The sequence below is a fragment of the Pseudanabaena sp. FACHB-2040 genome, assembly GCF_014696715.1.
In the GTDB taxonomy this organism is placed as follows: domain Bacteria; phylum Cyanobacteriota; class Cyanobacteriia; order Phormidesmidales; family Phormidesmidaceae; genus JACVSF01.
On sequence record NZ_JACJQO010000012.1, the window covers coordinates 55,903 to 112,414 of the forward strand.

The window sequence follows — 56,512 nt, forward strand, 5'->3', positions numbered from 1 at the left end:
CCTCATTCACTTCTCAGATCAGGCTTTACAGTCGGGGGCTGCAGCTTTAGCCGCCCGCACTACTATCATTGTAGATCTGCCGATGGCGCAGGTCGGTATTACGCCCAGCATTCAAGCCACCTTTGCCAATCCGGTGTATTGCAGTATGGATGCCCTGACCCGGCCCCAAAAGGGAAAGAGCCGGGCTGCCTGGGGCATTGAGACGCTGGCCAAACGCTACCCTGAGGGCATCTTTGTCATTGGCTCTTCTCATACCGCTCTGGCCACGCTGGTAGATTTGATCGAAGAAGACCAGGTGCGACCGGCGTTGGTCGTTGGTACCCCAGCCGGTTTTCTCGATGTCGATGTCCTCAAAGCCCGCCTGCAGGACACCCTCATCCCGCATATCCGGATTAACGGTCGTAAAGGGAGTGCCGTAGTTGCTACCGCCATTCTCAACGGCCTGATTGACTTAGCCTGGCAGGCTTACGGCCGCGAAGCACAACAGATGGGCTAGGGCCAGTGAACTAAGATCGGTAGGCTAGGGACAATCGCGGTTTTCGATGGCTCCATCCGGCATGGTAGTGCGGCAAAAGCGCACCTCACTACGGTTAGCCCCTCGCAGGTTAGCACCCTTCAAGTTGGCGTCTGTCAGGTCTGCAGTACCTAACACCACGCTCATCAAAACAGCGTTTTCCAAGTTTGCCTGAGACAGGTCTGCATTATTCAGGTTTGCCTGGGTCATTTCAGCGCCTCGCAAGTCGGCCCCAACTAGCTTAGCTTCACTCAAATTAGCCCCATTGAGGCTAGCTCCAGCTAAGACAGCTCCGCTCAAGTCAGCTCTGTCAAAATAGCTCAGCATCAGATTGGCCTTACTCAAATTAGCTCCCTGCAAGTTGGCTTTTGTCAAAACAGCCACTTTTAGATTTGAGTTTTGCAGATCGGCATTTTGCAGATCGGCTTCGTCGAGGATGCACACCGGACAGGAGTTGGTGTCTAGCAGCTTCTCTACATCCTCAGGAATAGCCGCGTAAGCGGATTGGGCAAGGCCCAGGCATACAAACCAGACGATGCTCAGGGCCAAAAAAAGACGTTTCATGCTTCTCAAATCTACGCAGCTAGATATCGGTTTTATTCTCCCATTCAACGGATGCCCTTGCTAGGGTCAGTCTTGGGGGAAGTGATTAGCGTTAGCGGTGCGGCAAAGGGGTTTTTCCCAACCAAAACGCTGTTGGATGGAGCTGGGGTTGGCAGGGGGGCCAGCTGGCTAGGCTTTCACTGGAGCGGCCTGTGGGAGGAGACAGTAGACCTAGCCCCAGGCATAGATGGGTGAGGGTCTGCTGGAAACCGATATCGTGCCCTGGAGAGCCGACGACAGCATGGGCGTATTCGTGAGCTACCATAGCCAACCAGTCTTGAGGCAGCACCCGACCCACATCGATTAGCAGCGTTATGGGCCGGGTCTGAAGGATACAAACGCCATCTAGGCCCAAGTCGTTGGCTAAAGGCGCTGCCAGAATTTGCACGAAGGGGCGATCGGCTGGATGCAGACAGGCTTCGCACTCCTCTAACAGGCTCTGGAGATGTTGGTTTACCCGCTGGATCTGCAGGCCGATCCAGCCGCACATTTTCATGCGATCGCAAAGCTCCCCCTCCAGGTCAATCCCTACAGAAGCTGGGGTTATCTGGCGCAGTTCTTCTAGGTAACGAGTACCCCGCACAATAGGATCGTCGGTTGAACTCGGCGGCATCTGCCAACGGCTGGCCAAATTAATAACTGAATTGGGCACATGGAAATCGGGGAATTCAAAATGCTTCAAGGTACGGTTAGTCAGGCGCGCTCTGCGTGTAATTTGAGTATTTCAGATCAGGCTCCCTAACTGTTAACAAACAGCTCAATCTTGCTGCAACGTTTTAGTTTGGAGCTGTTAAACAAGGCGGCCTCAGACATTGCTATTGGGTAACTTTGCCTACTTGAGGCCTCCCTTTTAGTTCTATGGTAGGAGCTAGGTTTAAACTTGCTCGTTGAAGCCAGGAGCCTATGGGGGCAAGGCTTTTCCAAAACTTACATTGGTCTGTAGTGAACACTTTCGAACATCAACTCTATATATGCTTAAGGCAGAAGCTATATTAGTAGAAGACACACGCAATCTTTTGCAATAATCATGGTGGCCAGCCCTGTGCAGGTTCCGGGCCTCAGAGTCGGAGCAGCAAGCAGAATGAAAGTCTTGAGGGGAATTTTCTCATCTGTCGATGAGACGAGTTGTCCTACCTCGTACAACTTTCACATGCACACGGTCTGTTCAGATGGCCGACTCACGCCGGAAGCGCTCATGGAGCAGGCGTTTGGGTTGGGGCTGAAGGGATTTGCCATCACTGATCATCACACTGTTGCAGGCTATTTCAGAGCCAGACGATGGCTAGAAGACTGGCAGTGGCGTCATCCGGCGCGAGTCAAAGTAGGCAAAAGCGGAGTTTTAAGCAGCCAGGGAGAGCTTCCTCGTCTCTTTACAGGTATCGAGATTAACTCTCTATTGCTGGGCACTGACGTTCATATTTTGGGATATGGTTTTAGCCCTCAGCACTCGGCGATGCAGCCCTACATTCAGGGACACGCTCCTCAGGGAGAAAATCGATTGGCGGACAAGGTGATTTGCGCCCTTCAAGCGGCTGGAGGGCTGGCGGTTCTGGCCCATCCAGCTCGCTATCGACGGGCAGCAGCTGAGCTAATTGCTGGTGCGGCTGAACTGGGCATTGACGGAATTGAGACCTACTACGCCTACGACAATCCTGAGTGTTGGCGACCCTGCCCTAAGCAGACCCCCAAAATTAAAGCGCTAGCCCAAACCCACCAGCTCTTTACCACCTGCGGAACAGACACCCATGGGCTGACGCTCACCCGACGGCTTTAGTCTCGCTGATTCAGCTTAGTTAGCAACGGAGAGGGTGGGATTCGAACCCACGGTACCTTTCGGTACATCCGATTTCAAGTCGGACGCATTCGACCACTCTGCCACCTCTCCAGGGGGGTTGCGATGGATGATTCGCTTTTCTGTTATAGCACCCATCTGCGATCGCTGAACAGGCTGGCTAAGGGACCATCGCAACTGTTTCTGTGGCCTGGTGCAGCACCTCTTGAGAGCAGACCTCAAAAAACTGGTTGACCCAAACCTGGCAAACCTGATCCACTTGGCCGCCTTTCAATGTGACGACTGAGAAAGTGCGCTGACAGTCGGTTGGCGTCTGCACAATACGGGGCACGCTGGCCGCATTCAGATAAACGGTGCCGTCTGGATTACTCAGCAGCCGTTGACGCAGACGGTCTTTGCGGTGGCGCAGGCCGTGGTGCATGTGGCCAAAGGTGACGAGGGGGATTTGTTTACCCAACGCTTGAGCAGCGGCAATGGCCTCGGCCAGATCGGGGTCGCCATGATCGCCGCCCAAGGGTTTCCAGTCTCGGCCACAGATGTCTTCTGGCTGGTCGCCTAGGCCGGTCGGGCCGCAGTGCCCAATGAAAATGACTGTCTCGTGAGCGGCCGCCTGCACTGATGCCACAATCCGTTCAGCAGATTCGGCAAAGCCATGGACGTTGTAGCGATTGGCGTAAAAAGTTTTGTTTTTCCACTCAGAACCGCCCCAGCTAAAGGGTCGGCCCCCAACAACCGTGAGGCCGAATTGGGGAAAGTCAAGTTTGCCGTAGCCGACGTGACATTCTCCCAGCAGATCGACTTGAGTTTGCACCCAATCTTCTTGAGCCGGATCGTAGGGCCTTTTCTTGCGGCCCCAGTCGGTGGCGGTGTACCAAGCATCGTGGTTGCCAAAGATGGCGGCTTTGGGCTGCTCTAGCGCCGCAATTTGCCGCACTACGCCGACTGCTTCGTTGCCAAAGTCGCCGACAAATAGCACCAGGTCAATGGCTAGGTGGTGAAGTGCGATCGCATCTTCAGGGCTCCACTGGTCATGTACGTCCCCTACCACAGCAATCCGAATCGCGCGGTCTATCTGGGACGGGGAACTGTTCATGAGAGCCTCTCTAGCTGCATCCACTTATCTAAGATACTGCGTACAAATACGTCCTTGGGTTTGATTTCAGTAGGGTCTTCCCCTCGAAAGTGACAAGGGCCGGTCGTGGGCAGCATTTTCTGCCAAGTATTGAATGCGGTAAGCTTTTCAGCGGTTGCATAACAGGCTGCTCCACCATGACAAGCAAAACCTCCCTGCTGATTTTTACTGACCTCGATGGCACCCTGCTAGGCTCTGAAGACTATGCCTACGCGGCTGCCGTGCCGATGCTGGAGCGGCTGGGGACCGAAGGTATTCCCGTGATTCCCGTCACCAGCAAGACCCGTCGGGAAGTCGAAACGCTGCGCCAGCGAGTAGGGCTGCGCGATCCCTTTGTGGTGGAAAACGGCAGTGCTGTCTTTATTCCTCACGACCAGAACCAGTTTCAGCTGCCAGAGGGAGAAGATGCTGACGGCTACCGTATCCTGCAGCTGGGCTGCACCTATGTGGTGGCTAGGGCTGCGCTCAAGGCGATTGCCCAGCAGCTAGGCAGACCGCTTAAGGGCTTTGGCGACTGGACGGTAGAGCAGATTGAGCAGATGACAAAATTGGCCCACGCTGACGCCCAGCAGGCCAAGGCTCGTGAGTTTACAGAACCGTTCATGACGCCAAAAAATGTTGAGCCTGAAACTCTAGTTGCCGTGGTCGAGGATTTTGGCTTTCGGGTAGTGGTCGGCGATCGCTTCTCTCACCTAATTGGCGGCGAGGCAGGTAAAGGAGCTGCTGTTCGTCAGCTGACCGCCCTATACCAGACGGGATTGCCCGCAGGCAGCACCGTAAAGACTGTGGGTCTAGGGAACAGCCCCAACGATCTAGATATGTTAGAAGCAGTAGACATTGCCATCGTACTGCCCGGCCCGAGCGGCCCCCATCCCAAGCTAGCAGACCGGGGTTGGCAGGTTGCTCCAGAACCTGCTCCCGAAGGCTGGACTCTGGCCGTAGAGCAGGTTTTGGCTCAGGCAGGCTGCTAGAAGGGTTCACCAACCTGTAAAGCTGAAGTAAAACCTCACCAGACCCTCGCTGAGCCTGTTTTTGACTCTGATAAGCTGCCAAAGAAGGTTTTATGTTTACAGTCAACGGCTGTTTGTGCGTTCTTCTAGCTTTAGAAGCCTGTCCTGCAACCTCTGTAGACCCTCCAGCATCGCCAACCCTGTTCCCAGGAGGACACTGTGCCATTGACCAGCTTTAGCTTCACCCCTCTAAATAGCCTTGCTCTGCTGCTGTCGGCGGTCGCGTTGCTGGTGCTGGTGCCAACAGGGGTGCTGTTTTTAGAATGCCTGGCTGCTTTTTTCTGGCGGGGAGTCAAGCAGGGGGCTGAGGTTACCCTGCCCGCTGAGGTCAAGCTAGCCGTGCTGATTCCGGCCCATAACGAGGCGACTGGCATTGGCCAAACGCTAGAAACGGTTAAGCCTCAGTTGCGATCGCAAGACCGCCTCATCGTCATTGCCGACAACTGCACAGACGACACTGCCGCTGTTGCCCGCAGCTACGGAGCTACCGTCATTGAGCGGTTTAACATTCAAAACCGGGGCAAGGGCTACGCTCTCGACTTTGGCCTAACTCACCTCAAGGCCGAACCGCCCCAGGTTGTGATTTTTTTAGATGCCGACTGTAATGCTCATCCGGGTAGTATTGCCGCTCTCACCCAGCAGGCTCTGAAAACTGGTTATCCGGTACAGGCAACCTACCTGATGGAAAAGCCCCATGACCCTGGCTTAAAAGATTCCATCTCGGCCTTTGCCTTTAAAGTTAAAAACCTGGTGCGGCCCCTAGGTCTGCGCCAGCTCCAGCAGCCCTGCCTGCTGACCGGCACGGGCATGGCCATGCCTTGGGCGGCAGCCACGGCAGTTAGCATCGCCAGCGGCCACATCGTAGAAGACATGAAGCTGGGGCTTGATCTTGCGATCGCAGGCTACCCACCCCAGTTTTGCCCAGAAGCCTGGGTAACTAGCCGCCTGCCCCAGGGAGAAGCGGCCGCCAAGAGCCAGCGCACCCGCTGGGAGCACGGCCATCTCCAGGTTATGTCAGAGTTTGTACCCAAGCTCCTGCTGCAGTTTTTGCGGCAGGGTCGTCTGGGCTTGTTGTCGCTGGCGCTGGAGCTATCGGTGCTGCCCCTGTCCCTGCTTGTGATGCTCTGGGCTGGGCTGTTAGTGGTAATGGCTATCTTTACTGGCGTCACTGGGCTGTTGCTACCCCTGACCCTGGCGGCCCTAGCCGGTGCTTGCCTGTTCCTGGCTATCGGGCTAGCCTGGCAGCGCTATGGCCGCAGCGAAATTAGCTTAAAGCAGCTAGTACAAATCCCCCTATACATTCTCTGGAAGATTCCCCTGTACATAGGCTACGTGGTCAGGCCAGAAAAGCGCTGGATTCGCACCGAGCGCGATACTTAAGCTAACCAGACCTCTGGTAGCAGCCTTGCTCAAGGGCAGATGTCCTTTAGGGAACTGCTCGCCCCCAGTGCTAGCCCTAGCGGCAGCCCAGGCTGTCTCGCGTGCTGACTCCGGTCACCGGGTTAACGCCATCGGCAACTTTGCACATCCGCGCGATCTGGTATCGGTCCAAGATCGTACCTGAGAAATCAGCGCCTTGAATAATCGTGTCGGTGAAGGTCGAGCTGGTCATAATGGCTTCGGTCACCACCGCATTGGTCAGATCAGCCTGATCAAAAACTACCCGGTCGGCAAAGGACTTGGAGAGATCGACTCCGGCTAGATTGGCCTTGAGAAATAAGGCTTTGGTCAAGATCGTTCCGCTTAAGTCAGCCCCTTCAAAATTAGCCTCTCGCATCTCAGCCGCCGCGAAAGAGGTGCCCGAAAGGTTTTGGTGGGAGAAGTCTCGAAAGCTTAAATTAGTTAGGGTGTAATCAACGGTATTGGCCTGAGCGTAAGCTGGGGAAGGGAGACACAGCCCGCCTATGACCGCCAACAGGCAGACCAAGGTGACGACAAGTGCCGGTCGAAGGAGGGTGCGAATCGGCTGCAACATAGGCTTTCCCACAGGTTTTTAATAACTGCCCTTTATTATGCAAAATGATCTCTCTAGATGCGACTGCTAGAGATCTGCAGCTAACGCCTGAAGGATCTCCTGGAATTCTGGCGGCAGGCGGCGCAGTACTTTTCGGGTCTGGCGGTCAACTGGCGCTAGGGTCACTGTGCCCAGCACGCAGGTGGTGCCGGTTTCCTGCTGCTGAATATCAAAATGCCAAACGATGCGGATGCCCTTAATTGGCTCTACCCTAGCCCGCACCACGCCAACCTCGCCCATCTGCAGCGACTGCCGGTAGCGCAAAGACAGGTCTACTACGGGCAGGTCAATGCCCGCTGCCACCCAGTCGGCAAAATTGACTTGGTGCGATCGCAAATACTCTACCCGCGCTTCCTCCATCCAAGCGACGTAGGTACCATGCCAGACAATCCCGGCATAGTCAGTGTGGTGAGGCTGCACTCGCACCGGGTAGTCAAACCATCCTGTTGCCATAGCCACTCCATACAAACCCCGGTCAGAATACCAGAAACCGATTCCACACCGCCCAAGGCGAAATGAAATTGCCTTAAAGCGTAATTAATTGCGCTCTACTACAAATTATGAATTCCGCCAAAATAGCTCCAAAACCAATGCCTATGATGGTTGAGGGTAAGCTTAGAGCCTTGAAAAATCAGGATTTCAAGGCCAAATACCCAACTTACATCCTCTCAACTCCCATCGTTAGCCAGCCTTTTTGGGGCAAGCAATAAGAGGTCATTATGATAGAAAAAATTCTTCTGGCAGACTCCGGAGTCGGTAATACCGAAGCCATGATGAAAGTCCTGATGGATATTCCCACCATTCAGCGGGCTTCTGTAACCGTGCTTCACGTAGTGCCTTCCCAGGTATCCGCAGAAGGGATGACTGCAAAGTGGGAAGAAGGTGGGCGCACCCTGGCCGGTGCCATCAAGAACCTGGATCTCGACCCCACCCGCGTGACAGCAGTGCTGCGGGAAGGTGACCCCAAGGACGTGGTCGTCAAAGTCGCTGATGAAATCGATGCCAGCCTGATCATCATGGGCTCTCGCGGCTTGAAAGGGCTGAAGGCAATTTTGGAGAACTCAGTCAGCCAATACGTGTTTCAGCTGGCTTCGCGGCCCATGCTGCTGGTCAAAGATGACCTCTACACCGTTCGCCCAATCAAACGGGTGCTGGTTGCCCTCGATAAGTCAGACTCAGCGCGGGAAAGCCTAAACTTGGCACTCACGCTGCTGAGAGACATCAAGGGTGGTGAGCTAACTCTGGTACACACCGTTTCTAACCTAAAGGCCAAATTATCTGACGTCACCAGCTCTGATCCCAGTCAAGACCCGATCTTGATGGCAGCTGTGTCTGAAGCCAAAAGATACGGCATTCCTTGCAAACTGGAGGCCCCAGAAGGCAAACCAGGAACCCGGATTTGTCAGCTGGTTGAAGACAGAAATATCGACCTGCTGATTTTGGGTTCTCCCGACCGCCGTCCCTCTATTGCTAAAGGTCTGCCCGACCTAGACCGATTGCTGGGCGAATCGCTGTCAGACTATGTGCGAGTCTACGCCAACTGCCCTGTGCTGCTGACCCGCATAGCCAGCTAAGCCTGAGGGTTAACAGCTCATGTCTAAGCTCTGAGGTGGTTAATCCCTCTCAGGGCCAATTGGGGTCAAATTGGAGTCTGAGCCGTGACACAGTCATCAGGAATTCACTGCTGAACTGGGAACTCTAAGAGTGTGTTTCCTGTAGATGACTCGGCCATCCAATTAATGGCTATGACTAAAAAACAACCCATCTGGTGGGCTGTTGGAGCTTTAGTAGGCTTTAGCCTGGCTGCAGGCACTGAAGGCTCTGAAGTTCAGCCTACCAGAGTGCTTTCTCAAGCTACAGCTCAACGGGTAAAGCTGTACGACTTTCCCCCGCCAAATGCTGTGTATCAAATTCAAGGGACAACGGCCTCTGTAACCATTTTCAATGGATCGCCGGAGCCTTTAGAGATAACCCTGACAAACGGCCTCAACGAACGCACTATTTTGAGGTTTGCGCCTTGCCCTAACTGTTCAACCTATGCGCCTGGGCAAGGGCCACAGGACTGTGAAGCTGAATCAGTCCCCACGACCTATTACCTCAATCCCGGCGAATATGAGTCTAAAGCTGTTTTCAAGGGGCAGACCTGGGGATTCAGGAGCCGTTGGGTTCTTTCTAGCGGATGGGAGCACAAGCAGTGTGTGTTTTCGACCTATGGAGTTCCCGGAGGGCCTTATTAAGCATGGAAACCTACGTCGTTTTCACCCTCTTTGGAGCTGTGTTGGGGCTGCTGATCGACTGCGGCCAAGGGCGGATTTCTACCACCCCTACAGCCAAGCGAGCGACACAATCACGAACCATCAAAATCAAACTCAACACACAGCCGAAACGGCCTAAAAAGGAAATCGCAAACCTGGGGGGCACAGTTGTCTATCGAGAGCAGCCTCCTGCTTCACCCCCTCGATCTAGCACTCAACCTAAGCAAGAGACTGCTGTTCCACCCTCCACTCCCGCTACAAAGCCGCCCTCGGCTCCTACTCCTAGTGCTTCTCCGCCGCCACCGTTACCTGAGCCCAATTGGGTGAAGTCTGAAACGGGCTTTGGTAATGCTGGGGGCATGATCATCTATAAAAAGCGGCCAACTCCAACCAAAACAACACCAGCACCTCAACCTTCTGCTACCCCACCTCCCCAATCTTCGCTATCAGTTCCGAGCACTTTTCACCCATCGATGCTGCGTGAGGAGGTTGAGATACCCACTTCTCTACTGTTTAAGCTTGACCGATACACTTACAACAGAAAGCTCTCAGAGCGGTTGGTGAGGCAGGTTGCTGAAAAGAACCCAGGTAAGTCAGGTCAGTGGTGTGCCGAAAAGGCCCTTTGGGACTTGGAGCGCGATCGCAAATAAACCTCCCGCCTCACTCACGTAGATGGGATGCTGGGATCAAAATTCCCTCAGGGCTAATACACATTGAATTAGGGACTGTGATGTGCGATCGCATATGAGCCTCACTGCCTGCCACCCCATCAACCCAAAAAATACTAAAAGCAAAGCCCTGAGATGTTTTAACATCTCAGGGCTTTGTTTCTTGATGAGTCCGAAGTATACCCCCAGGGGAATTCGAATCCCCGTCGCCTCCGTGAAAGGGAGGTGTCCTAGGCCTCTAGACGATGGGGGCGCGGACTTCAGACATTTTTTAGTATAGACAAGGGGTGCCCCTGTGTCAAACTGCTCACCATTTTTTTCCTAAAGAACTTTTTAGGTCCTGTTTGACAGAGGTGGACAGCCCTGGATTAGCCAGCGGATGGGCCGTGGCGTAAGCGAGCTTATCTCATTAGCGCTAACGCCAGTTGGCGTTACGTAAGCGGATAAGCTGACGGCGCATTTCAGGAGAGGCGTCGACCTCAGAGATCTCTTGCAGAGAGACTTCCGACTGGAGAGATTCAACAAAATCGTCGTCACCGTAGGCAACGGCATCCACCAGCAACTCCAGTAGCTGGTCCCGATTCTGCATAACTCCTTTTTCTTCAATGATGCGAAACTTCAGCTTGACTTCGCATTCATAAACGCCAACCTCAGGGTCTACAGGTTGTTGGTGTGCTGAACTGTTCATTACAGAGATTCCTTACTTCCCTAGTCGGAATAAGTGGTTATCAAAAGTGTAAAAATGGGGGACACCCATGCCTGGAGCGGGGGGACACCAAAGGCTGGCCTGGATTTGCTAAAAACGGCTCTGATCAGCGGGTAAGGCTAAATGCAGGGTCTGACTCTTGACTTAAAGTTGAGCTGACCTCTCCTCACATTGAGAAATGCTTTACCCACTGCAGGACGGCTATAAGAGCAGTTGCCGTAGCCTTTGATGGCCCAGGTATCTGGGGCGGCAAAACATTTGCTTTAGAGGTCAATCTCCTCTTTCTATAAAACCAATTTCCCCCCGTGAAAAAGCCGTCTAAGGTCCATATTCATAGGATCAATACAGTCCTATGAGGTGAGCTTTAAACCGTCTATCAACCTCAGTAGTTCCCTCAAGCCTGCCGTTACTGAGAAACCGAAGTCACTTGTTTGGAAGCAGGTCAATCCGCCATTTGGCCCAAAAATGGCGGATTCTTAAACTGGAATTTCTGTGTTTAGGGGCAGAGCTCGTTGGAACTGATAGTTCCTTGGGAAAATTCGTAACCCAATTTAGAGCGAGTTTTGTCAGCCTGCTGTGACAGTGTAGACACTCAGCTGAGCAGGCAGGCTTAGAGATGAAGTGCAGCTAGCCCGAGATAGCGAATCCCCTGGGGGGTGACGGCAAAGCGGCAGGGAAGCACCTCAACCCCTTTAGCGATCGCATCTCGCAGCAGGCGTCCGTATTCTGGATCAGGGCCGTCGCCGGGGGCAAACTCATCGCAGTCACCTCGGTTGATGAAATAGAGCATCACAGCTCTGGCCTCAGGCACCAGCGCCATCAGTTCCCGCAGATGCTTTTGGCCCCGAGTGGTCACCGTGTCGGGAAACAGCGCCCGAGGTCCCTGCACCCAGGTGGTATTTTTGACCTCAACATAAATTGGTGGCTGCTGAGGGTCGCCTTTGAGCACGAAATCTACTCGGCTTTTGCGATCGCTGCCATAGCAGACCTCAGACAAAATCTGGTCATAAGCTCCCAGTTCTGGAAAAAGACGGGCTTCTAGGGCTGACTTGATGACTCGATTGGGCACTGCTGTATTGACCCCCACCCAAGTCGGCACCGTATCGTGAACCTCTGAAAGTTCCCATGTGTAAGGCAGTTTGCGCTTGGGGTCGGGCTTGTGAGACACCAGTACTCGACCGCCTAGATTGCACACTCCGGTCATTGGCCCGGTGTTGGGGCAGTGGGCCGTAATTACTTCATCGGTATCTAGCTCAATGTCGGCAAAAAAGCGTTTGTAGCGCTTCAGTAGCGTGCCGCCCAGAAGCGGAGGATAGAGATAGTGCCAATCACCTGAAGCCATACAACATCTGCTAGATGAAATTGCCTGAAGGTCACTATAGCGGGTCAAGGTAGCTCTGTAGGCGAAACGGAAGCCGAAGCTTGATTGCGTTTGAGTGCATAGGAAATTCAGACCCGGCAAAGCAAAATCGTGGGTTTGGATGCGGCTGGAATTCTAGTAAATTAAACGTTTGTCAAGCAAATCAACTCGTTAGACACGGTGTAAGGAGAAAACGTGGTTTGGTCTCGTCGAACTGTTGTCTCAGGTATTGCAAGTCTGCTGCTGTTATGGCCGTTGACGGCCTGCACGCCCCGCACACCTACTGACCCCTCTGGAGAAGCCCCGGCAGGAGAAGCAAGCGCCACGCTGCCGCTGACGGTGGGCGCAATTCCCGATCAGGACCCGGAGCAGCTACAGCGGCTCTACACTCGGCTGGCTGAGTATTTGTCAGCAGAACTCGGGGTGCCGGTTGAATACAAGCCTGTGACCGACTATGCAGCGGCGGTTACGGCGTTTCGGGTGGGCGATCTGGACCTAGTGTGGTTTGGGGGGTTGACGGGGGTACAGGCTAGGCTGCAGGTGCCCGATGCCCAAGCTATTGCCCAACGGGATATTGACGCAGAATTTCAGAGCGTCTTTATTGCTAATACGAACAGCAATCTAGCTGAGATCGAAGATATTAGTGAGTTAACAGCTCTGAAGGGGCGCACGTTGACCTTTGGCAGTGAGTCGTCTACCTCGGGTCGTCTGATGCCCCAATACTTCCTGGAGCAGGCTGGCGTTGTCCCGACAGATTTTAAGGGAGAAGTCGGATTCTCCGGCAACCACGATGCGACGATTAAGCTGGTTGAAGCGGGCACCTATGAGGTCGGTGCACTCAACTCCCAGGTCTGGGAGCAGCGGGTTGCTGAAGGGGCGGTAGATGAGAGTAGGGTGAGCGTAATCTGGTACACGCCTCCTTACTACGACTATCACTGGGTCATTAGCCCCGAAGTAGAGGAGCGCTATGGAGAAGGTTTTGTTGAGCGAGTTCAAACTGCCCTGACCCGCCTCGACCCCAGCGTGCCCGAGCAGCAGGAGATTTTAGAGCTGTTTGGCGCAGAGACCTTTATTCCCACGCAGAACGAAAACTACGCTCAAATTGAAGCGGTGGGCCGTCAGATCGGCAAGATTCAGTAGGGGGATAGATTTTGGGAGAACCGCTCTTTGAGCTGCGCCGCGTCAGCCGCTATTTTGGGGATGTGCCAGCGCTGGCAGATCTCTCTTTGACGGTATCAGCCGGAGAGCGGGTGGCCCTGATTGGCTCTAGTGGGGCTGGCAAAAGCACTCTGCTCAGTCTGCTCAATGGCACCTTGCCGCCCTCTTCGGGGCAGTTGCGGGTGATGGGCCGCGACATAGGCCGCCTTGGCCCACACCAGCTGCGGCAGGTACAGCGGCGCATTGGTACGGTTTACCAGCAGCATCACTTGGTGCCTAATCTGCCGGTGATTCACAATGTCAATGCGGGGCATTTGGGGCGCTGGTCATTCTTTAAAGCGGCCTGGTCTTTGATCTGGCCGCAGGAGGTGGGGCGGGCGGCCCAGGCGCTGGCCCAGGTTGGCATTGCCGAAAAGCTCTATGCTCGCACGGAGCGCTTGTCGGGGGGTCAGCAGCAGCGAGTGGCGCTGGCCCGGGTGCTGGTGCAAGATCCGCTGGTGATTCTGGCAGATGAGCCAATTTCTAGCGTAGATCCAGAGCGATCGCGCGAGATGATGGATCTGCTGCGGCAGCTTAACTATGACACTGGGACAACGCTGGTGATCAGCCTGCACGATATTGGCTTTGCCTTTAGCCACTGCGATCGCATCCTCGGTTTGCGCCACGGCCAGCTGCTGTTTGATGCGCCAGCGCAGGCTGTCACTGATTCGATGATTGCTGACCTCTACCGGATTTAAGGCCCTTTCAGCCCGTGCCTCTGTCTCCCAACGCTGGTGCTGTTGCGCGCCGCCCCTCTCCCTGGAATAGCCGGACTGCCTGGGGCTGGGTGGCGGTGGTTGCGATCGCAGCCGCTTTCTACACGGCTGGGGTTGGGCGAGCGGGCGTTGACCTCTTCAACTGGGGCGGGCTAGGGCAGGTCGGCCAGTTTTTTCGGGCTAGCCTGTCTCCCGATCTGTCTCCCGAGTTTTTGGGCATTATCGCTCGCGCCTCTCTGGTGACGTTGGCCTATGCTGTTTGCGGTACCGCCCTCAGCGTGCTGCTGGGCTTTGTGGGCGGCCTGCTGGCGGCAGAGGTCTGGTGGCTCACGCTGTTTCCGCGACGGGGTGGAGCGCTGGCGTGGCTGACCGTGCGAGGTCTGCTGGCTGTTCCGAGAGCCATTCATGAGTTGCTGTGGGGCCTGTTTCTGATCAACATTTTGGGCCTAGATCCGCTGGTGGCAGTGCTGGCCATTGCCATTCCCTTTGGGGCCATTGTGGCCAAGGTTTTTTCTGAAATTCTAGACGAGACGCCGCGCGCGCCCCTGAGTGCCTTGATTAGCGGCGGTGTTGGTCCTGGCAGCGCTCTCCTGTATGGCCTGCTGCCCTTGGCGCTGCCCAACTTGCTCTCTTACACCTTTTATCGGTTTGAGTGCTCCCTGCGTTCGGCGGCGGTGCTGGGCATTATCGGAGCTGGCGGCCTAGGCTATGAAATCTTTCTCAGCCTGCAGTCTCTCCGCTATGAGCAGCTCTGGACCGGCTTCTATGCCCTGATTCTGCTGAATGGGGCCGTGGATACCTGGAGCGCTCTGGTGCGCCGCCGCATGGGGTTTACGAGCCGATTGGACCTGAACTTAAAGACCAAGCTGAAAAATCAGAGGCTGCAGGACTCGCCGCAAAGTGAATCTAGGCCAGCTCCGTCGCCTCCTAGCCCCACCGCCGACCCATTTCTTCGCCTCTCTGGCTTGGGTACTGCTTTGGCAATCCCGCTGTGCTTTGTCCTGCTGCGGATTGACTGGAGCCAGCTATGGGCTGCGCGTACCCGTAGGCTATGGGGAGAGATGCTGGTGGCGGCTACCCCTGCGTTACCGACCGGCAGCGAGATCTCGGAGCTGATGCGGCTGGCCGGGTTAACCCTGGCAATGTCGGTGCTGGCGATTGCGATCGCAGGGCTGGCGGGTCTGCTGTTCTCCTTTCCTGCTGCTCAAAATTTCTTCATGCCAGGAGGGCTGCTGCGGCCCGTCGGAGAACAGCGTCGCAGTTGGCCCTGGGTCGCTGGGCTGGCCTTAGGGTTAAGCCGAATGGGACTGCTAGTCAGCCGAGCCATTCCCGCTCCTATTTGGGCGCTGGTGTTTTTGTTCGTCCTGTTTCCGGGCATTTTGCCGGGGGCGCTGGCGCTGGCCATGCACAACTTCGGTATTTTGGGGCGGCTGATGGCTGAGGTCAACGAAAACATTGATGATCGGCCTGTGCGAGCCCTGCGGGCCTTGGGGGCTAGCGGCGGACAGGTCGCACTTTACGGCGTTTTGCCCCAAAATCTAACTCGTTTTCTGGCCTACATTTTGTACCGCTGGGAGGTCTGTATGCGCGAAACGGTAATTGTCGGGCTGGTCGGAGCGGGGGGGTTGGGCCGTTTACTCACGGAGCAGATCAGCAGCTTTGACTATGCTCGCCTGACAATTACCCTGGGCGTCTTTGTGCTGCTGACCTTTTTAGTTGACTGGGTCAGTTACCAAATGCGTCAGGCAATTCGCTGAGGGCCGGTGCAGCAGATTTTTTTGCCGTTAAAGAAACGCTACCGCCAGGCGAACGTTAGTTTCGCAGGTGGTCTGAGGGGCTAGCGTAAGCAGCTCCTGACTAGTATTGAGGGCATTGCGGGGCGCACTCCAAGGCTCCAGACAATAATAGTCCTTGCCTTTAACCGCCCAAAACACCAGGGTCGAATAGGCATCGCTCCAGTTTAGAGTGAGCCTGCGGTTGAGATCAATATCGGTAACTGTGGCCGCAGTTCCTGAGAGCGGTCTGAGCGCAACGTCAATTTCCGGCTGGTTAAGGTCAAAGCTGCCGGGAAAAGGCTCAAGCTCTCCTGTGATGTGGTTTTGGTACTGCTGAGCCGGTAGCTCAAAGCTAAGCTGGGATTTATCTTTGACCCAAAAGTAGGGGTGCAGCCCTGTGGAAAAGGGCATAGGTTGGTCTGATAGATTGGTGACCTGCTGCTGAATGTCTAGAATATGACCGTGCAGGCGGTAGGTAAACTGCAGCCGAAAGTCGAAGGGATAGACTGATCGGGTCTGGTCGTCGCTAGTGAGCTGCAGAGTCAGCGCTGCCGCCTCTCGAACATCTTGCAGTACCACCTGCCAAGGCAGGTCACGGGCAAAGCCATGCTGCTTTAAGGTATAAGGCTGACCGTTCAAGGTATACGCGTTGTCGGGCAAGTTGCCGCAGATCGGAAACAGGATAGGAATCCCCCCCCGCACCGAAAGCTCAGGGTTGGCAAACCGCTCTTCGTCAAAATATAAAATGTCTTGATCTTGAACCTGCCAGCGGGTCACAATGCCGCCCCGTTCAGGCACGATCTCTAGCCGGGCACCTGTCTCCGAATCGGAGAGGACATAGGTGGGATACCGGTCAGCTTTGAGTGCGATCGCAAACACCAGATACCTCGTTACCTCAGATGCCTAGACGTTACCACAGGAACTTCCTTCGATGCCGCATCAGAAGCAATCCAAGTCACTTCATTCATGGCTGAGCCTCGTTGGTTAAGGTTTCGCCCAGTGACTCATGCAGCGGAGCCACTGCTTCCACTGCTGGCAGGTCGCTTGAGGTTGCTGGATCTAGCGGTGTGACAACTTTTGCCTTCGCTGCCTTCAACCCTATAGGTTTGTTCGCTACGGCTTCAGGTTGAACCTCACTTGAACCCAAAGGCCCTACCAGCGGCTCTCCAAAGGGCCGAATGCCTTTAGGCTTAGGGTTGGTTTCTGGAGTTAGGGCCGGACCATCGATAGACGGCACACCCTCAGAGGGGATTTCCTCCTGAGCTTCGTCAGCCGGAGTTTCCGAGTGAATCTCTGGAGTTATCCAAGCATCGGGTTCAAGGGTATTCGAAGACTCTGGGTAGTTGGGGAGAGGCTGCAGGGGTTCGCGGCTGCCATCTACTGTGGACCCTGGTGCTGCCTGCGGAATAGGCATAAATTGCGACTCGCTCGGGTTGCCCTTGGGTCCCCAGTCATCAAGTCCTTCCTCTGTCAGCACCGGCAGATCCGGGGCTGCTTCTGCCTCAATCGGCAACTCGGTCTCAGGAATACTCTCAGGCGTCTGCTCCTGGAAGCCATCATTCTGGAAGCCATCGTTCTGGAAGCTATCCTCCATCTGTAGCTCTATAGGCAGCGGCTCCACAGGATTGATCGGTGCCGGTTGAGGCGAGACAAAGGGAGTATCCGGGCTGACAGGCTGATCTACGATGGGCTCCTTACCCTTCAGTTCCAACACCGCAGAAGACCGCATGGGCCGATCAAACCCCAGAGAAGACTGCTCAATTCGTTGCAAAATCTCTGTACCCTTACGCCCGGTGGCCAGTTCAGGGCGAGAGTTTCTCACCTGCACCGGCACAAACTCCACCCGCATCTGGTTTTCTTTAAGCGAGACCTTGAGCACAGCCGTATCTTGGGCCGAACCGCTTTGGGACAGCTCTGTGTCAGCCGCATCGGCTGGTGCCGTGGGTGTCTGAAAGATGAAGTCGCCCAAAGAATAGGCGATCGGGCGGCCTTTGTAGATTTCAGCGCCTTGGAGTGTGCGGGGATGATACCCCACCACCAGGTCTGCGCCCTGATCTACCGCCAGTCGGGCTAAGTTGGTCTGCCAGTCCGCTGGCGCTTCTGGAATATCAGTTTGCCACCGGTAGTTGACTACAATCCAGTCCACCTGGTCCCGCAGCGCTCGAATATCCTGGGCAATTCCCGGTACACCTTGAGCATTGATGCCAGGGCGATCGCCGTGGGCTGCACTGTCGCCGCCCTGGGCATAGCTCAGGTAGGCAATGCGCTTGCCTTTGACATCAATGATTTCAGGCCGCCTGGCCTCTAGCTCATTGCGGCCCGCCCCAACTCGGTAAAGCCCCTGACGATCGAGGTTCTCCAGGGTTTCGGCTAAGCCCTCGCCGCCAAACTCCATCGTGCCTTCGCTAGCCAGGTTGATGACGTCCACGCCGCCCTGCTTCAGCAGCTCGATTGCATCAGGCCGAGAGCGGTGGTAAAACTCCTCATTTAAGGATGTGGCAGCAGTCGCCAAAGAAGAAGCCAGATTGATCATGGCTAGATCGGCCTGCTGGTACTCCTCCAGTCCGGCAAAAAGCTGCTCTGCCTCTCCAGCCTCGTTGTAGGAAATTTCCTCCAGGGAAATGTCGCCCCCAAATAGCAGAGTGACATCGGTTGCAGCCGAAGACACGGGCGGGTGGTGAATAACGGCAACAGGTTCAAGGGCCGCATCGACGATGGGCGATCGCATCTCAGGTGCGACTGTCGGAGTCGGGTTTCCCCTTACCTCGTAGCGCACGGGAGTCGCGATAGGAGGTTCTACAGTTCTAGCTGGGGAGTCAGCCGTAAACCCAGAACTATGGCCCGTATCAGCTGTGTGTTGAACTTCCGGACGCTGCGTGAAGCTAGGCAGAGTCGGAGATGGCCCGGAGAGAATCACGTCTACCAGACAGCCAAAGACAAAGGCTGCTACTGCCGATCCGGTTAGTACCAACGCCCGCAAGGTTTTGAGATGGCTGCCCATCAGCACTGCAGACTTGCTGGCCGCTGGGGGGCGAACTGGTGTAGGGGACTGCGATCGCAAGCGCGGTGGCAGAGGAGAAGACGCCTTGGGCGACACTGGCCCTGGCTCCTGCTTGCCCCCTCGTAGGGCAGGCGTGACGATGCGAACACGCTGCTGCCAGAGAATTCGCCGCCGTCCGGCAGGCCTAGCGATAATGTGAACGCCTTCAATCAGAGGAGAATTTAATAGCCAGACCCGATGGCAGAGAAAGCGAGTCAGACGCTCTTTCAGCGGCGGCTGCTCAAACTCGACCAGCAGGAGCAGTCTTCCAGGCTGTTCGGCCTGTACCTGCACATAAATGCCTTGGGCGGCAAGTGGTTCATTGAGCCAAAGGGCAATAGCCCGAAAATGACCGGCAGCTGCCAAGTCTCGGACTGAAGATGAAGAGGTCTGCGCGTGATAAACCGGCGCACTAATTGCCGCGTTGACCATTTTCGTAGCCTATGGTGAGTAACTTATGCCATGGTTGGCACCCGTAATTCCGCTGGAGTGACACCTAGGAGTCTATGTCATGGAACAAGTTGTGGAACTATAGTAAACCTCTAAAGGAAAAGATTGACATCTGGCTCAAGGCACCTACTCCAAAGGCGGCCGATAGCAACCATGACTTTAGCAAAGATGCTTAACTTGTCAATACTTTTGCCGCGATCCTAGACAGTTTGCAGCGACTCCGGATGGGGAGGGAAAGATCGAAGGCGGTATTTACAGAAGCTTGATAATCGCATCTGATTTTGCCTCAAGCTGCTTTCCTCCATCCTCCAAGACAGCGCTCAGATAGGGCTATCTGTTCCTGGGCAAATCCCTACCGGTAACCAGATCCGCCATCCAGAAAATCTGATAGGGTTTTATTTTCCCTTTAGCCAGAGCAGGAACCCCATGCAGTCTCTACAAGGGCGAGATTTACTAAGCTTGGCTGATTTGTCAGCAGATGAGATGCTCGACATTTTAGAGCTGGCGGCACAACTGAAGTCAGGTCAACGCCAGCCTCAATGCCCTCGCAAGACCCTTGGACTGCTGTTTAAAAAAGCGTCAACCCGAACTCGGGTGAGCTTTTCTGTGGCAATGGGGCAGTTGGGAGGCCAAGTTCTTGACCTTAATGCTGACGTGACTCAGGTCAGTCGGGGCGAGCCTACTAGCGATACGGCCCGAGTCCTAGATCGATATTTAGATGTAGTTGCCATCCGCACCTATGCCCAGGCCGAAGTCGAAGAATTTGCCGACTACGCCGAAATTCCTGTCATCAACGCCCTCACCGATGAGGAGCATCCCTGTCAGATACTGGCAGACCTGCTGACGGCTCAAGAAGCCTTCGGTACCTGCGCTGGGCTCACGCTGACCTACGTTGGCGACGGCAACAACGTAGCGCATTCCCTGATGTTGGGTTGCGCCCTCGTCGGTATGAACGTTCGAATTGCTACCCCGGCAGACTATGCCCCCAGCCCAGCCATTGTGGAGAAGGCTCAGGCGTTGGCTGGTGGTCGCTCCGAAGTCTTGGTCACCGAAGATGCCGATATTGCAGCCAAGGGGGCTCAAATTCTCTATACCGATGTCTGGGCCAGCATGGGCCAAGAAGATCTGGCAGCGCAGCGTATTCCCATCTTTCAGCCGTATCAAATTAATGAACACCTGGTTTCCCTAGCTGATCCAGACGTGATTGTGCTGCATTGTCTGCCTGCCCATCGCGAAGAGGAAATTACGGCAGCAGTAATCGAAGGGCCTCACTCTCGGGTTTGGGATCAAGCTGAGAATCGAATGCACGCTCAGAAAGCGTTGTTGGCCAGCCTGCTGGGAGCCATATGAAAAGGCTGGCAGCTTTTGCAAAGCCACCAGCCCTAGAGGTTGACACAAAATTAATGGGTTCTAGATCAGGCGCAGAAAACGCAGAACCCCTTGCTCAGTAAACAGCTCAATGACAATTGAGAGGGTAAATCCCAGCATGGCCAGTCGGCCATTTAAGCTTTCAGCATCTGGCGTAAAACCCCAGATGGTAGATTGAACAGATTGCTTAACCATCACGCTGCTCCCGCAACTTCATTAAGCTTTGTAAACAATATAGCAATTTGTCGCAGGGCATGGGTGCGAAGCATACGTAGAACGCCCTGCTGGCAAAGGGTGGGTAAGCGCGTCTGAGCTGTTTTTTTGCAAGGGTGCCTTTGTTGCCATGTCCTCACCTCCGTCTCCTTGTTTGGTTCCTGCTCCGCTCAAGCCGGGTGACCTTTTGCTAGTAGCTGCCCCGAGTGGAGCTTTGCGTGAGCTGGATGTCTTTAAGCAAGGCGTTGAGATCTGGCGCTCCTGGGGCTACCGGGTGGAGCTTTGCAGTGGGTTTGATGCTCGCTGGGGCTATCTAGCCGGTCGAGATGAGCACCGGCGTGGGCAGTTGCTGGAGGCGCTGAGCCATCCTGACTGCCGGGGGGTGCTCTGCGCCCGAGGGGGCTTTGGCGGCACCCGGCTGCTGGAGGACTGGCAGTGGCCCCAGAGCGATCCTCGCTGGCTCATTGGCTTTTCAGACATCACTAGCCTGCTGTGGAGTTTGACCCGTCAGGGCGTGGCTGGAGTTCACGCCCCCCTGCTCACTACGTTGGCCCAGGAGCCCGCCTGGAGCCAGCAGCGTCTGCGCGATTGGGTAGAAGGCCAGCCGCTGCCGCCCATTTTCGGTAGCGGCTGGGGCGGTGGCGTGGCAACAGGAATTTTGCTGCCTGCCAATCTGACGGTGGCCACCCATCTGCTGGGCACAGCCCATGAGCCTGATCTGAAAGACGTCATTCTGGCATTTGAAGACGTGACAGAAGCCCCCTACCGGATTGATCGGATCCTGACTCAGTGGCGTATGTTGGGCAAGCTCCAGCAGGTGAAAGGAATTGCCCTAGGGCGCTTTAGCCGCTGCGAGCCCCCCCAAGGGGGGCCGAGTTTTAGCGTTGCTGAGGTGCTGCGCGATCGCACCGCTGATCTCAATATCCCAGTTGTCTCCGATCTGCCCTTCGGTCATGATGGCGTTAATGCTGCTTTGCCCGTAGGGGTGTTGGCCCGCCTTGACGGTGAGCGCGGCGAACTTGCTATCCTGCCTGACCTCAAGACTTCCTAGAATAAGGAGGTTCTGCCAGCGAGCTAAACCTGTGGTTCCCCTGCGCGACGAAAACCCAACTCGTTCAAAGCCCTATGTCGTCTATGGTCTCCTCATTCTCAATATTCTGATTTTTTTGGTTGAAATCAGGCTGTCCCCGAACCAGCTAGAGCAATTTTTTGACACTTGGGCCCTGGTGCCAGCCCAACTGTCCGACAGTTTCTCAGGTCAGATAGACCAGCCCGGCCGAGAATGGTTCACCTTGATCAGCTCCCAGTTTTTACATGGGGGCTTTTTGCATTTGGGCGGCAACATGCTCTACCTGTGGGTATTTGGCAACAATATCGAAGATCAGCTGGGGCCAGTGCGGTTTACTGTGTTTTATCTGGGTTGCGGTGTTTTGGCTGGGCTGAGCCAGTGGATTTTTGCCCCGGCTTCTACGGTGCCGACTGTGGGGGCAAGTGGTGCGATCGCAGGCGTCATGGGGGCCTACATTCTGCGCTTTCCCAAAGCTCGCATCCAGACGCTGCTGCCGTTGTTTATCTTTATTACGGTCGTTCGGGTGCCTGCCATTTTGTTCCTGGGATTTTGGTTTGTCCAGCAGGCGCTCTATGGCCTGTTGAGCTTAGGGACAGATGTGAATATGGGATCGGGCGGGGTGGCCTATTGGGCTCATGCGGGTGGGTTTGTCTTCGGCATTATCTTGGGGCCTTTGCTAGGGCTGTTGAAGCCTCGACAAGATTCGTTTTAGGGGCAAGAGAAAGCAGAGGGCAGGTGCGTACAGCAAAAAAAAGCGTTCAGGAGCTGCTCTTTGAGAAAGAGCCCCTGAACGCCTAATCGTTTCTTGGAAGCTTGTAGAGGCTGCTAAGCCAGATGCTGCTGAACTGGGCTGGTTGCTTGAAGCCACTGCCGGTTCAGCTAGTCATTTAGAATCCCTGGCGAGAGACTTGCTTCTCAAAATTTGCCTGGGTCTGGTGCAGCATGGTTTCGCGACGATCGCCATTGTTGTTAAGGTTTGGCACGAGGTTGCGGGCCTGCAGAGCCATATGGAGCTGAAGGTGAGCAACATACTCACTGAAGTCTTCCCGGGTCGTTGCGAGTGAATGTATCGGTTGCGCTGACTGGGCCACGTGAAGTCTCCCTGTTTGTAACATTTACTCAATGGTTAACGTATTGAAGCTATCACAGCCTGTTAACCGCCCTCCAAATCCTGCAACGAAGCTTAACGGTTTTGTTAACACTGCCGGTAGAGAGATCTAGCAAAAACCAGTAGCGCTAGAAATTGTGGCTTGCTAGACATGACCTACTTTCTTTAGACACATTTACACGGAGGAGCCGCTTTAGAATAGGAACGCTGGTTTCCTTTACGGCATCTTCCATGACCGGTTCGTCTGCCGCTACCGACGCTAATCATGCTATTCCTGAGCGCCTGGTAAAACACACCGTTCGCTATGCTGACCACCGCTCAGTCGCGAGCGATGAGCTGACCCCGATGATGCAGCATTACGTCTCCATGAAGGAGCAATACCCCCATGCGCTGCTGCTTTACCGGGTGGGCGACTTTTTCGAAACTTTCTTTCAAGACGCAATTACTGTAGCTCGTGAGCTAGAGCTGGTGCTGACCAGTAAGGAGGCAGGCAAAGCCGTTGGCCGAGTGCCGTTGGCGGGCATTCCCCACCATGCTCTAGATCGCTACTGTGTGCTGTTGGTAGAGAAGGGCTACGCCATCGCGATTTGCGACCAGGTGGAAGATCCGGCCCAAGCTCAGGGACTGGTAAAGCGAGAAGTTACCCGCGTGATTACGCCCGGTACGGTGCTCGAAGAAGGCATGCTCAGCGCCAGCCGCAATAATTTTTTGGCCACTGTAGTAATTGCGGGAGATCATTGGGGGCTAGCTCATGCCGATGTCTCTACCGGCGAATTTCTCACCACTCAGGCGACCGGACTAGATCAGCTGGGCCAGGAGCTGATGCGGCTACAGCCTGCCGAGATTTTGGTGCCGACCAACGCGCCGGATCTGCGAACCATGCTGCGACCCGGTGAGACTTCGGCACAGCTGCCTGACTGTTTGCCACGCCAGTTTTGCTATACGCTGCGATCGCAAACCCCCTTCTCCCAAAGCGAAGCCCGCCAGCGCCTGCTGCAGCGCTTTCGGCTGCGCTCCCTAGAGGGGCTGGGCTGCGAGCACTTGCCGCTGGCGGTGCGAGCGGCAGGTGGCCTGCTGGAGTACCTAGAAGACACCCAAAAGACAGTGCTGTCGCCGCTGCAGCCGCTCTGTACCTACACCCTGACTGAGTATCTAGTGATCGATCACCAGACCCGCCGCAACCTGGAGATCACTCAAACTGCGCGGGACGGCACCTTCAATGGCTCTCTGCTGTGGGCACTAGATCGCACTGTTACGCCCATGGGCAGCCGCGCCTTGCGGCGGTGGCTGCTGCAGCCCCTGCTCAATATCTCCGCTATCCAGGCGCGACAAGACACGATTGCTGAACTGGTGCAAGATAGCAGCCTGCGCCAGGTGCTGCACCAACGGCTCAAGCAAATCTATGACCTAGAGCGCTTGGCCGGACGGGCTGGCTCGGGCACCGCCAATGCCCGCGACCTGATCGCCTTGGCTGAGTCTTTTGCTCGCTTGCCGGAGTTAGCTGCCCTGGTAGCCCAAGCCCAGTCGCCCTATCTCAAAGCCTTGCAGTACGTGCCGCCTGAGCTAGAGCAGCTAGGCCAGGTGCTGCGATCGCACTTAGTCGAAAATCCTCCCCTCTACCTGACCGAGGGCAACCTGATTCGAGCGGGTGTCAACGCACAGCTCGACGACCTGCGCCAGCAGATTGTCGCCGACCGCCAGTGGATCGCCAGCCTCGAAGCAGTCGAGCGTCAGCGTACCGGCATTTCCAGCCTCAAAGTCGGCTTCAATAAAGCCTTTGGCTACTACATCACTATCTCCCGTGCCAAGGCGGATCAGGCCCCCGACGACTACATTCGGCGGCAGACACTGACCAACGAAGAACGCTACATCACCCCCGAACTCAAAGAACGAGAAACCCGCGTTTTTAATCTGGAATCGGAAATTCACAGCCTAGAGTACGACCTGTTCATCCAGCTGCGCGATCAGGTAGGGGGCCAGGTCGAGCTGATCCGCAAAGTTGCTGCTGCTGTCGCCGCTGCCGATGTCCTCTGTGGGCTAGCCGAAGTTGCTATCTACCAGGGCTACTGCCGTCCTGTCCTAGCTGCCGATCGGCAGCTAGGTATTGGCGAAGGCCGCCATCCTGTCGTGGAGCAGCTGTTGCCAGCGGGGTTTTTTGTGCCTAATTCTACGGGGTTGGGGAGGAGAGAGGACAGGGGAGAAGGCAGAGGAGAGGAAACAGAAGGGGAGCGGCAAAAGGGAGAGGGGAAGGGGCGACTGTCTAGCTCCTCCCTCTTTTCTCCTTGCCCCGATCTGATCATTCTCACTGGCCCTAATGCCAGCGGCAAAAGCTGCTACCTGCGGCAGGTAGGGCTGATTCAGCTGATGGCGCAAGTGGGTAGCTTTGTTCCGGCGAAGGCGGCGCAGTTGGGGATATGCGATCGCATCTTCACCCGCGTAGGTGCAGTAGATGACCTAGCGACGGGGCAGTCTACTTTCATGGTGGAGATGAATGAAACAGCCAACATTCTCAACCACGCTACATCTCGGTCACTGGTGCTGTTAGATGAAATTGGCCGGGGTACCGCCACCTTTGATGGCCTTTCGATTGCCTGGGCGGTGGCAGAGCACTTGGCTAGCGATGTGCGGGCCCGCACGATCTTTGCCACCCACTACCACGAGCTAAATGAGCTGGCAGGGCTGCTCGACAACGTCGCTAACTATCAGGTCACCGTCAAAGAATTGCCCGACCAGATCATCTTTCTGCATCAGGTACAGCCGGGCGGAGCCGACAAGTCCTATGGCATTGAGGCAGGACGATTGGCTGGTTTACCACCCTCGGTTATCAGCCGGGCCAGAGAGGTCATGGGCGAGATCGAGAAACACAGCAAAATTGCTGTCGGCCTCCGCAAAGGCCGCCGTTCTGTCAGCGGCAGAGCTAAAGAATCGCCCTACCCCCCGCCGGAGAGTGACCCCACCGAGCAGCTCGACATTTTCAGCTCGTAGAAACGTTAATTGACCAGCCGAACTCGGCCCATGCGGATCAAGTCTAGGACATGGTTGATCTGGGTGCGATCGAGGGGAGAAAGGGTAGGGTCACCTAATATGGCGGAAGTGAGCCATAGGTGGTCCCGGCGAGTCAACGCGTTTTGCTCGATGGCGTGTCTGGTCAGACGTTGAATTTGGGGATGATCGTTAATGGGAACGACTGACAACATAGGATTTGTGTGTAGTGACGATTTTGAAGAACTCTTTTGTCGTAAAGGGTCGCAGCAAGAGGGTGGCTGGTGCCTGCTAAGGGACCTTTAGCCTAGAAAATCCGGCTTGGCCTGGGTAGGTTGCCGCTCTCTGCTATAAAAAGCATGCCCGCAGCGCTATGGTCTAGCTCGATGCCTCTACAAAGCTTTGATAAAAGGCATTAAAGCTCTTGTAAACCCCGGCAAACAGAGGGAAATTACCGATCTATAGCAGGCTCTGTCTGGTGTATCTAGACAGAATTGCAGGCAGGCTTGGGGAACAATCCACTACTCAAGGACTCTGGCGTAGATTAAGTTGAGGCAAGAACTGCGCTCTAGTGGCAAAGCAGTCTAGCAACTGGCAATGCCCGGACCGTCTCAACTCATCTGCTCCAACCAACTCCACTCGGCTACCCGATGCAAATCTACCGGCTCAGCGCGCTTTCCGATAATTACATCTTCTTGCTGCACGACCCCCTGAGCAACACAGCAGCGGTCGTCGATCCGGCAGAACCTGGCCCGGTGCTAGAGCAGCTAGAAGCGTTGGCGGCTCCGCTGATCGCCATTTTCAATACTCACCATCACAGCGATCACGTAGGGGCTAACCGGCATCTGCTGCAGCGCTTCCCCTCAGCGATTGTCTATGGCGGGGCAGAAGATCGAGACCGCATTCCTGGGCAGAGTATTTTTCTTCAGGAAGGAGATACGGTCAGCTTCGCGGGCCGCACGGCCCAAGTTTTGTTTGTTCCGGGTCACACCCGCGCCCACATCGCCTATTACTTCCCCCCTCAAGCAGGAGAGGATTGGGGCGAGCTATTTTGCGGCGACACGCTGTTTGCCGGAGGCTGCGGACGGCTGTTTGAGGGCACGCCGGCCCAGATGGTCAGTTCTCTCACCAAGCTTCGGCAGCTGCCAGATCAGACCCGAGTCTGGTGCGCCCATGAATATACGCTGAACAATCTCAAATTTGCCCTCACAGTGGATGGGGCAAACCCTGAACTGCAGCAGCGGTTTGAGTTGGTTCGAAGTGCTCGGCAGCGTCAGGAAGCCACAGTTCCTTCTCCGCTAGGCCTAGAAAAAGTCACCAATCCTTTCCTGCAGTGGGATAACCCTAAGCTGCAACAGGCCGTCAATAGCCCCGATCCGATTCAGACCTTTGCTCGACTGCGTGGGCGGAAGGACCAGTTTTAACGGTTGACGGGCAAATATTCCTTACTTTGGCCTCTTCTGTGAGTCCTCGCAAGACCGCTACAATAGCAGACGATGCTGATGCAAGTTAGGCGGGTCACTCCCAATGATGCTCAAATCAACCACGCGACACGTTCATATCTACACCGCTGAAGTCAAAAACAACGAGCTGGTGCCCAATGAGAGCGTGTTGACCCTAGATATCGATCCAGACAACGAGTTCAACTGGTCTGATGAAGCTCTGCAGCAGGTCTACCGCGAGTTTGATCGGCTGGTAGAAGCTTCTGCGGGAGAAGATCTGACTGACTACAATTTGCGCCGCATCGGCTCTGACCTGGAGCATTTTGTGAAAGGTCTGCTGCAGAAGGGCGAAATTAGCTATAACCTCAAGAGCCGTGCCATCAACTACAGTATGGGTCTGCCGCAGGTGGTTGCTAATGAATCGGCGGCTTCTTAAAAGAGACAGCATTTCAGTTTTGTATATGGCCCCGGCAAGTGATCCAGTGCCCCAACCCTGCCTGTCAGGCGGTTAATGATGTCGGTCAGACAGTTTGTCAGGTCTGCCAAACGCCCCTCGTGCGTCGCTTTCTGTGGGCGGTAGACAATGATTTGTCAGCCTTTAAGCGCAATAGTCTGCTAGCAGAGCGGTTTCAGGTGTGGGCTCCCCACATTCTGTTAGACATTCGGCCCAGTCGAGAACTGCGTTCGCTTGAGGAACTGCCTAGCTCGGTTGTACCCTATTTGCGTCTGGCGGCTGTTCCGCTGCACGTTCCCAGGCCCTTTACGGTGCTGAGTGTGCCTGACCAGCCTCCCCTGCTGCTACTGGAAGATGCGCCTCTAGCTGCCAATACTGACAGCAACGGTCAGGTTGATGTCCGACTCTTGCCCAGCTTGGCCGATCAGTGGGCATCGGCATCGCCTCTGCGCCAGCTAAACTGGCTGCGGCAGGTGGCTCTGCTGTGGACTGCTCTGGCGGGGGCAGCGGTTGAGGCTAGCCTGCTGGTGCCCGATCTGCTGCGGGTTGATGGCTCAGTGCTGCGGCTGCTGACGCTTCGATCCAGTGGGAGCAGCCTAACGCTGGTCGATCTGGGTCACCAGTGGCAGGGGCTGGTAACAACTGCCCATCCGGCTGTGCGAGACTATTTGGGAGGGCTGGTGGCTCAGCTGTGCGATCGCACCCTCACCTCAGCAACAGCGGTCGAACACTCCCTAGAGCAGGCCATCGCCACCCTATTTCAGACTCAGCCCGTGCGGCTAGAGACGTTCACCCTTACCGATCAAGGGCCTAGCCGGGGGCGTAACGAAGATGCCTGCTACCCAGACAGCGGCAGCGTTACCCAGGGGACCGTGCAGGCAGCCGCGTTGCCTGCGACCCTGAGCCCTCTAGTGGTGGTCTGTGACGGCATTGGCGGCCACGAAAGCGGCAACGTAGCCTCCCAGCTAGCCATTCAAACGATGCAGCAGCAGCTTATGCCTCTACTGCAGACGCCCGCCTTGGTGCCTGCAGTTGTGACTGAGCGGTTAAAGCAGGCGGTTAATGCGGCGAACGACGCTATTGCCCAGCGCAATGACCAAGAGCGCCGTCAGGAACGGGAGCGCATGGGCACCACTCTGGTAGCGGCCCTAATCTACCCGCCCTACCTGTTTATTGCCCATCTAGGCGACAGCCGGGCCTACCGGATCAGCGCCCAAAGCTGCTGCCAAATCACTCTAGACGATGATGTGGCGGCCCGCGAGACGCGGTTGGGCTATGCTCTCTACCGCGACGCCTTGAATTCTCCTAATGCTGGGGCTCTCGTGCAGGCTCTGGGGATTGGTGATTCAGGTCACCTGCAGCCTACAGTGCAGCACTTTTTGCTGGATGACGACAGCCTGTATTTGATCTGCTCAGACGGATTAAGTGATTTTGAGCGGGTTGATGCATTCTGGTTCTCGACCATTCGTCCGGCGGTGCTGGGGCAGATGCCGCTGGCTCAGGTCGGGCAGCAGCTAGTTAACCTGGCCAACGGCTATAACGGTCACGACAATGTAACGGTAGGCTTAGTTTCCCTATCGCCGCAGCCCGCTCAGTCTTTTACGGCCTTACCAGCAGCTTCATCAACCATGCCTGCTCCAACGGCGGGCGTGGCTACGACACTTCAAGGTCCAACCCGGCTGGTGGAGCCAGCGGCTACGGTGCTGCAGCCAACCGTCCCTGTCAAAGACCGAACCCGGCGTAGCCTCTGGCCCTGGCTGCTAGGGTTAGGTGCGATCGCAGCTGCCTTGCTAGGCTTCCTATGGTGGATAGACCAGACTCGACCAGCCGCCCAGCCACTTCAGTCGCTCCGGCTATCGCGGTTTACGGCCACCCCTCCGCTAACCCCCACTTCCCCGCTGTCGGTTACAGTTTCGGTTAATTCCTTCTGGCAGGTCCGCGCTACGCCAGCGCCAGGCAGTAGCGCTGAAACGAGTCTAATGGCCCTACAAACGGGAGCCGAGCCGAGCTTGGCAGCGCCATCGGCCGAGGAGAATGTGCCGCTGATTCCGGCAGGCAGTATCCTGAAAGTTATCAGCCGCCAGGCGACGCCAGACCGCAATCAATGGGTGCGTCTTCAGGTGTGTTCGATTCCATCGGGAGTGTCGCTGGCTGAAACACCTCAAGAGACAGATTCAGAGGCTCCGACAGCACCGGTCAATCCGGCTCCGGCTACCCTTTCGGAACAGCTGTCGCAGCCCGGTGAAGAGGGCTGGGTTTTAGAGCCCCAGCTCACTGCTGCTGCCATTGCTCTGTCTGCGGCTACCCCAACGCAGCAGGGAGTTTGTCCTTAGCCCTGTGCCCCAAAACTGCCTCGAAACAGTCTGCCTTTGCCGGCCTCCGGTCTCCATCCCCCAACCCTTGCTGGTGACCTCCAACTGTGCCCATGTCTTCTCCTGACTTTCTTTGCCTGCGCCTAGCCATTGCTCCCTTGACTACGTCTGAGTCAAATCACTTTGCTATTTGGGTGCTAGAAAGCCCTTTTCCTGGGGGATTTAGCCACCACGACTGCGTTTGGGATGAGCGGCTATCGCAAATCTGGCAGAGCTGGCAGGAGTTTTTTTCGCTGCGGGGGCTGCCTCAGGTGCCCCACGTGCCGTCTGCCTATGTGCCCCAGTTTGTCCTCGAAGACACGCTCAATGCTTTACTGCCCCCAAGCCAGCCTGCAGCCAACTACACTAGCCGCTTGATGCAGGGTCTGGGCTTGACGCTCTGGCAGTGGCTGTTTAGTGGCCCTATTGAACAGAGCCTAGAGCGCAGTCTGGGGATGGCAATGGGCCAGTCTCGTCCCCTGCATATCCGGCTAGAGATTCGAGACCCAGAACTGATTAGTTTGCCCTGGGAGATTATGCAGCCCCAGTCAGGGCGACCGGCCATCTCATTGGGCCAGCAGATGCTGTTTAGCCGCTCGACTAGCGCCGTTGACCCGCTGCCGGATCTAGATCCTGACGAAGATCTGCGGATTTTGCTGGTTTTGGGCAGTGATGAGGGCTCCAGTGCCGATGGTCAGAGCGATCGCACCCCCGTTCTGCGGCTCCATGAAGAAGCTCAGGTGCTCAAAGACCTGTTGGAGCAGGGTACCTCCGGGCTGCGGCGGCGAGTAGTCGATAAGGTGCCTTGCCAGGTGCATACCCTGGTAGAGCCTGACCCAGCCACTATGATTCGAGAACTAGAAACCGGGCGCTACAATGTTTTTTTCTATGCGGGACACGGTGTACCTGCCCCTGATGGTGGGCTGCTTTTCCTGCGGACTCAGGCTCCCCTCAATGGCACTGAGCTGGCTCAGGTTTTGACCCGCTGCCGAATAAAGCTAGCCGTGTTTAACACCTGCTGGGGAGCCCAACCAGATCAGCGTAGCCAGTCGGCTATTCCCCGCAGCAGCCTGGCCGAAGTGCTGCTGCACCACGGGGTGCCCGCTGTGCTAGCAATGCGAGACTCAATTGCCGATGAGGAGGCCCTGAGTTTTATTCAGGCGTTTGCCCAGGCTTTGGCCGAGCGGCACCCGGTAGAGCAGGCCATGGCGCTCGCACGGCAGCAGCTACTGACTCTCTACGGCTTTAATAAAACCCCCTGGACGCTGCCCGTGCTCTACATGCATCCCCAGTTTGATGGGGTGATTTTAGAAGCGCCTCGCCGCGACGTCACTCGCCTACCGGGGGAGGAAGGGCAGACCAAGAAGTTTGCTGCGGTTCGTTCCGTAGAAGATCCTGCCCGAGTCTGGCCTATCTACGGCGGTCTGATGCATGTGGGCCGCTTACCCGACAACGACTTGGTCATTCCTGAACCGTGGGTGTCGGGGCAGCATGCTGAAATTTTCTGTCGTAATGTGTCGGTAGGCGGCCAGACCCAGGCCACTTACTTTTTGCGGGACCGTTCCCGTTTTGGCACCTACTGCTATGTGGAGGGCATTTGGCAGCACATCCATCAGCAGGAAGTGGCGCTCAACCTGGGCGCACAGCTACGCTTTGGAAGCCATGAGGGGCGTCTTTTAGAATTCATTATTGAGGGCGGGGGCTCCAGGTTTTCCTGACCTGTTTTTTAAGTCGGTGCCCTAAATTTGAATGGTCTAAGTAATATGACGGAAATTGATCCCCCTTTCGCCATCCTATGCGGAATGCCCAAAAGCAGCCGTGTAGCTATGGTTGTTCACATCTGAAGCATCAGTGCATCCTACGAATCTACAATGGCCCACGATCCTCGTTCTTCCCATTCTGCCGAGCCACCTATGAATGCCGAACTCGACCTGCTGCACAGCATTCTAGATCCCAGTGCTACCTATCCCTGGAATCCCTACACCCCGGATAGTGAAGCCCATTTTGCTGAGTTAGAAACCAGCTGGGACGAGACAGGAACGATAGATGCGATCGCAGCCGGTTGGCAGAGGCTTTCAGCCCAGTTAAATACCCTTTGGCCAGCAGCCCCGATGGATCGAGCTGCTGCTCTAGCAGCAGCGCTGTCGCAGCAGTTTACGACTCTGCCAGATCAGATATTGAACACTTTGACTGAGCAGGCCCTGGTGCTGGTTAATACCGGGCGGCCTCGGATAGATCAGCTAGTGCAGTCTGTGCAGGCAGTCTTACTGGGTTGGGACAAAGAAGACCTAGAAGCCTTGGCCCGACCTTTGGCCTATTCCCTGCGGGACGGGCGCGGCGAAATTTTGGATCTCCATATTCGCGCTTTACAGCAGAGCGATTGGGCCGCACTCTCAGAGATAGAAAAAGCGCGGCTCAGTCTAGCCGTTGCCTCTGTTGCCCTTAATCAGGCTCAAGAATTAAGCGAATCCGCTTCCTAAGGTTGGTTTTTCTGGCTGCCCCTTAACAGCGCGGCTGAATAGAAGTTCTGCCCCGTAGCCTACTGCCGCCAGACATCTGCTGGAGATCCTGAATTTTGAGGGCCTGAATTTTCTAGCGGTAGAGTTGACGGCAACGGCTGATCGCTCGTTGGCTCAGATGTCCCTTCTACTGGGGCCAGACTCTCGCCCGGAGTAATCATCGATTCGGGGGCCAAGCGCCGAATCTGCTCGGTAAAATAGTTTTGGCGATGACCCAAATGCGCCGCTAAAATCAGCCCTTCTTGAAAGGCCGCAACCGCCTCTGTTGGTTGATCCAGCTCCTCATAGAGTTGACCCAACTGGTCAAAGTTTTCCATGATGGTGTAGGCATCGTAGACCTGACGGTTGACCAGCAGCCGCTGCTGATATAGGTAGAGCACATCATCTAAACGGCCGAGTGTTCGATATACCAAGGCCAGCTCATCGATGACCTGACTGGCAACCTCAAACTGCTCTAGGGTAATGGCGTTGGTGTAGGCTGCCTGGTAATAGCGAGAGGCAGCCTCTAAATTGCCCACCGTTTGAAAATTCTGTGCCGTCGCCCGCTGTAGCTCTGGCACAACTTCAAGAACCTGCCCAGCCTGATAGAGATCCAGCAGCTCCTGCTGGACTACGGTGGCCTGCTCAAACTGCTGGGCCTGCTCTAGGTTGGCGATTTCTCGCTGTAAATAGGGAGCACTCAGGGGTGCAACCTGTCCCTGCACCAGCTGATACAGCTCTCGATAGGTTGTGGCTGCTGCCGCAAACTGAAACCAGTCACTTTCAAGGGCAGCAATTTTTTCTAAATACGCCTGGTACACGACCGTATTGCCAGCAGTTACCGCTAGATTAGCGAGCTGGCGATAAAGTGCGATCGCATCGTTCGGCTCTCCCAAAATTTCAAACCCGGTAGCGATCTCGACCAGCAACCTCTGATCAAGAGGCGTAGCTGCCTCAACCTGCTGTCGTACCCGTCGAAGTTGAGCCGTTAGAAGCTGTATTTCCTGAGTCCGTCCGGCCTCCCAGGCATAGCCGCCGACTCGCTGAATCGCGGCAATCTCTTGCGGTACTCCCAGTAGCCGTCGCAGCCGCACCTCCCGAATCCAGAGGGCAAAAGCGACCTCTTCTTGCCCTGCCTGTAGGGCTGCTAGCGCTGCCTGGTTCAGCTCATCCAAGCCGGTTTCTAGGGCCAATCTTTCCAGGGGGCTGAGCGGCCGGCTGACGGGGGTTGTGGGCAGCAGCGGGTCTCGCGGCTCGTCTAGCAGCGGGTCGGAAAGAAAGGGTTCACTCACCTCTGGCCGCAAAATTTGAGCAGTCGCGGGCAGCGACCCCAACAAGAGGGTTAGTAAGGTGAGCTGTCCGGCAAAGACCAATCCCTTCCTCCACCAGATCTTGGATTGGCCCCCTCTGGCTCGGGCAGATCGAAGAAACTTGTCCATAGTCCCTGGCCTCTGTCCCATAGCCCTGTCGTTACCAACCTTCATCTGGCTCAATCGTCCCCGATCATAGCTTCTAAGTGTGACAACCCTTTAACATCTAGGGTTCCTGCCCATGTCAGGGGCCGGATTACTGTACCCTAGAGATCTTGTCTGCACTGCCTTTGTCAAAAAGGCTGAAGTTTAACAACGAACGTTTACGCATCGTCTCGTATCGTATGGCTTCCACTACCCCGTCCGTCCTCTCCGCCCCAACCCGCACCGTCCGCATCGTCTCCCGCAAGAGTCAGCTAGCTCTAATCCAGACTCACTGGGTGAGAGACGAGCTGCAAAAGCACTTTCCTAACTTCACCTTCGAAGTGCAGACGATGGAGACGCAGGGAGACAAAGTGCTGGATGTGTCTCTCTCTAAAATTGGCGATAAGGGGCTGTTTACCCAGGAGCTAGAAGACACCATGCTCCGGGGCGATACTGATTTTGCCGTTCACTCTCTCAAAGATTTGCCCACTCGCTTGCCCCAGGGCCTGATGCTAGGCTGCATCACCGAGCGCGAAAACCCCGCCGATGCCCTGGTAGTCCACGAAAAGCACAAAGACAAAACCCTGGCAACGCTGCCCGAAGGGGCCGTGATTGGCACCTCCTCTCTGCGGCGATTGGCCCAGCTGCGGCACCACTACCCCCACCTCAGCTTTAAAGACATTCGCGGCAACCTCAATACCCGCCTGCGCAAGCTCGATGAAGGCGGCTACGATGCCATCATTCTGGCGGCAGCCGGATTGAACCGGATGGACATGAGCGATCGCATTCACGAAATTTTGCCCTCCGAAATCTCCCTGCATGCAGTGGGTCAGGGCGCATTAGGTATCGAGTGCCGGGAAGGCGATGAAGAAATTCTGGCCCTCCTGAAGGTTCTTTCCCATGCGCCGACCACCGCCCGCTGTTTGGCAGAACGAGCCTTTTTGCGGGAACTAGAAGGTGGCTGCCAGGTGCCCATCGGCGTCAATACGGTTTTAGAAGGCGATACTTTAACGCTGACCGGTGTGGTCGCTAGCCTAGACGGTCAGCGCCTCGTGAAGAACGCTGTTCAAGGCAGCACCAGCGAAGCTGAAGATATCGGTATTCGACTGGCCCGGCAACTCAGGGCAGAAGGGGCACAGCCCATTTTGGACGAGATTATAGCGGCAAACCGGTCATAGACACGAGAACGGGGAGACGCGTCTCCCCGTCTTTCTAAAGATTGTTATCCCATTTCCCTCAAAAGAGCAGAGTCGGGTGAAGATGCCTGACAACGTGCTTTTGTAAGGTACTTTTGGAGACTGGGCATGAACAAGGGAACAGATGAGCAGGCGACTTCCACAGCGGAGCATTCTGACATCACCCTGTTGTTAACCCCAGCAGTTTTAGAGCGAGTTCGCCAGGGGGTTGATGCCGCCCGCCATCCAGAAGTTCGCAAACATATTCAGGAAGCCTTAGACGAAATTGGGGCTATTGCCGAGGGTAAGCCCGATCCAAGGGTAAGCGGCTCTTTCCGCCGTTGGGTTATGCGTCGGTGGCTCAAGGCCCTATTTCGAATTCGAATCGAAAATCCTGAATATATCCCCCGAGAGCCAGTCGTTCTGGTGGGAAACCATTTGGGCCACATCGACCCCTTTTTGCTGCTGGCCGTAGTGCCGCCTACCCCCTACTACTACATCCTGGGCGATGCCCGCACTCTCTACAACCAACGCTGGAAGCGCTGGCTAGCTGGCTGGGCTGGGGGAGTGATTCCTCTAGAGCGGTGGTGGAAGGAAGAACTAGCGGTTATCGCCGCTGCTAAAGCTGGTCAAGACGACTTGAAGCCTCTTGCTAACGACATTGAGCAGCACGTCCCCAACGGCAGCTCAATTCAACAGTTGCGGCAGATTGACGAATCTGTTCAAGCCATTCTCAAGCGGGGAGACAGCCTATTGCTGTTTCCCGAGGGACGTTTGGGCAGTCAGGAAGGACAGCTACATTTGCCGCTTAAGCGGGGTACGGTGATCTATGCAATCCGCTCGGGAGTTCCCATCGTGCCGGTTGCCCTGATTGGTACCCAAAACCTTTACTTCCGTAAAACGCTGACGGTGCGCTTTGGCAAACCTCTACCATTGGGTCAAAGCAAGCGCCCCAAGCGCCAGGAGATTGATGCAGCGCTGGCCCAAGTAGAGCAAGCGCTACTAGCGTTGCTGCCTGCCCAGTATCAGGAGCCCGCAGGCATCAAGCTGTTTCAAGGCTGGCTCAATCATTTGTTCTGGTAACCGTATTCGGTTTAGACGGTGTAAAAACCGCTGAGCTACTCTGGTAAGCCACACCTGACCTCTGTTCTTTGATCTGTCACGATCAATTCAAAGGACAGAGGAGACAAGCATGAAAAACCGGCTGCTGGGTCGAGCTATTGAAAACAGGTATCGCAACCTGATTCGCCATCCTAAATGGCGCTGGTGGGTGATCTTAGGTTCCTTGCTTTATCTGGTGAGTCCGCTAGACTTTTTGCCTGATATCTTCCCGGTGATTGGCTGGATTGATGATGGCTTAATCGCCACACTTGCCATCACTGAGATCAGCCAATTTCTGCTCGAAAATCGACGCCATGTCGGGCGAAAGTTTACTTCAAACTCCTCTGAGAAGGCTGAAGAAGCTGTGATTGACGTCCCCTCAGTTTCGGTCGCCTAACCCTTTCTAAATCAACTATTCTTCAATTGAGAGAGAACACATGACTACTTCTGTAAAAGAACAGCTCAATACTGACTGGCAAAAGGCTCAAGAGGTTGGTGGCCAGAGAGCATCTCGACTGCGTGAAATTTTGAAATCAGCCTCCTCAGAAGCGTTTACAGAACTGAAGGGGGGGTCTTCTGAAATCCGGGAGCTAAGCCGGGAAGCTTTAGCTGGCCTGATTGCCTATTTAAAGATGCAAGACGTGAGCGGTGAAGCGACCCGTGCACCTCAAGCTTCTGCTGTAGAGAGTGACCTCATTTTGATTGAGGCGCAAGCTGGTGGAGAAACCACTGAAAAGGCTCTACCTTCCTGGCGGCAGCTATTGACCGAACTCTTTGGCCTAGTGCGCGATCGCCGTGCTGATTGGATACAGCTGCTTGGACGGCAAGTTAATCGCTACACCGTAAAAGTGGATAGCGAGTTGACTCAGGAATATGGCGATCGCTACCAGCGCGTCAAAGAGCAGTTCCAGAAAGCGCGTCGCTACAGCGTGGCTGCCCCTTCGGCCAGCACTAAGACCGCTACTGAAGCTCCGGCAACTCCAGTCGAAATTGAAGTGCTGGAAGACTAATTTTTATCGAGTTCGAGTGGTCTGACACGGCTAGAAGTTTGTTTGCGAGAAGTTGAAGACTTAGCTATGGGGGCAGGAAATTCCTGCCCCCATTTTCTGTGCTCTGGTTCTGTGTTCTAGTTCTGCCTTTCCGATGTAAAACTATGAGCGTAGGATCTCCATTACAGGAATGCCTACGTCCTTTACTTGCCAAGGATAGACAGCTGTGTCCACGCTTCTGGTCAAAAACATTCACACGCTGGTGACAATGGATGGGCAGCGGCGGGAGATCCGGCAGGGGGCGCTGTGGGTACGAGATCGTGTGATTGAGCAGGTGGGTACGACGGCTGAACTGCCGCAGACCGCAGATGAGGTGTTGGACTTGCAGGATCGTCATGTGGTTCTGCCAGGGCTAGTCAACACCCATCACCATTTTTTTCAAACTCTGACGCGGGCGGTTCCGGCGGCGCAGAACTCGGAACTCTTTGGCTGGCTGCAGGGACTGCTGCCGATTTGGGCCAATCTGTCGTCAGAGGCGATTCGGGTGAGTGCTCAAATTGCGGCGGCTGAACTGATGCTGTCGGGCTGTACGACCGCCAGCGATCATCTCTATATCTATCCCAATGGCTGCACCTTGGATGACGAGATTGAGGCGATTCAGGAAATTGGGCTGCGGTTTCATGCTAGCCGGGGCAGCTTGAGCCTGGGTCAGAGTCAGGGAGGGCTGCCGCCCGATGCGATGGTGGAGCAGGAGGATTTTATTCTCAAGGACTCTCAGCGGCTGATTGAGCAATACCACGACAATGCTCGCTATGCCATGCTGCGGGTTACGCTAGCACCCTGTTCTCCCTTTACTGTTTCCCAGGACCTGATGCGGGAGTCGGCGGCGCTGGCGCGATCGCATCCAGGGGTACGCCTGCACACCCACCTGGCAGAAAATGCCAATGACGTGGCCTACAGCCTAGAGCGGTTTGGCCTGCTGCCGGAAGACTATGCTCGCTCGGTGGGCTGGCTGGGGCCGGATGTGTGGCATGCCCACTGCGTGAAGCTGGACGAGGCTGCGATCGCAACTTTTGGTCAAACCGGCACAGGCGTTGCCCACTGCCCCTGTAGCAATATGCGGTTGGCTAGCGGCATGGCCCCTCTCCGCCAAATGCTCGACCACAAAGTGCCTGTAGGGCTAGGCGTTGATGGCTCTGCTTCAAACGATGCCGGTCATCTTTTTCAGGAGGCGCGAACGGCACTGCTGTTGGCCCGCGTGCGTGAGGAAGACCCCGCTGCCTTGACTGCTCGTGAGGCCCTGGAAATCGCGACGCGGGGTGGAGCGCGAGTGCTGGGCCGAGACGACATCGGCTATCTGGCAGCAGGTATGGCCGCTGATTTTATTGCCGTGAATATCGATAGCCCAGCCTTTGCGGGGGCCTATGCTGACCTAGTGGCGGCCCTTCTACTGTGCCGGGTTGACCGGGTAGCCTACAGCTTTATCAACGGGCGCAAGGTTATCGACCAAGGCCGCCTGACTACCTTGGATCTGCCGCTGCTGGTAGAGCGGCACAATCGAACGGCACAAGCCCTGTTAGCCGCCGCCAAGCGCTGAACCTAGGGTTAAAAAGCCTGAAAATAAAGTTTCTGAGGGGATTGTGCCGATGGAATGGTCGTTGGCAGGATCGCTGCCCATAATAAGGGTGTCGCTTGAACCTGTTTGCGTCTTTGCAGGATCGGACGAGTCTGTCCTCTCGCTGCTAACCCTGCCAGGTAAGTCCTATGTCCATTGCAGATCTTTTGAATACGGGTATTGAACAGGCCCGCCTGGGCTCTTTTCAAACAGCGATTGCCCAATTTGATCAGATCATTCATCTCGATCCTAGCTGTGCCAAAGCCTACTACAACCGGGGCTGTGCCTACCGCGATCTCCAGAACCCAGAAGCGGCTATCCAAGATTTTTCTCGCGCCATTCAGCTCAGCCCTGATTTTGTCAATGCCTACATTAACCGAGGCAGCACCTTCCGAGTGCTGGGCCAAGTAGAGCCGGCCTTAGCCGACTTTGATACGGCTATTCGGTTAGCGCCTGAGGGGGTCAAAGCCTTTGCTAATCGAGGGCGACTGCGCCTAGATTTAGAAAACTATAGCGGTGCGATCGCAGATCTTACAACCGTTCTCCTGCGTCAGCCTAGGTTTGCCAAGATGTATCTCTGGCGAGGCCTAACCTACCTCAAACAGGGAGCCCATGAGGCCCTCGCCCAGAACCGCCGGGAGGCCTATCAACTGGCCATTGCCGATTTAAATCAGGCGCTCCAGCTCAAGCCCAAGCTGGCCGAAGCCTATAACTACCGCGCGGTCGCCTATTTTCAGCTGGGTAACTTTTATCAGGCGGCGCTAGATCTCAATCAGGCATTGGCCCAGCAGGCCGATTTTGTAGAAGCTTATATCAACCGGGGCATGCTGCGCCACGAACTGGGCGACTACCCAGGCGCAATCGACGACTACACAACGGTGCTCGAGCTTGACCCCAGCCTGCAGGAGCAGGCCTACAACCAGACCCTGGTGGGTCTAGCCCTGTCCAGCCCTCAAGACACCCTGAGTGAAGATAAGCCTCTAAATCTGCGCTTCCGGTTGGCCGACCTCTACGACCATCGGGGCACTCTACGGGCTCAGGTTGGCGATTTGGAAGGTGCGATCGCAGATTTTTCCCTGGCCAGCCGCTTCAATGCAACAGCCCCTCGTGTCTATGCCAACCGGGGCAGAATCTTCAGCGAACTCCAACGCTACATGGAGGCAATCGCCGACTTTGACAAAGCGATCTTACTCAAACCCAGCTACGCTCTAGCCTACTGTCATCGCGGCTACGCCCTGTATCACGTGCAAGACTGGACCACAGCCCTAGAAGATTTTAACCAAGCCATTGAACTAGACCCTCATTTGGCCGAAGCTTATATTGGTCGAGGACATACCAGCATTCAGCTACAGCAAGACGCCGAACTGGCCATGAACGACTTTCGTAAAGCCCTAGCCCTTTCCTGGGAAACCGGGATTTCCAAGCGATCACGGCTGATTTAGGCAAATGAGGAGACAGGAGAGCAAAACCTTCTATCTTTTGCCTTTTACCCTCAAGACAAAGAACTAGGCGGCTCCAACGGAGTACTTGAGGGTTCGTCCTCATCCGGCCAAACTTCCATTGAGTCCACGTCAATAGTCACAGATGGATTATCCTGATCTCGCTGCTGGCCTGCAGGCAGATTTGCGGTCATATCGCTGACGGTTTCTCGCAGCTGACTGCGCAACTTGCGAGTGCGCTGTTTTACCTGACCAAACACCTGACCCCACTGGTCTTTCGCGGTATCTGATAGCTTCTGGACGCGCTCCTGTAGCTGGTCGGCAATCTCTTGAGAGCTTTGCTGCGTTGGGCCGAGCCGTTCGCGGGTATGGGCATAGTCTTCCTTGAGGGCTGCCGCCGCGTCTGCCGCTCTGTGTGCCCACCCTGGCCCAAAAATTACTGGAGCGCTCACTGCCGAGTCTCGCACCATGATGCGCTTACGGCCGACACTAATGACGGCCTCAGGAGCCAGGGTATAGACATCTTCGGTTAGTCCTCGCAGCCCCTCCGGCGCAAAGCCATAGGCCAAAATTAGACCAGTGCGTGAGTTCATCCGAAAATCCACTAGCTGCCCCACCCGGTCGCCAGCATCTGACCACACTTCCTGCCCTGTCATGGGTTGGGCCTGATCTAGCCGGTGGGGAGCATGGTCAGTGATGGGTCTGACAACTACGCTGTCTTTGCCAATCGACTCAATCTGGACCCAGCTAAAGGTGCGGCGCTCCCGCCCCATCAGCCCCCCCTTACACACAATGCCTTCCACTTGGTGGGCCTGGGCGTCTACCAGCACTTCCGCGACCCGTCCGACGACTTCGGTGGTGTTGATATCAATCACCAGTCGATTGAGCAGTTCTCCCTGTTGCAGGGTGTCAGGTGTTGCTGCCATGCTTGCTCCTTAAAAACGTCGAGTGTGACCCAACTGCCAGGATGACCCAACTAAACGCAATGCTGCTCGATGTCAAAAACGTTGCTCTATCGCTATCCTAATTCACTGCCTACTCATCTCATAGGGCAGACGCCAAACTCTTTCTCCAGATGATTTTTCTGAACGGACGAAACAGTTACTATTAAGGTTAGGTAGACGCTATACGTAAGTAGTAAAGTAAGGGGTAAACCCGAAACGTTAGGTAGCCCCACCTTTACACAATTAACGTTGGAATGCGATCGCAATGTACCGCAAGCGAGGCCCAGACGCTCTTATATCAGCAGAAGAGGAAGATTTAGAATTAGAGCGCTTAAAAGACGTAAAGCGCATTCTAGACAATCTTTTTCAGCGCGAAGAGACTACCGTCAAGATGGTTCTGGACTGTCTCTACGACATTGCTTCAGTGCGCCTCATTAACCGCAAAATTTCTGCCCAATCCCTCAGAGGCCCGCTCAAAGCAGTTGCGCGCATGAGCAAACCGGCATTCCGTTTTTTTGCCCTTCGCCGACTGCAGAAAAAGGCTCCTCAGCTCATTGCTGACTGGCTCTATTCCCAGGCTGCTCGGCAACCGCGCCACCCCATTCCCCCAGAGGAAGACCCTGCCCTGATTGACGTGGTGCCCAAGCCTGCCGAACTGCCTCCTGCTAAACTGCCCCCGCTGGTCGAAATTCAGGCTGCTCAGATCAACTCTTTACGAGATCGCGTAGGCTGGCTATCGACCCTACTGGTAGCTGTAATCCTGGTAACTGGTAGCCTTATGCTGTTCAGCTAAGTCTGCTAGGGCAAGGGGTTTAGCTGGAGGCAACAAAGGCCAAGCCGGCCCCTACCAGAGATCATCTGAGCCTGCCTTAGAACGTTGGGATCAGCTAAAGATGGCGGCTTTGGGGCTAGACGCACCTTGTCAAGACTCGGAAGGCGTCTCAGATTTTCTAAACAGACGCTGCAGCGTCAGCTGAATACCTAGCAAAAACAGCCCCAGTCCGGCCAGACCAAACACGCCTGCGCCTAAGGCTACGGTGCCAACTACCAGCGTTCGCACGGCGGAGGACAGATTGATCACAGCCGTGTTGTCGGACGTGACTGGCTTGTTGGCAAAAGTGAGGGCAATCGAGAGCATCAGCCGGTAGATTAGGATTGCTAGAGAGCCTGAGATAAAGGCTCCGCTAAAACAGCGCAAAATCTTGCCGGTTGGGGAGAGAGTACTGGCACCGGTCTTTGCCTCGGATGGGGTAGGGGTATCGGCCATTGCTCGACCTCCAAAAGTTGCTATCTATAGCATCGCACAAGCCTACCTAGCTCAGTTTGCTCGAGGTGTCTAGCCGAACTCCAGAGGCTGTACAGCGGGCTGTCCAAGTCTTCAGGTTGGGATCAGCGATGCGATCGCACACCTGCTTCTGAATAGCCTCAGCCTCGGCTGCCGACGTTGCCAGCGTAAATACCGTCGGCCCCGATCCCGACATGAGCGTGCCTAGCCCGCCTGCCTCGGTCATCACATCTCGGAGCTGAGCGACTTGGGGGTGGGCCTCAAAGACCACCTTCTCAAAATCATTGCACAAAGCCCGGCCAATGCCAGCGCGATCCTTTTGAGTCAACGCTGAAACCATGGCTCCTGAGCGCACCTCGGCCCGACGCAAGGCAAATCCAGCCTCGTCTGACAGATAAGAACTGTCGAACTGGCTACGGTAGGTTTGGTAAGCCCAAGGGGTGGAGACTGCTAAGTCCTCGTATTTGGCCAGGACAACGTGGAGCTCGTCAACGCCAGAAAGGGGATCTAGCTGCTCGCCCCGACCCGTTGCGATCGCAGTTCCCCCCAAGATCGAAAAAGGCACGTCTGAGCCTAGTTCTGCGCCCAGCACCTGCAGTTCCCCCTGAGTCAACCCCAGCTCCCACAATAAATCTAGCCCCACTAGCACTGCTGCAGCATTAGATGATCCTCCTGCCAACCCCGCCCCCACCGGAATCCGCTTTTCCAGCGTAATTTCTACCCCTCCAAAACGCGTCATGGCTGCCGGAAACCGCTCAACCAGCAGGGCTGCCGCTCGGTAGGCCAAGTTGGTCTTGTCGGTTGGCACCAGAGGGTTGTCACAGCGCAGGCGAATTTGATCAACGCCAATGCTGCGGACGGTCACCCGATCGCTCAGGCTGATGCTCTGCATCACCATGACCAGTTCATGGAAGCCGTCGGGTCGAGCCCCAATAATTTCCAGATACAGGTTGATTTTGGCCGCTGCCAGCAGCGAGTAGAAACGCATGGGAATCAGGGGGTGAGGGGTCAGGAGAAAAGAGTAGAGAAGAAAGAGGTCTTGAAGCGACTAGTAGGGAGTTGTGGTAGAGCCAGGCTCAGCTGAATCACGCTTCGGGGGCGTTTGTTTTTTCCTTCAGGATTGTATTACTCAATGCGACCCACTGCTCCACCCCGAGATCCTCGGCTCTGGCCTGGTCTGGAATTTGCAGAGCGGTCATGAGAGCGGTCAGGTGGTCGCGGTCAATCGTTCCCTTGAGATTGTTTCGCAGCATTTTGCGCTTGCTAGAAAAGCCCAAAGTCACAAGCTGGTTCAGCAGACGGGGATCTTCGGCGGCGGGCAAAACCGGACGCGGCGTCAGCCGCACCACGGCAGATTCGACTTTAGGGGGCGGATAAAAGGCACTGGCTGGCACCAGGCACACCCGCTCACAGGCTGCTAGATACTGTACCCGCACCGAAAGTGCCCCAAAGGCCCGCGACCCGGGCTTGGCATAGAGCCGATCGGCGACTTCTCGCTGCACTAACAGCACAATGGAGTCAAAGGGGCAGGGACTGGGATTTGCAATCGTGCCCAATAGCCTTTCTAGGATTGGCCCTGTGATGTAGTAGGGAATGTTAGCCACTACTTTATTGGGCAGGCCCAGGCTATATCCCGGCTGAGCCTCTAAGGCTGCCCGCCAGTCTAGCGTGAGAAAGTCTCCCTGGAGCAGCACAAAATTATCGGCCTGGGCAAACTGCTGGACTAGCTTACGGCAGAGATCCCAGTCAATCTCGACGGCTACAACGGCCGCTGCCTGCGCCATCAGCTGACGAGTCAAAACTCCGGTGCCGGGGCCAATTTCTAGGATGCGATCGCAACGGCTCACCGCCGCTGCCGCCACAATCGCCTGCAGCACCTTTTCACTGCGGAGCCAGTGCTGGCCAAACTGTTTTCGAGGTCTAGAAGAAGCCACCTGTTCTACCCATACGTTCGCTGGCTGTTTTACCCACCAACTGTCTTAACCCATTAGCTGTCGTAAACTGAGGTTCCCAACTGCCTTTATTCACCCTACTGGATTCCTGCGCTGTTCCGTAGCTTGCCTAGAGGTTCCTAGGGGGCAGTGTCGGTTTCTAAAGGAACCAGCGTAGGAAATCAGCTCTAGCGTTCACCTTTGCAGTCCGTGTCTTTATAGTTCCTTTATAGAGTGTAGGCTGAGGATCGAGGCAACTCTGGGGTAATCACTCAAGACAAAGCAGCCAAGAATTTTTACGATCAAAACGCTAGCTCATTCGTGATTTCCCGGCCAACCAGCAGCTCTTAAGTCACTGACCGAATTGCTGCTTACCCCTTTCGCTGGGCAGCCCCTGACGTGTTCCCGAACAAACCTATCTTTAACTAAGGAGTTCCCCATGAACCGTACGTTTGTAACCAGTTTGGTTGCAGCGTCGGCTGCTTCTCTTTGTCTTACAGCCACAGAGCCAGCCCACGCCCTTGCCCTCCGTCCAGATCTCTGGAGTACCTTTAACTCCAAAGTTAATGTCGAGGGAAATTTTCTCAACGATGCCCAACTTACCCTGCTAAATCCTCAGTCACTTTTTTGGAACGGGGTCGATCCAGTCGAGGTCTTCTTCATCAATGAGGGGGCCAGATACCGGAACCAGCTCTTCTACAGCGCCAATGGTGGTTCCAGCGCGCTGATTTTTAACGACATTTCTTCAAGCAAAAGCATTCTGTCCGAAAAAGACGGGCCTCTGTCCCTGGGCCAGGGAGTGAATCTGGGCAGTTTCAGCGGTCCCACTCAGCTCGATTTCGCAATCAAGGCCGACGGCTTCAAAAACGCCAATGGCTATACTTACGGAGCCAACCCTGCTAAAAACCCTGACCAGCTAGAGCACCTGCTGGCCTTCGAGTACTTCGATGTGGTTGAAAAGCAGAAATACGTCCTGCTGGCCTTTGAGGATCTGTTTGGCACCCAGCAGCAGGGGTCTGACCGCGACTTTAACGATGTCGTTTTTGTGGTGCGTGGCATTCAAGAGGGCGCTCCCTCCCAAGTGCCCGAACCCTCCGTCATCCTCGGCATGTTGGTGGTAGGTGGTGGAGCTTTAACGCTGCGCCGCCGCGTGGCTGAGGGCTAAATCTAGCCTAAAACCCTATTTAAAGCGATTGAACCTTAAGGGGGCTTCGATGCCCCCTTATTTATTGGAGCAAGTGTTTTAGGCTGTAGTTTGGCGAACCAAAGTTTGAGGAACCAGGCCAGCTGCACCCGCAGCCTAGTGCCCTTCGTCAGTCACGGCCGCAGATACCAAAGCCCAAATTCGATCTGGAGTCAGCTGCTCCACTTCGTCTAAAACAGCAATGCCACCTGCTTGCCGCAGCGCTTGGGCATAGTCTGCAGCGTAGGCCGTCCCCTGCTGGCGAACATGGGGTGGCAAGACGCCGACGCCTAACCAAATGCGATCGCAGCGCTGCTGGGCAGCCGCAACCGCCGTTTGCATGTCAGCAACCGTATCGCCCACATACACAACTGGGGTAGGGGCAGCCAGCTGATGCTGGTTAAATAAGCTCTCAGCCACAGAGAACAGGCCGGTAGGGTCGGGCTTCCCTGGCGCATCTTCCATCGCTACCAAAATCGGCGCACTCAGGCCAATGCGCCGCTCCAAAATAAACCGGGCAGATCCTTGGGTAGCCCCACTAAAAAAGCCCCAGGCAACGCCAGACTGGGTCAGACTCTCAAAATAGCCGCGCCGCGCCAAAATCGGCTCATCGGCAATGTAGCCTGTCCAGTAATCGGGGTTGTCGGGGTTGGGGCCTCGATAGCGGCTCTGGAAGAACCGAACCACGCTCGAATAGTCTAGAGCAACCTCCTGACGGGCTGTGCCCTGGCCTTCAAAATATCTTAAAACCAGTTCCTGCGAAGCTTCCCAGTCGTTGTTCCAGCAGCCCTCACGCTTTAACCAGTCAATCTCCTCTACGCTTGGGCGGTACTTTCCTTGGGTAAAGGCTTCTACCGTGTCTGCCAAGGCCCGGCGATAGGAGCCGCTAACATCTCTTAAAACGCCATCAATATCAAATACAGCAATGGCTTGGCTGGCAGGTCGTGTCATCAAGCTAACCTAGAACCTTTATCGAAGGTAACAATTACGGTAAGATAGTGGACTGTAGTATTTTTGCCCAAGGTCGCAGCGGAGGTTTCTTTGTCAAGATTTGTCCTAAAGGTTCTCTGGCTTGAGAACGATGTCGCACTGGCTGTTGACCAGGTCGTAGGGAAGGGCACCAGTCCTCTCACTTCTTATTTCTTCTGGCCCCGCAATGATGCGTGGGAGCAAATGAAGACAGAATTGGAAGGCAAACCCTGGATCGAGGAAACTGAGCGGATCGATCTGCTCAACAAGGCCACCGAAATTATCAACTACTGGCAAGAAGAAGGGAAAGGCCGTCCAATGACGGAGGCTCAGTCTAAATTCCCTGAAGTGGCTTTTACCGGTAGTTCGTGAGTTTGTCTGCTAATCTCGCCTTAAGTTTCAAAATCTCTGTCGCAACTGACAGAGATTTTTTGTGTGCTTAGCTATTTAGCAAATGGGGTAGCGTTAGCTACCCCATTTCAAGGTTTAAAGCAGAAACAGGGTTAGATAGAGCCGCCTGCTGCCTGCAGACGCGCCCGGGCCCGTTTGAGCGACTGCTTCGCCTGAATAGTGGCCTGCCGGTCATCGACAGAGACCTGATTCATGCGAGTCTGGGCTTCTTCGTAAGTTTTGCGGGCAGTTTCACGATCAATTCCGTCGCCGCGCTCCGCGCCATTGACGAGAATCGTGACTTCGTCTGCTTCGACTTCGGCGAAACCGCCCATAAGTGCGATCGCAACCCACTCTTTGTCAGCCCGAACGCGCAGTACGCCAACATCTAAAGCTGTGAGCAGGGGAGCGTGGCCGCTCAAAATACCCAGTTGCCCTGTGGTGCTGGGCAAAATTACTTCTTCAGCGGGAGAATCCCACACCGTCTTATCTGGCGCAACGACGCGCACGGTTAATGCCATAGCAGTTTTAAGAACCCCTGTGATAGACAACGCATCGACCTGCACTGCCGCTAGCTCTCCCGGTATTGCCAGAAAAGCTAGCGGCAGCGGCAGGGTTAGCTAGCAGACTTTAGTTTCTCAGCAGCGGCTATCACCTCGTCAATGCCGCCCTTGAGGTAGAAGCACTGCTCAGGCACGTCATCTAGTTCGCCTGCCAGGATCATATTGAAGCCCTTGATACTGTCTTCCAGGCTGACGTACTTCCCAGGGGAGCCGGTAAAGACTTCAGCGACGAAGAAGGGCTGGGAGAGGAAGCGCTCGATTTTACGAGCCCGAGCTACGGTTAGCCGGTCGTCCTCAGACAGCTCATCTAGGCCCAGAATGGCAATGATGTCCTGCAGTTCCTTATAGCGCTGTAGGTTTGCCTGAACCGCACGGGCCGTGCGGTAGTGCTCCTCACCTACAATGCTGGGCTGAAGCATTGTAGAGGTAGAATCTAGCGGATCTACCGCAGGGTAAATACCCTTAGACGCCAGACCCCGAGAGAGTACGGTGGTGGCATCTAGGTGGGCAAAGGTCGTTGCAGGAGCTGGGTCAGTCAAGTCGTCTGCAGGAACGTAGACTGCCTGAATCGAAGTAATCGATCCTTCTAGAGTCGAGGTGATACGCTCTTGCAGAATGCCCATCTCGTTACCTAGAGTGGGCTGGTATCCCACAGCAGAAGGCATCCGGCCTAGCAGAGCAGACACTTCAGAGCCAGCCTGCACAAAGCGGAAGATGTTGTCGATGAACAGCAGCACGTCCTGCTTATTCACGTCCCGGAAATACTCGGCCATCGTCAGAGCCGACAGACCTACCCGCATCCGGGCTCCGGGGGGCTCGTTCATTTGACCGTAGACCAGGGCAACCTTGGACTGCCCTAGGTCGTCGGCATTGATTACGCCCGATTCAATAAATTCGTTGTAGAGGTCGTTACCTTCGCGGGTGCGCTCACCCACGCCGCCGAATACAGACACGCCACCGTGCTCTTTGGCGATGTTATTAATCAGTTCCTGAATCAGAACGGTTTTGCCCACACCAGCACCGCCAAACAGGCCGACTTTGCCGCCTCGACGATAGGGAGCCAGTAGGTCAATAACCTTAATTCCGGTTTCAAATACTGAAGGCTTGGTTTCCAGTTCCGTTAGCTTAGGAGCATTGCGGTGAATGGGAGAGGTCACTTCAGCGTTAACCGGACCTTTTTCGTCTACAGGCTCGCCCAGCACGTTAAAAATCCGGCCTAGGGTTGCTGCACCGACAGGAACGCTGATGGGAGCACCGGTATCAACGGCTTCCATGCCGCGCACCATCCCATCGGTGGAGCTCATGGCAACAGCCCGCACTTGGGAATCGCCCAGAAGCTGTTGAACTTCACAGGTTACAGAAACTTCGGTGCCTGCCGGGTTGGTTCCCCGAACTTTGAGGGCGTTGTAGATCTTGGGAAGCTGGCCGCTAGCAAACTTAACGTCCACAACCGGGCCAATGATCTGAGTGATGTAGCCGATATTCGTCTTCTCTGCAGTGGTGACCATGCTTGCGCCTATCTCGTGATCAGCTTATTCGGCGGCTTTCTTAAGAGAGTGTTACGTTCCAAAGCGCCAACCTCCAGATTATCACCGAATGATTCCTCGTAACGATCTTTAAAGAGACTGAGTCAAGGTCCTTACGGTTGAGTCTCCTAGAGAGAAAATCTAGACCCAAAATTCTTCTGTAAAAGTGCCTTCTGGCTGTAGAGGTTGTTCGAACTGCTAACTCTTCTTTTGTTCCCTTCGGCACCAACCTAGCCCCACTGCCAAAATACCTGGTGTTAGCTAGCTGGACGTTTAGACTTTGGCCAATGCCGCCAAAAACCCTTAACCTGAGGATCAAGTTAAACCCATACAATGTTGCGGCTAAAGCTTCAGGTAAAGCAATGACGAAGGCAAAGGCAGCAGTAGCAAAACTCAGCATTGATCTAAATGATCCGCAGTACTATTTCAACCGGGATCTGAGCTGGCTGAAGTTTAATGACCGCGTGCTGCATGAAGCTTTAGACGAACGCACGCCCCTATTGGAGCGACTGAAGTTTCTGGCAGTTTTTAGCTCGAACCTAGACGAATTTTTCATGGTGCGGGTGTCGGGCCTGATGGATCAGGTGCAGGTAGGAGTACACCCTAAAACGCCAGATGGTATGCCTCCCGCCCAACAGCTTGAGGCCATTCGAGGTCACCTGCGTGAGAAGCTAGCTGAGCAGGATCGAGTCTTTAAGCAGACGCTCTGCCCTGAGCTCAGGCAGCACGGAGCCTATTTGCTGGACTATGCGGATCTTGAGCAGGCGCAAAAGGTGCATTTGAAGGCGTACTTTGAGAAGCGAATCTTTCCCGTGCTGACGCCCTTGAGCGTCGATCCGGCTCACCCTTTTCCCCGCATGTCAAACCTCAGCCTGAACCTGGCTGTGCGGGTCGAAAATCCAGAAAATGGCACTCAAAAACTGGCACGCGTTAAGGTGCCTGGCAGCTTACCTCGGTTTGTGACGCTGCCAGAGCCGCTCAATATTTATCAGGGAGAAACCTACCTCTGGGTGGGAGTGCCCCTAGAGCAGGTGATTGCAGAACATTTGGATTTCCTGTTTCCCGGCATGACGATCAAGGATCATCACCTTTTTCGGCTCACCCGAGATGCTGATTTTCCGGTCAAGGAAGACGAGGCCGACGATCTATTGCTTGCCATTGAGCAGGAGATTAGTAAGCGCCGCCTGGTTGGCTTTATCTGCCGACTAGAAGTTGCCTCAACGATGCCGGCTGATCTGTGTCAGGGCCTGATGCAGGAACTGAAGGTGACTGAAAACGAGGTCTATGAGATTGACGGGCTGCTAAACCTGAAGGATTTGTTTTTCTTTTTGTCACTGCCGCTGCCCGATCTTAAGGACAAGCACTGGAGCAGCATTACCCCTCCTCGACTGCGCCCAGTGGTCGATCTTGATGAGAACGGGGAAGAGGTTTTTGTGGAGCACGCTCCCAATATCTTTGCGGCGATCCGGGAGGGGGACATTTTGGTGCATCACCCCTATGAGTCTTTTACCAAGTCGGTGCAGGAGTTTATTACCCAGGCTGCTCAAGATCCTAAGGTGCTAGCAATTAAAATAACGCTCTACCGCACCTCTGGCGATTCTCCTATTGTGCATGCGCTGATTCGAGCGGCAGAAAACCGCAAGCAGGTGGTGGCGCTGGTGGAGTTAAAAGCCCGCTTTGATGAGGAAAATAACATTGTCTGGGCTAAACAATTGGAGAATGCTGGGGTCCATGTGGTCTACGGCCTGGTTGGGCTCAAGACCCATACCAAAACGACTTTGGTTGTGCGGTTGGAGGGCGACGAGATCCGCCGCTACGTGCATATTGGGACGGGTAACTACAATCCCAAGACCTCCAAGCTTTATACGGATTTAGGGCTGTTTAGCTGCCGGGGGGATCTGGGGGCTGACCTCAGCGATTTGTTCAATTTTCTCACGGGGTATTCGCTGCAGCGGGCCTATCGCAAGCTGTTGGTGGCTCCTCTAACGCTGCGCGATCGCATGGTGGCCCTAATCCAGCGGGAGATTGATCACGCTCAGGCAGGCGGCACTGGCAAAATCATCGCCAAGATGAACTCCCTTGTAGACGGCAGGATTATTCGGCTGCTCTACGAGGCTTCACAGGCTGGGGTGCAGATTGATCTGATTGTGCGAGGCACCTGCTGCCTGCGGCCTGGGCTGCCAGGAATCAGCGAAAATATTCGGGTGATCAGCGTCATTGGCCGTTTCCTAGAGCATTCCCGCATCTTCTACTTCTACAACGCCGATCAGGAAGAGCTGTACATTGGCAGCGCTGACTGGATGACGCGCAACCTGGATCGCCGAGTAGAGGCGGTTGTGCCGGTAGAGGATGTGAAGCTGAAGGATGAAATCAAAACCATCCTGGAAATCTCTCTAAAAGACAACCGCCAGGCTTGGGAACTGCAGCCAGATGGACAATTTATTCAGCGGCGACCAGCAGCGGACGAACCAGAGCTCTCCACCCATGCTGTGATCATGGCGCAGACGCTGCAAAAGGTTAGCTAGCACAGGCGTCAAAGTGTTTAGGAACGGCCAGTTGGGGATTGCTCAATCTAGGGCAGCTCGTCTTCAGTCGCAGGGACTGCTGGCGGGACTGCTGGCGATATTACAGGCGGATCAGCTGCTGGCAGCGCAGGAGCAAGGGCAGTAGCCGAGTCTTCCCTTTCTAAAACATCAATGATCCAGGCTTCTTCAACCCAGACTTTGCAGATGACTGCCAATGGCAGGGCTAGAATCAGCCCGAGGGGTCCCAAAAAAGTGGCGAAGAAAATCTGAGCAATGAGGGTCGCGGCTGGCAGCAGCGCCACCTGCTTCTGCATCATCATGGGGCCAAACCAGTAGCTTTCCAGGTTCTGAATTAGTAGGTATAGGACAATGACGGCTAGGGCTTTGCCAGGGGACTGCAGTAGGGCTACAAAAACGGGGAAAACAAGGCTAATGGTCGGCCCGATATTGGGAATGAAGTTGAAAATGCCGGTTAGCACTGCGTGGGCGAAAGCATAGGGCACGCCCAGGAGAATGAGCCCAGTAAAGCTGAGAATGGCAACAAAGGCTGAATTGATCGCTACGCCGCCTAGCCAGTTTAGAAGAGTCGCTTCGCAACGGGCCAAAATGTGGTCGGCCCGACGGCGGTAAAACGAGGGAAACAACCTTAGCAGCAGTCGTCGGTAGGCTAAAGGGTCTGACAAAATCATCAGGGTTAGCACTAGCAGCAGCAGCATCTGCAGCAGGATCGCCACTGAGCTGGAGAAAAAGCTAAAGAAGTTGCCAAACGCCCGGGAACCCAAGGAGGTTGCCTGCTCTAACAGATCGGAGAAATTGGGCAACAGATCGACGTCTGGTTCGGGGAACCACTCAGGCGGATTGGCATTAAAAGCGTCAAACCATTGGCCCAGCTGCTCAAAACCGCTAGGAATTAGGACGAGCAGTTCCTGAAACTGGCTGATGAATAGGGGCAGCACTAGCACCAGCAGTAGCAGGCTGCTGAGCCCCACGATGCTCATGGCGGCTAGCACTGCCTGCCCTCGCTTCCAGCCCAGGCGGTTGATGAAACGACGAACTAGGCTATTGAGTGCGATCGCAAGCACCACTGCCGCAAAAATCAGCAGCACAATCTGCCGAAACTGCCACAAAATGACCAAAACGATCCCTAGGCAAGCGAGGCTAATCCAATCTGTGAGTTTCACGGCTGGCTACTCTAAATTGATGGATCGACGGTGGAAATTCGCCAATGCAGGCCTCGTCTTTCTAAACGCTGCGCTAGCCTTCAGAATACCTGGAAACCTGAGGGTTGCGCGGTGACGGTAGCCTGATTGGGCCTCAAACACCAGCTACTCAGCAGACTGATATGCTGGAGTTTTAACCCTAATTCAGCCATGTCAGCCACTTCTGCCTCTATCCGGCAACAGCAGCACCCTATGATCCGGCAGCTCGCAGACACCATTGAAGCTGTCTGGCAGCGCCACCTGGATCTCTCTCCCTATACGCTGCCGGAGGATTTGGGATACGTAGAAGGCCGCTTGGAAGGAGAGCGGCTGGTGATTGAGAATCGATGCTACCAGACTCCCCAGTTTCGCAAGCTGCATCTGGAGCTAGCTCGGGTGGGGCAATCCCTTGATATTCTCCACTGCGTCATGTTTCCCCGTCCTGACTATGCCCTGCCGATGTTTGGGTGCGACTTGGTCGGCGGTCGAGGACAAATCAGTGCAGCCATTGTCGATCTCTCACCCGTAGTGAGCACCGCCCCCGAAGCAGCGCCTAGTCTATCTGACGCCTACACCCAGGCGCTCAGTGCTCTACCTGCCCATTCTTTTTCTCAGGCCCGAGATCTGCCGACCTGGGGCACCATCTTCTCCCCCTTCTGTCTGTTCATTCGTCCAGCAGACACCGAGGAAGAAGCCGCCTTCGTGCAGCGCATTGCCGACTACTTAGAGGTTCACTGCCAGCAGGCGGTTGCGACCCCACCTAACCCCAAAGAAGCTGCCGTTGTTCTAGCGGGGCAACAGCGTTACTGCCAGCAGCAGCAGCAAAATGACAAGACCCGTCGGGTGCTAGAAAAGGCTTTTGGTGATGACTGGGCCGAAAGATACATGACAACCGTCCTTTTTGACGTGCCCAGTCTTGAATAGAATAAGAAATCCGTATCCGCTGAAGCAGCCTTGACACCTATGACTGTGCTCTATTCTGCAACCGCCACCCTTGAGACCCCTGAGACTTCTGCCGTAACCGGCAATGGATCTATCAATAACCTTCGTTTGGGCCGTCTAATTGTGTTTACTGGCCCCAGTGGTGTGGGCAAGGGCACGCTGCTGCGGGCGCTGCTGCAGCGTCATCCTGAGCTGCAGCTCTCAGTATCGGCCACAACTCGCTCGCCGCGCCCTGGGGAGGTACACGGTCAGCATTACTATTTCATCAGTCGCGATGAATTTCGGCAGATGGTTGACCAGGGGCAGCTGCTGGAGTGGGCCGAATTTGCGGGTAACTTCTACGGCACTCCCAGGCAACCTGTCAGCAATTTAATTCAGGCGGGCCACTGGGTCATCCTAGAGATTGAGCTGGAAGGAGCCCGTCAAGTTAGATCCTCTTTCCCAGAGGCGCTGCAGCTGTTTGTTTTGCCGCCTTCGCTGAGTGAGCTAGAGCAGCGGATTCGCCAGCGCGGGCAGGACGCCGAAGATTCCATTCAAAAGCGGCTGCAACGAGCTCAAACTGAAATTGAGGCTGCGACCGAATTTGATATCCAGATTATCAATGATGACTTTCAAGCGGCGCTTAACCAGCTAGAGCAGATCCTGTTTCAGGATTAGCGCGGGTTGATACCAGTTTGGCTTGAGGCGCGATGGTCAAAAATCGGCCCTTTGGGGCCCATCGCACCTCACAACCAGCAGGTTCTTTACTGAGCTGCTTGGGCTGGCGGAATTCGCTGAATCACCACCAGCGATTCCATAATGCTCTTGACTAGGGGCGCGGCTACTGTTGAGCCGTAGGCGTTGTCACCAAAGGGCTCATCAATGACAGCTAGCACCACATAACGCGGAGCCTCAACGGGCAAGATACTTACAAAGCTTGTGATCCGCCCGTTGCCATACACCCCTGCATCGGTCACTTTTTGAGCCGTTCCGGTTTTACCCCCCACCCGGTAGCCCGGCAGCTGGGCAGGTTTGCCGGTTCCCTCACTCACCACTTTTTCCATCATCCCCATGACGGCCTGAGTTGTCTCTGGAGAGAACAAAGGTTGAGGAGAGGGCCGATCTGGCTGCCAGCGAAGACTGCCTTTGTCGTCTACCAAGCCTTGGACAACGTGAGGAGTAACTAGTTTTCCCCCATTGGCTAAAGTCGCCTGCATTTGAAGAACCTGCATCGGTGTCAGGGCAAATCCTTGGCCGAAGGAGGCTGTGGCCGACTCAACAGCACTGTTGACAAACTGATTTCGGTCTTTGAGCTGCCCCACGACTTCTGAGGGCAGGTCAATGCCCGTGGAGCGGCCTAGACCCAAGCGCTGCAGCCAGTCGAAATAAGTGGCGCTGCGGACTCGGTCCATGATGTGGACCATGCCCACGTTGCTGGAGTACTTCAGCACGTCGGTAATAGAGAGGGGACCCCGTCCGCCTACGTGACTATAGTCTGAGTTTTGAATTGTCCACTGGCCGAACTGCAGCCGTCCTTCGTCGTAGATGCTGTCTTCTGGGGTGATGGCTCCCACTTCTAATGCGATCGCAATATTAATCGGCTTAAAAGTCGAACCCGGTTCATAAAGATCGCTAACCGCCCAGTTCCTAAAGGCTGTGATGTCCGATTCGTAGTACCGGTTAGGATCGTAGGTCGGACTGGTGGCCATGGCTAGCAGTGCGCCGGTTTGGGCATCCATCACCATAGCTGTTCCCCGTTTGGCCCCATGCCGAGCGACCGTGTTTTGCAGCTCCTGCTGAGCAACCCGCTGTAACCGGCTGTCCAACGTTAGCTGCAGCTTGAGCGGGGCCGTTAACTCAGAAGGCACCGAGGGGTTGAGCCCTGCTGCTGGCGGCACGGCTGACGCATCCCCTGCCCCAGTCTCCATTAACAGCTCCTCCTCAAAGGCGCTTTCTAGCCCAGCCTGGGGCACACCCTCGACATTGACAAATCCTACAATGGGGGCAAACAGGCTCTGCTGAGGATAAAAGCGCTGCTGTTGGGGCAGCAGTTCTAGGCCATCTAGCCGCAAATTGCGAACCCGTTCTGCGGCCTCTGGCGTCAGGTCAAGGCTCAGCTGAATGCCGCTATTTTGTTGGCTGAAGCGGTTTAGCAGCTCATCCTGGGAGATCTCCAGCAGAGGGCTGAGTCCTTCTGCGACTTCAGCAGGCGCTCTCTTAAATAGCTGTGGGTGGGCATAGAGCGTATAGATAATGCGATCAACCGCCAGCACGTTGCCTTCGCGATCGACGATGGGGCGACGGGCCGGACGGGGCACATCTGGAATGAACTGCTGCTGCCGGGCCATCTGGATTAAGGTTGGCCCTTGCACAAGCTGCAGATGGGCAAGCCTCACCCCTAGGGCAACAATGCCTAGCATCAATAGACCCCACACGATAAGAGCCCGAAGACGGGTAGGCCGATGCGATGCCCCCAAGGGACTGCGTGGCTTTTGCCCTCGCTCTGGGCGCTGGGGCTGCCGCCGTTTATCCGGGTGCCGTCGTCTAAGCTGCTTTCTAAAAAGGGGCTGTCTCCTCAGCTGCCTT

At 55.3% G+C, this 56,512-nt stretch carries 53 protein-coding genes and 2 tRNA genes (1 of these 55 cut by a window edge); 31 read left to right on the forward strand and 24 right to left on the reverse strand.

Annotated features, from left to right (window positions below):
* Positions 1-496, forward strand: the 3' portion of a protein-coding gene (locus tag H6G13_RS14970) for a precorrin-8X methylmutase (RefSeq protein ID WP_190484042.1). It extends 134 nt beyond the left edge of the window; 496 of the gene's 630 nt are visible here — the last part of the coding sequence; its start codon lies beyond the left edge, outside the window; it ends in the stop codon at positions 494-496.
* Positions 497-520: 24 nt separating this feature from the next.
* On the opposite strand, the gene H6G13_RS14975 is transcribed toward H6G13_RS14970, so the two are convergent.
* Together H6G13_RS14975 and H6G13_RS14980 are read right to left on the reverse strand one after the other, a co-directional pair.
* Positions 521-1,078, reverse strand: a complete 558-nt coding sequence (locus tag H6G13_RS14975; protein ID WP_190484045.1) for a pentapeptide repeat-containing protein — start codon at positions 1,076-1,078, stop codon at positions 521-523.
* A 91-nt stretch (positions 1,079-1,169) separates the two neighbouring features.
* Positions 1,170-1,769 carry a hypothetical protein gene (locus H6G13_RS14980; protein WP_199305923.1) on the reverse strand — a complete coding sequence of 200 codons (600 nt, stop codon included), beginning with the start codon at positions 1,767-1,769 and terminating at the stop codon, positions 1,170-1,172.
* A 498-nt stretch (positions 1,770-2,267) separates the two neighbouring features.
* Here H6G13_RS14980 and H6G13_RS14985 point away from each other — a divergent pair, with 498 nt between their 5' ends.
* Positions 2,268-2,891, forward strand: a complete 624-nt coding sequence (locus H6G13_RS14985) for a PHP domain-containing protein (protein ID WP_242028339.1) — start codon at positions 2,268-2,270, stop codon at positions 2,889-2,891.
* 26 nt (positions 2,892-2,917) lie between these two features.
* Here H6G13_RS14985 and H6G13_RS14990 read toward each other — a convergent pair.
* Positions 2,918-3,002: transfer RNA gene (locus H6G13_RS14990), tRNA-Ser, on the reverse strand.
* A 67-nt stretch (positions 3,003-3,069) separates the two neighbouring features.
* The gene (locus H6G13_RS14995) at positions 3,070-4,002 is read right to left on the reverse strand and encodes a TIGR04168 family protein (RefSeq protein ID WP_190484050.1); all 933 of its coding nucleotides are present in this window, start codon (positions 4,000-4,002) and stop codon (positions 3,070-3,072) included.
* Between the two features lie 176 nt (positions 4,003-4,178).
* Between H6G13_RS14995 and H6G13_RS15000 the strand changes: the two genes are divergently transcribed.
* Together H6G13_RS15000 and H6G13_RS15005 are read left to right on the forward strand one after the other, a co-directional pair.
* Positions 4,179-5,012: an HAD-IIB family hydrolase gene (locus tag H6G13_RS15000; RefSeq protein ID WP_190484051.1), complete on the forward strand. Its 834-nt coding sequence runs from the start codon at positions 4,179-4,181 to the stop codon at positions 5,010-5,012.
* 198 nt (positions 5,013-5,210) lie between these two features.
* Entirely contained in the window at positions 5,211-6,431 is a 1,221-nt protein-coding gene (locus tag H6G13_RS15005) for a glycosyltransferase family 2 protein (RefSeq protein ID WP_347277486.1), read from the forward strand.
* Between the two features lie 76 nt (positions 6,432-6,507).
* Here H6G13_RS15005 and H6G13_RS15010 read toward each other — a convergent pair whose 3' ends face one another.
* The gene (locus H6G13_RS15010; RefSeq protein ID WP_190484053.1) at positions 6,508-7,026 is read right to left on the reverse strand and encodes a pentapeptide repeat-containing protein; all 519 of its coding nucleotides are present in this window, start codon (positions 7,024-7,026) and stop codon (positions 6,508-6,510) included.
* A 66-nt stretch (positions 7,027-7,092) separates the two neighbouring features.
* On the reverse strand, positions 7,093-7,518 hold the full coding sequence (locus tag H6G13_RS15015; protein ID WP_190484055.1) for a thioesterase family protein: 426 nt from the start codon (positions 7,516-7,518) through the stop codon (positions 7,093-7,095).
* A 266-nt stretch (positions 7,519-7,784) separates the two neighbouring features.
* Here H6G13_RS15015 and H6G13_RS15020 point away from each other — a divergent pair, with 266 nt between their 5' ends.
* The 3 genes from H6G13_RS15020 to H6G13_RS15030 all read left to right on the forward strand — a co-directional run bounded on the left by H6G13_RS15020 (position 7,785) and on the right by H6G13_RS15030 (position 9,970).
* Positions 7,785-8,639, forward strand: coding sequence for a universal stress protein (locus H6G13_RS15020; RefSeq protein ID WP_190484057.1), 855 nt, complete (start codon positions 7,785-7,787; stop codon positions 8,637-8,639).
* A gap of 171 nt (positions 8,640-8,810) precedes the next feature.
* Positions 8,811-9,302 carry a hypothetical protein gene (locus H6G13_RS15025; protein ID WP_190484059.1) on the forward strand — a complete coding sequence of 164 codons (492 nt, stop codon included), beginning with the start codon at positions 8,811-8,813 and terminating at the stop codon, positions 9,300-9,302.
* Positions 9,303-9,304: 2 nt separating this feature from the next.
* Entirely contained in the window at positions 9,305-9,970 is a 666-nt protein-coding gene (locus tag H6G13_RS15030) for a hypothetical protein (RefSeq protein ID WP_190484060.1), read from the forward strand.
* 198 nt (positions 9,971-10,168) lie between these two features.
* Here the strand turns inward: H6G13_RS15030 and H6G13_RS15035 are convergent.
* The 3 genes from H6G13_RS15035 to sfsA all read right to left on the reverse strand — a co-directional run bounded on the left by H6G13_RS15035 (position 10,169) and on the right by sfsA (position 12,036).
* Positions 10,169-10,241, reverse strand: a tRNA-Glu gene (locus tag H6G13_RS15035).
* Between the two features lie 162 nt (positions 10,242-10,403).
* Positions 10,404-10,676, reverse strand: coding sequence for an Npun_R1517 family heterocyst differentiation transcriptional regulator (locus H6G13_RS15040; protein ID WP_190484062.1), 273 nt, complete (start codon positions 10,674-10,676; stop codon positions 10,404-10,406).
* A gap of 628 nt (positions 10,677-11,304) precedes the next feature.
* Positions 11,305-12,036 carry a DNA/RNA nuclease SfsA gene (gene sfsA, locus H6G13_RS15045; protein WP_190484064.1) on the reverse strand — a complete coding sequence of 244 codons (732 nt, stop codon included), beginning with the start codon at positions 12,034-12,036 and terminating at the stop codon, positions 11,305-11,307.
* A gap of 213 nt (positions 12,037-12,249) precedes the next feature.
* On the opposite strand from sfsA, the gene H6G13_RS15050 reads away from it, so the two are divergent.
* Genes H6G13_RS15050 through H6G13_RS15060 form a run of 3 tightly spaced genes read left to right on the forward strand, consistent with a single transcriptional unit; the run spans position 12,250 to position 15,724 of the window.
* A complete protein-coding gene (locus H6G13_RS15050) occupies positions 12,250-13,194 on the forward strand; it encodes a putative selenate ABC transporter substrate-binding protein (protein ID WP_190484065.1) in 945 nt (314 codons plus the stop codon).
* Between the two features lie 11 nt (positions 13,195-13,205).
* The gene (locus tag H6G13_RS15055) at positions 13,206-13,949 is read left to right on the forward strand and encodes a phosphonate ABC transporter ATP-binding protein (RefSeq protein WP_190484068.1); all 744 of its coding nucleotides are present in this window, start codon (positions 13,206-13,208) and stop codon (positions 13,947-13,949) included.
* A gap of 14 nt (positions 13,950-13,963) precedes the next feature.
* Positions 13,964-15,724 carry an ABC transporter permease subunit gene (locus tag H6G13_RS15060; protein ID WP_347277487.1) on the forward strand — a complete coding sequence of 587 codons (1,761 nt, stop codon included), beginning with the start codon at positions 13,964-13,966 and terminating at the stop codon, positions 15,722-15,724.
* A gap of 27 nt (positions 15,725-15,751) precedes the next feature.
* Here H6G13_RS15060 and H6G13_RS15065 read toward each other — a convergent pair whose 3' ends face one another.
* Together H6G13_RS15065 and H6G13_RS15070 are read right to left on the reverse strand one after the other, a co-directional pair.
* A complete protein-coding gene (locus tag H6G13_RS15065; protein ID WP_190484070.1) occupies positions 15,752-16,621 on the reverse strand; it encodes an aldose epimerase in 870 nt (289 codons plus the stop codon).
* 85 nt (positions 16,622-16,706) lie between these two features.
* Positions 16,707-19,214: a CapA family protein gene (locus H6G13_RS15070; RefSeq protein ID WP_190484072.1), complete on the reverse strand. Its 2,508-nt coding sequence runs from the start codon at positions 19,212-19,214 to the stop codon at positions 16,707-16,709.
* 444 nt (positions 19,215-19,658) lie between these two features.
* Here H6G13_RS15070 and argF point away from each other — a divergent pair, with 444 nt between their 5' ends.
* Positions 19,659-20,582 (forward strand): ornithine carbamoyltransferase, encoded by a 924-nt coding sequence (gene argF / locus H6G13_RS15075; RefSeq protein ID WP_190484074.1) that lies wholly within the window; start codon positions 19,659-19,661, stop codon positions 20,580-20,582.
* A gap of 60 nt (positions 20,583-20,642) precedes the next feature.
* Here argF and H6G13_RS15080 read toward each other — a convergent pair whose 3' ends face one another.
* Positions 20,643-20,795 carry a hypothetical protein gene (locus tag H6G13_RS15080; protein WP_190484076.1) on the reverse strand — a complete coding sequence of 51 codons (153 nt, stop codon included), beginning with the start codon at positions 20,793-20,795 and terminating at the stop codon, positions 20,643-20,645.
* 148 nt (positions 20,796-20,943) lie between these two features.
* On the opposite strand from H6G13_RS15080, the gene H6G13_RS15085 reads away from it, so the two are divergent.
* Positions 20,944-21,864 (forward strand): LD-carboxypeptidase, encoded by a 921-nt coding sequence (locus H6G13_RS15085; RefSeq protein WP_190484077.1) that lies wholly within the window; start codon positions 20,944-20,946, stop codon positions 21,862-21,864.
* Positions 21,865-21,895: 31 nt separating this feature from the next.
* Positions 21,896-22,594, forward strand: coding sequence for a rhomboid family intramembrane serine protease (locus tag H6G13_RS15090; RefSeq protein ID WP_190484079.1), 699 nt, complete (start codon positions 21,896-21,898; stop codon positions 22,592-22,594).
* 175 nt (positions 22,595-22,769) lie between these two features.
* Here the strand turns inward: H6G13_RS15090 and H6G13_RS15095 are convergent, their stop codons facing one another.
* Entirely contained in the window at positions 22,770-22,973 is a 204-nt protein-coding gene (locus H6G13_RS15095; protein ID WP_190484082.1) for a hypothetical protein, read from the reverse strand.
* Positions 22,974-23,221: 248 nt separating this feature from the next.
* On the opposite strand from H6G13_RS15095, the gene mutS reads away from it, so the two are divergent.
* Positions 23,222-25,975, forward strand: a complete 2,754-nt coding sequence (mutS, locus tag H6G13_RS15100) for a DNA mismatch repair protein MutS (RefSeq protein ID WP_190484084.1) — start codon at positions 23,222-23,224, stop codon at positions 25,973-25,975.
* Between the two features lie 5 nt (positions 25,976-25,980).
* Here mutS and H6G13_RS15105 read toward each other — a convergent pair whose 3' ends face one another.
* On the reverse strand, positions 25,981-26,187 hold the full coding sequence (locus tag H6G13_RS15105) for a hypothetical protein (RefSeq protein ID WP_190484086.1): 207 nt from the start codon (positions 26,185-26,187) through the stop codon (positions 25,981-25,983).
* A 435-nt stretch (positions 26,188-26,622) separates the two neighbouring features.
* Here H6G13_RS15105 and gloB point away from each other — a divergent pair, with 435 nt between their 5' ends.
* From gloB to H6G13_RS15130, 5 genes are all read left to right on the forward strand, one after another.
* Positions 26,623-27,396, forward strand: a complete 774-nt coding sequence (gene gloB / locus H6G13_RS15110; protein ID WP_190484088.1) for a hydroxyacylglutathione hydrolase — start codon at positions 26,623-26,625, stop codon at positions 27,394-27,396.
* A gap of 103 nt (positions 27,397-27,499) precedes the next feature.
* Positions 27,500-27,850, forward strand: coding sequence for an NAD(P)H-quinone oxidoreductase subunit M (locus H6G13_RS15115; protein ID WP_190484090.1), 351 nt, complete (start codon positions 27,500-27,502; stop codon positions 27,848-27,850).
* A gap of 38 nt (positions 27,851-27,888) precedes the next feature.
* Positions 27,889-30,201, forward strand: a complete 2,313-nt coding sequence (locus tag H6G13_RS29490) for a protein phosphatase 2C domain-containing protein (RefSeq protein ID WP_190484092.1) — start codon at positions 27,889-27,891, stop codon at positions 30,199-30,201.
* 92 nt (positions 30,202-30,293) lie between these two features.
* Entirely contained in the window at positions 30,294-31,937 is a 1,644-nt protein-coding gene (locus H6G13_RS15125) for a CHAT domain-containing protein (RefSeq protein ID WP_190484094.1), read from the forward strand.
* A 153-nt stretch (positions 31,938-32,090) separates the two neighbouring features.
* The gene (locus H6G13_RS15130; protein WP_190484096.1) at positions 32,091-32,699 is read left to right on the forward strand and encodes a hypothetical protein; all 609 of its coding nucleotides are present in this window, start codon (positions 32,091-32,093) and stop codon (positions 32,697-32,699) included.
* Positions 32,700-32,758: 59 nt separating this feature from the next.
* On the opposite strand, the gene H6G13_RS15135 is transcribed toward H6G13_RS15130, so the two are convergent.
* The gene (locus H6G13_RS15135) at positions 32,759-34,156 is read right to left on the reverse strand and encodes a tetratricopeptide repeat protein (protein WP_190484098.1); all 1,398 of its coding nucleotides are present in this window, start codon (positions 34,154-34,156) and stop codon (positions 32,759-32,761) included.
* A gap of 215 nt (positions 34,157-34,371) precedes the next feature.
* Here H6G13_RS15135 and hemC point away from each other — a divergent pair, with 215 nt between their 5' ends.
* The 6 genes from hemC to H6G13_RS15165 all read left to right on the forward strand — a co-directional run bounded on the left by hemC (position 34,372) and on the right by H6G13_RS15165 (position 40,493).
* Entirely contained in the window at positions 34,372-35,349 is a 978-nt protein-coding gene (gene hemC / locus H6G13_RS15140) for a hydroxymethylbilane synthase (protein WP_190484100.1), read from the forward strand.
* Positions 35,350-35,475: 126 nt separating this feature from the next.
* Positions 35,476-36,429 carry a lysophospholipid acyltransferase family protein gene (locus tag H6G13_RS15145; RefSeq protein WP_190484102.1) on the forward strand — a complete coding sequence of 318 codons (954 nt, stop codon included), beginning with the start codon at positions 35,476-35,478 and terminating at the stop codon, positions 36,427-36,429.
* A 109-nt stretch (positions 36,430-36,538) separates the two neighbouring features.
* Positions 36,539-36,844 (forward strand): YkvA family protein, encoded by a 306-nt coding sequence (locus tag H6G13_RS15150; RefSeq protein ID WP_190484104.1) that lies wholly within the window; start codon positions 36,539-36,541, stop codon positions 36,842-36,844.
* 40 nt (positions 36,845-36,884) lie between these two features.
* On the forward strand, positions 36,885-37,457 hold the full coding sequence (locus H6G13_RS15155; RefSeq protein ID WP_190484106.1) for a hypothetical protein: 573 nt from the start codon (positions 36,885-36,887) through the stop codon (positions 37,455-37,457).
* 205 nt (positions 37,458-37,662) lie between these two features.
* Positions 37,663-39,033, forward strand: a complete 1,371-nt coding sequence (locus H6G13_RS15160; RefSeq protein WP_190484108.1) for an 8-oxoguanine deaminase — start codon at positions 37,663-37,665, stop codon at positions 39,031-39,033.
* A gap of 167 nt (positions 39,034-39,200) precedes the next feature.
* A complete protein-coding gene (locus H6G13_RS15165; RefSeq protein WP_190484111.1) occupies positions 39,201-40,493 on the forward strand; it encodes a tetratricopeptide repeat protein in 1,293 nt (430 codons plus the stop codon).
* Between the two features lie 50 nt (positions 40,494-40,543).
* Here the strand turns inward: H6G13_RS15165 and H6G13_RS15170 are convergent, their stop codons facing one another.
* The gene (locus H6G13_RS15170; protein WP_190484113.1) at positions 40,544-41,416 is read right to left on the reverse strand and encodes a PRC-barrel domain-containing protein; all 873 of its coding nucleotides are present in this window, start codon (positions 41,414-41,416) and stop codon (positions 40,544-40,546) included.
* A gap of 283 nt (positions 41,417-41,699) precedes the next feature.
* Between H6G13_RS15170 and H6G13_RS15175 the strand changes: the two genes are divergently transcribed.
* Positions 41,700-42,227: a hypothetical protein gene (locus tag H6G13_RS15175; protein ID WP_190484115.1), complete on the forward strand. Its 528-nt coding sequence runs from the start codon at positions 41,700-41,702 to the stop codon at positions 42,225-42,227.
* A gap of 129 nt (positions 42,228-42,356) precedes the next feature.
* On the opposite strand, the gene H6G13_RS15180 is transcribed toward H6G13_RS15175, so the two are convergent.
* From H6G13_RS15180 to rsmA, 3 genes are all read right to left on the reverse strand, one after another.
* Positions 42,357-42,701: a DUF3082 domain-containing protein gene (locus H6G13_RS15180; protein ID WP_190484117.1), complete on the reverse strand. Its 345-nt coding sequence runs from the start codon at positions 42,699-42,701 to the stop codon at positions 42,357-42,359.
* 46 nt (positions 42,702-42,747) lie between these two features.
* Positions 42,748-43,707: a 4-(cytidine 5'-diphospho)-2-C-methyl-D-erythritol kinase gene (ispE, locus tag H6G13_RS15185; protein WP_190484119.1), complete on the reverse strand. Its 960-nt coding sequence runs from the start codon at positions 43,705-43,707 to the stop codon at positions 42,748-42,750.
* Positions 43,708-43,804: 97 nt separating this feature from the next.
* Positions 43,805-44,653: a 16S rRNA (adenine(1518)-N(6)/adenine(1519)-N(6))-dimethyltransferase RsmA gene (gene rsmA / locus H6G13_RS15190; protein WP_190484121.1), complete on the reverse strand. Its 849-nt coding sequence runs from the start codon at positions 44,651-44,653 to the stop codon at positions 43,805-43,807.
* A 436-nt stretch (positions 44,654-45,089) separates the two neighbouring features.
* Between rsmA and H6G13_RS15195 the strand changes: the two genes are divergently transcribed.
* Entirely contained in the window at positions 45,090-45,815 is a 726-nt protein-coding gene (locus tag H6G13_RS15195; RefSeq protein ID WP_190484367.1) for a DUF4114 domain-containing protein, read from the forward strand.
* A 135-nt stretch (positions 45,816-45,950) separates the two neighbouring features.
* Here the strand turns inward: H6G13_RS15195 and H6G13_RS15200 are convergent, their stop codons facing one another.
* Positions 45,951-46,784 (reverse strand): TIGR01548 family HAD-type hydrolase, encoded by an 834-nt coding sequence (locus H6G13_RS15200; RefSeq protein WP_190484123.1) that lies wholly within the window; start codon positions 46,782-46,784, stop codon positions 45,951-45,953.
* 90 nt (positions 46,785-46,874) lie between these two features.
* On the opposite strand from H6G13_RS15200, the gene H6G13_RS15205 reads away from it, so the two are divergent.
* Positions 46,875-47,174: a 30S ribosomal protein PSRP-3 gene (locus H6G13_RS15205; protein WP_190484125.1), complete on the forward strand. Its 300-nt coding sequence runs from the start codon at positions 46,875-46,877 to the stop codon at positions 47,172-47,174.
* A gap of 131 nt (positions 47,175-47,305) precedes the next feature.
* Here the strand turns inward: H6G13_RS15205 and atpC are convergent, their stop codons facing one another.
* Both atpC and atpD read right to left on the reverse strand, forming a co-directional pair.
* Positions 47,306-47,713: an ATP synthase F1 subunit epsilon gene (atpC, locus tag H6G13_RS15210; RefSeq protein WP_190484127.1), complete on the reverse strand. Its 408-nt coding sequence runs from the start codon at positions 47,711-47,713 to the stop codon at positions 47,306-47,308.
* 95 nt (positions 47,714-47,808) lie between these two features.
* On the reverse strand, positions 47,809-49,263 hold the full coding sequence (gene atpD / locus H6G13_RS15215; RefSeq protein WP_190484129.1) for a F0F1 ATP synthase subunit beta: 1,455 nt from the start codon (positions 49,261-49,263) through the stop codon (positions 47,809-47,811).
* 380 nt (positions 49,264-49,643) lie between these two features.
* Here atpD and ppk1 point away from each other — a divergent pair, with 380 nt between their 5' ends.
* A complete protein-coding gene (ppk1, locus tag H6G13_RS15220; protein WP_190484131.1) occupies positions 49,644-51,806 on the forward strand; it encodes a polyphosphate kinase 1 in 2,163 nt (720 codons plus the stop codon).
* 47 nt (positions 51,807-51,853) lie between these two features.
* Here ppk1 and H6G13_RS15225 read toward each other — a convergent pair whose 3' ends face one another.
* Positions 51,854-52,987 (reverse strand): AI-2E family transporter, encoded by a 1,134-nt coding sequence (locus H6G13_RS15225; protein ID WP_190484133.1) that lies wholly within the window; start codon positions 52,985-52,987, stop codon positions 51,854-51,856.
* Positions 52,988-53,176: 189 nt separating this feature from the next.
* Here H6G13_RS15225 and H6G13_RS15230 point away from each other — a divergent pair, with 189 nt between their 5' ends.
* Together H6G13_RS15230 and gmk are read left to right on the forward strand one after the other, a co-directional pair.
* Complete coding sequence (locus H6G13_RS15230; protein ID WP_190484135.1) at positions 53,177-53,929, forward strand: phycocyanobilin:ferredoxin oxidoreductase; 753 nt, start codon at positions 53,177-53,179, stop codon at positions 53,927-53,929.
* A gap of 39 nt (positions 53,930-53,968) precedes the next feature.
* Entirely contained in the window at positions 53,969-54,604 is a 636-nt protein-coding gene (gmk, locus tag H6G13_RS15235) for a guanylate kinase (protein ID WP_190484137.1), read from the forward strand.
* Positions 54,605-54,690: 86 nt separating this feature from the next.
* On the opposite strand, the gene H6G13_RS15240 is transcribed toward gmk, so the two are convergent.
* Complete coding sequence (locus tag H6G13_RS15240; RefSeq protein ID WP_242028340.1) at positions 54,691-56,346, reverse strand: penicillin-binding protein 2; 1,656 nt, start codon at positions 56,344-56,346, stop codon at positions 54,691-54,693.
* Between the last annotated feature and the right edge of the window lie 166 nt (positions 56,347-56,512).

Coding starts and splice junctions, on each gene's coding strand:
- atpC (WP_190484127.1), bottom strand. CDS start 47,713: ATGGCATTAACCGTGCGCGTCGTTGCGCCAGATAAGACGGTGTGGGAT.
- H6G13_RS15230 (WP_190484135.1), top strand. CDS start 53,177: ATGTCAGCCACTTCTGCCTCTATCCGGCAACAGCAGCACCCTATGATC.
- gmk (WP_190484137.1), top strand. CDS start 53,969: ATGACTGTGCTCTATTCTGCAACCGCCACCCTTGAGACCCCTGAGACT.
- H6G13_RS15155 (WP_190484106.1), top strand. CDS start 36,885: ATGACTACTTCTGTAAAAGAACAGCTCAATACTGACTGGCAAAAGGCT.
- hemC (WP_190484100.1), top strand. CDS start 34,372: ATGGCTTCCACTACCCCGTCCGTCCTCTCCGCCCCAACCCGCACCGTC.
- H6G13_RS15135 (WP_190484098.1), bottom strand. CDS start 34,156: ATGGACAAGTTTCTTCGATCTGCCCGAGCCAGAGGGGGCCAATCCAAG.
- H6G13_RS15115 (WP_190484090.1), top strand. CDS start 27,500: ATGATGCTCAAATCAACCACGCGACACGTTCATATCTACACCGCTGAA.
- H6G13_RS15105 (WP_190484086.1), bottom strand. CDS start 26,187: ATGTTGTCAGTCGTTCCCATTAACGATCATCCCCAAATTCAACGTCTG.
- H6G13_RS15070 (WP_190484072.1), bottom strand. CDS start 19,214: ATGGTCAACGCGGCAATTAGTGCGCCGGTTTATCACGCGCAGACCTCT.
- H6G13_RS14985 (WP_242028339.1), top strand. CDS start 2,268: ATGCACACGGTCTGTTCAGATGGCCGACTCACGCCGGAAGCGCTCATG.
- atpD (WP_190484129.1), bottom strand. CDS start 49,263: ATGGTCACCACTGCAGAGAAGACGAATATCGGCTACATCACTCAGATC.
- H6G13_RS15125 (WP_190484094.1), top strand. CDS start 30,294: ATGTCTTCTCCTGACTTTCTTTGCCTGCGCCTAGCCATTGCTCCCTTG.
- H6G13_RS15180 (WP_190484117.1), bottom strand. CDS start 42,701: ATGGCCGATACCCCTACCCCATCCGAGGCAAAGACCGGTGCCAGTACT.
- H6G13_RS15240 (WP_242028340.1), bottom strand. CDS start 56,346: ATGCTAGGCATTGTTGCCCTAGGGGTGAGGCTTGCCCATCTGCAGCTT.
- H6G13_RS15130 (WP_190484096.1), top strand. CDS start 32,091: ATGGCCCACGATCCTCGTTCTTCCCATTCTGCCGAGCCACCTATGAAT.
- mutS (WP_190484084.1), top strand. CDS start 23,222: ATGACCGGTTCGTCTGCCGCTACCGACGCTAATCATGCTATTCCTGAG.
- H6G13_RS15165 (WP_190484111.1), top strand. CDS start 39,201: ATGTCCATTGCAGATCTTTTGAATACGGGTATTGAACAGGCCCGCCTG.
- argF (WP_190484074.1), top strand. CDS start 19,659: ATGCAGTCTCTACAAGGGCGAGATTTACTAAGCTTGGCTGATTTGTCA.
- H6G13_RS14975 (WP_190484045.1), bottom strand. CDS start 1,078: ATGAAACGTCTTTTTTTGGCCCTGAGCATCGTCTGGTTTGTATGCCTG.
- H6G13_RS15150 (WP_190484104.1), top strand. CDS start 36,539: ATGAAAAACCGGCTGCTGGGTCGAGCTATTGAAAACAGGTATCGCAAC.
- H6G13_RS15030 (WP_190484060.1), top strand. CDS start 9,305: ATGGAAACCTACGTCGTTTTCACCCTCTTTGGAGCTGTGTTGGGGCTG.
- gloB (WP_190484088.1), top strand. CDS start 26,623: ATGCAAATCTACCGGCTCAGCGCGCTTTCCGATAATTACATCTTCTTG.
- H6G13_RS15200 (WP_190484123.1), bottom strand. CDS start 46,784: ATGACACGACCTGCCAGCCAAGCCATTGCTGTATTTGATATTGATGGC.
- H6G13_RS15000 (WP_190484051.1), top strand. CDS start 4,179: ATGACAAGCAAAACCTCCCTGCTGATTTTTACTGACCTCGATGGCACC.
- H6G13_RS15080 (WP_190484076.1), bottom strand. CDS start 20,795: ATGGTTAAGCAATCTGTTCAATCTACCATCTGGGGTTTTACGCCAGAT.
- H6G13_RS14995 (WP_190484050.1), bottom strand. CDS start 4,002: ATGAACAGTTCCCCGTCCCAGATAGACCGCGCGATTCGGATTGCTGTG.
- H6G13_RS15015 (WP_190484055.1), bottom strand. CDS start 7,518: ATGGCAACAGGATGGTTTGACTACCCGGTGCGAGTGCAGCCTCACCAC.
- sfsA (WP_190484064.1), bottom strand. CDS start 12,036: ATGGCTTCAGGTGATTGGCACTATCTCTATCCTCCGCTTCTGGGCGGC.
- H6G13_RS15020 (WP_190484057.1), top strand. CDS start 7,785: ATGATAGAAAAAATTCTTCTGGCAGACTCCGGAGTCGGTAATACCGAA.
- H6G13_RS15175 (WP_190484115.1), top strand. CDS start 41,700: ATGTACCGCAAGCGAGGCCCAGACGCTCTTATATCAGCAGAAGAGGAA.
- H6G13_RS15195 (WP_190484367.1), top strand. CDS start 45,090: ATGAACCGTACGTTTGTAACCAGTTTGGTTGCAGCGTCGGCTGCTTCT.
- H6G13_RS15085 (WP_190484077.1), top strand. CDS start 20,944: ATGTCCTCACCTCCGTCTCCTTGTTTGGTTCCTGCTCCGCTCAAGCCG.
- H6G13_RS15040 (WP_190484062.1), bottom strand. CDS start 10,676: ATGAACAGTTCAGCACACCAACAACCTGTAGACCCTGAGGTTGGCGTT.
- H6G13_RS15145 (WP_190484102.1), top strand. CDS start 35,476: ATGAACAAGGGAACAGATGAGCAGGCGACTTCCACAGCGGAGCATTCT.
- H6G13_RS15025 (WP_190484059.1), top strand. CDS start 8,811: ATGACTAAAAAACAACCCATCTGGTGGGCTGTTGGAGCTTTAGTAGGC.
- ispE (WP_190484119.1), bottom strand. CDS start 43,707: ATGCGTTTCTACTCGCTGCTGGCAGCGGCCAAAATCAACCTGTATCTG.
- H6G13_RS15010 (WP_190484053.1), bottom strand. CDS start 7,026: ATGTTGCAGCCGATTCGCACCCTCCTTCGACCGGCACTTGTCGTCACC.
- ppk1 (WP_190484131.1), top strand. CDS start 49,644: ATGACGAAGGCAAAGGCAGCAGTAGCAAAACTCAGCATTGATCTAAAT.
- H6G13_RS15170 (WP_190484113.1), bottom strand. CDS start 41,416: ATGGCAGCAACACCTGACACCCTGCAACAGGGAGAACTGCTCAATCGA.